General features: G+C 39.7%; 48 protein-coding genes (1 of these 48 running past the window's edge). 43 read left to right on the forward strand and 5 right to left on the reverse strand.

The window, feature by feature from the left end; translation table 11 throughout:
• Positions 1-490 precede the first annotated feature (490 nt).
• The 16 genes from PHO71_RS09115 to PHO71_RS09190 all read left to right on the forward strand — a co-directional run bounded on the left by PHO71_RS09115 (position 491) and on the right by PHO71_RS09190 (position 21,211).
• Positions 491-1,138, forward strand: a complete 648-nt coding sequence (locus PHO71_RS09115) for a response regulator transcription factor (protein ID WP_300202037.1) — start codon at positions 491-493, stop codon at positions 1,136-1,138.
• A gap of 3 nt (positions 1,139-1,141) precedes the next feature.
• The gene (locus PHO71_RS09120) at positions 1,142-2,545 is read left to right on the forward strand and encodes a HAMP domain-containing sensor histidine kinase (protein WP_300202040.1); all 1,404 of its coding nucleotides are present in this window, start codon (positions 1,142-1,144) and stop codon (positions 2,543-2,545) included.
• Positions 2,546-3,258: 713 nt separating this feature from the next.
• Positions 3,259-3,843, forward strand: coding sequence for a TetR/AcrR family transcriptional regulator (locus tag PHO71_RS09125; RefSeq protein ID WP_300202043.1), 585 nt, complete (start codon positions 3,259-3,261; stop codon positions 3,841-3,843).
• A gap of 93 nt (positions 3,844-3,936) precedes the next feature.
• Positions 3,937-5,304: a beta-ketoacyl-[acyl-carrier-protein] synthase family protein gene (locus tag PHO71_RS09130; protein WP_300202046.1), complete on the forward strand. Its 1,368-nt coding sequence runs from the start codon at positions 3,937-3,939 to the stop codon at positions 5,302-5,304.
• A complete protein-coding gene (locus PHO71_RS09135) occupies positions 5,291-5,707 on the forward strand; it encodes an acyl carrier protein (protein WP_300202049.1) in 417 nt (138 codons plus the stop codon). Before PHO71_RS09130 ends, PHO71_RS09135 begins: the two co-directional genes overlap by 14 nt.
• The gene (locus PHO71_RS09140; RefSeq protein ID WP_300202052.1) at positions 5,704-7,149 is read left to right on the forward strand and encodes a radical SAM protein; all 1,446 of its coding nucleotides are present in this window, start codon (positions 5,704-5,706) and stop codon (positions 7,147-7,149) included. Before PHO71_RS09135 ends, PHO71_RS09140 begins: the two co-directional genes overlap by 4 nt.
• Positions 7,136-8,299 carry a hypothetical protein gene (locus tag PHO71_RS09145; RefSeq protein ID WP_300202055.1) on the forward strand — a complete coding sequence of 388 codons (1,164 nt, stop codon included), beginning with the start codon at positions 7,136-7,138 and terminating at the stop codon, positions 8,297-8,299. Before PHO71_RS09140 ends, PHO71_RS09145 begins: the two co-directional genes overlap by 14 nt.
• The gene (locus tag PHO71_RS09150) at positions 8,296-9,348 is read left to right on the forward strand and encodes a radical SAM protein (protein WP_300202058.1); all 1,053 of its coding nucleotides are present in this window, start codon (positions 8,296-8,298) and stop codon (positions 9,346-9,348) included. Before PHO71_RS09145 ends, PHO71_RS09150 begins: the two co-directional genes overlap by 4 nt.
• Before the next feature lie 2 nt (positions 9,349-9,350).
• Entirely contained in the window at positions 9,351-10,388 is a 1,038-nt protein-coding gene (locus PHO71_RS09155; protein ID WP_300202060.1) for a beta-ketoacyl synthase N-terminal-like domain-containing protein, read from the forward strand.
• A 2-nt stretch (positions 10,389-10,390) separates the two neighbouring features.
• Positions 10,391-12,973, forward strand: coding sequence for an aminotransferase class III-fold pyridoxal phosphate-dependent enzyme (locus tag PHO71_RS09160; RefSeq protein ID WP_300202062.1), 2,583 nt, complete (start codon positions 10,391-10,393; stop codon positions 12,971-12,973).
• 25 nt (positions 12,974-12,998) lie between these two features.
• Positions 12,999-13,529: an adenine phosphoribosyltransferase gene (locus PHO71_RS09165; RefSeq protein ID WP_300202405.1), complete on the forward strand. Its 531-nt coding sequence runs from the start codon at positions 12,999-13,001 to the stop codon at positions 13,527-13,529.
• Between the two features lie 62 nt (positions 13,530-13,591).
• Positions 13,592-14,887, forward strand: a complete 1,296-nt coding sequence (gene metK / locus PHO71_RS09170; protein WP_300202064.1) for a methionine adenosyltransferase — start codon at positions 13,592-13,594, stop codon at positions 14,885-14,887.
• Positions 14,888-14,962: 75 nt separating this feature from the next.
• Entirely contained in the window at positions 14,963-15,556 is a 594-nt protein-coding gene (locus PHO71_RS09175) for a hypothetical protein (protein WP_300202067.1), read from the forward strand.
• 131 nt (positions 15,557-15,687) lie between these two features.
• A complete protein-coding gene (locus PHO71_RS09180) occupies positions 15,688-17,031 on the forward strand; it encodes a TolC family protein (protein ID WP_300202069.1) in 1,344 nt (447 codons plus the stop codon).
• Between the two features lie 4 nt (positions 17,032-17,035).
• The gene (locus PHO71_RS09185) at positions 17,036-18,100 is read left to right on the forward strand and encodes an efflux RND transporter periplasmic adaptor subunit (protein WP_300202072.1); all 1,065 of its coding nucleotides are present in this window, start codon (positions 17,036-17,038) and stop codon (positions 18,098-18,100) included.
• A 9-nt stretch (positions 18,101-18,109) separates the two neighbouring features.
• Positions 18,110-21,211 carry an efflux RND transporter permease subunit gene (locus tag PHO71_RS09190; protein WP_300202075.1) on the forward strand — a complete coding sequence of 1,034 codons (3,102 nt, stop codon included), beginning with the start codon at positions 18,110-18,112 and terminating at the stop codon, positions 21,209-21,211.
• 230 nt (positions 21,212-21,441) lie between these two features.
• On the opposite strand, the gene PHO71_RS09195 is transcribed toward PHO71_RS09190, so the two are convergent.
• On the reverse strand, positions 21,442-22,119 hold the full coding sequence (locus PHO71_RS09195; RefSeq protein ID WP_300202077.1) for a M23 family metallopeptidase: 678 nt from the start codon (positions 22,117-22,119) through the stop codon (positions 21,442-21,444).
• Between the two features lie 75 nt (positions 22,120-22,194).
• On the opposite strand from PHO71_RS09195, the gene PHO71_RS09200 reads away from it, so the two are divergent.
• The 19 genes from PHO71_RS09200 to PHO71_RS09290 all read left to right on the forward strand — a co-directional run bounded on the left by PHO71_RS09200 (position 22,195) and on the right by PHO71_RS09290 (position 42,469).
• The gene (locus PHO71_RS09200; protein ID WP_300202080.1) at positions 22,195-23,022 is read left to right on the forward strand and encodes a DUF4099 domain-containing protein; all 828 of its coding nucleotides are present in this window, start codon (positions 22,195-22,197) and stop codon (positions 23,020-23,022) included.
• Between the two features lie 47 nt (positions 23,023-23,069).
• Positions 23,070-23,291, forward strand: a complete 222-nt coding sequence (locus PHO71_RS09205) for a hypothetical protein (protein ID WP_300202083.1) — start codon at positions 23,070-23,072, stop codon at positions 23,289-23,291.
• 1,002 nt (positions 23,292-24,293) lie between these two features.
• Positions 24,294-25,217, forward strand: a complete 924-nt coding sequence (locus tag PHO71_RS09210) for a hypothetical protein (protein ID WP_300202086.1) — start codon at positions 24,294-24,296, stop codon at positions 25,215-25,217.
• Between the two features lie 5 nt (positions 25,218-25,222).
• Complete coding sequence (locus PHO71_RS09215) at positions 25,223-26,419, forward strand: toprim domain-containing protein (protein ID WP_300202089.1); 1,197 nt, start codon at positions 25,223-25,225, stop codon at positions 26,417-26,419.
• 36 nt (positions 26,420-26,455) lie between these two features.
• On the forward strand, positions 26,456-26,935 hold the full coding sequence (locus PHO71_RS09220; protein ID WP_300202091.1) for a PH domain-containing protein: 480 nt from the start codon (positions 26,456-26,458) through the stop codon (positions 26,933-26,935).
• Complete coding sequence (locus PHO71_RS09225; protein ID WP_300202094.1) at positions 26,916-27,608, forward strand: hypothetical protein; 693 nt, start codon at positions 26,916-26,918, stop codon at positions 27,606-27,608. The genes PHO71_RS09220 and PHO71_RS09225 overlap by 20 nt, the downstream gene beginning before the upstream one ends.
• Positions 27,609-27,641: 33 nt before the next feature.
• Complete coding sequence (locus tag PHO71_RS09230; protein WP_300202097.1) at positions 27,642-28,322, forward strand: hypothetical protein; 681 nt, start codon at positions 27,642-27,644, stop codon at positions 28,320-28,322.
• Between the two features lie 69 nt (positions 28,323-28,391).
• Positions 28,392-29,183 (forward strand): hypothetical protein, encoded by a 792-nt coding sequence (locus PHO71_RS09235; RefSeq protein WP_300202100.1) that lies wholly within the window; start codon positions 28,392-28,394, stop codon positions 29,181-29,183.
• A gap of 12 nt (positions 29,184-29,195) precedes the next feature.
• Entirely contained in the window at positions 29,196-30,011 is an 816-nt protein-coding gene (locus tag PHO71_RS09240; RefSeq protein ID WP_300202103.1) for a M23 family metallopeptidase, read from the forward strand.
• A gap of 38 nt (positions 30,012-30,049) precedes the next feature.
• Entirely contained in the window at positions 30,050-30,367 is a 318-nt protein-coding gene (locus PHO71_RS09245) for a hypothetical protein (protein WP_300202407.1), read from the forward strand.
• 3 nt (positions 30,368-30,370) lie between these two features.
• The gene (locus PHO71_RS09250) at positions 30,371-32,146 is read left to right on the forward strand and encodes a hypothetical protein (protein WP_300202106.1); all 1,776 of its coding nucleotides are present in this window, start codon (positions 30,371-30,373) and stop codon (positions 32,144-32,146) included.
• A gap of 39 nt (positions 32,147-32,185) precedes the next feature.
• Complete coding sequence (locus PHO71_RS09255) at positions 32,186-33,406, forward strand: hypothetical protein (protein WP_300202109.1); 1,221 nt, start codon at positions 32,186-32,188, stop codon at positions 33,404-33,406.
• Between the two features lie 34 nt (positions 33,407-33,440).
• Positions 33,441-34,154, forward strand: coding sequence for a hypothetical protein (locus PHO71_RS09260; RefSeq protein WP_300202111.1), 714 nt, complete (start codon positions 33,441-33,443; stop codon positions 34,152-34,154).
• 10 nt (positions 34,155-34,164) lie between these two features.
• The gene (locus tag PHO71_RS09265; RefSeq protein ID WP_300202114.1) at positions 34,165-36,456 is read left to right on the forward strand and encodes an ArdC family protein; all 2,292 of its coding nucleotides are present in this window, start codon (positions 34,165-34,167) and stop codon (positions 36,454-36,456) included.
• Between the two features lie 22 nt (positions 36,457-36,478).
• Positions 36,479-38,032, forward strand: coding sequence for a glucosaminidase domain-containing protein (locus PHO71_RS09270; protein WP_300202117.1), 1,554 nt, complete (start codon positions 36,479-36,481; stop codon positions 38,030-38,032).
• Positions 38,033-38,422: 390 nt separating this feature from the next.
• Positions 38,423-39,013 (forward strand): TetR/AcrR family transcriptional regulator, encoded by a 591-nt coding sequence (locus tag PHO71_RS09275; protein ID WP_300202120.1) that lies wholly within the window; start codon positions 38,423-38,425, stop codon positions 39,011-39,013.
• Positions 39,014-40,092: 1,079 nt separating this feature from the next.
• The gene (locus tag PHO71_RS09280) at positions 40,093-40,350 is read left to right on the forward strand and encodes a hypothetical protein (RefSeq protein ID WP_300202123.1); all 258 of its coding nucleotides are present in this window, start codon (positions 40,093-40,095) and stop codon (positions 40,348-40,350) included.
• Between the two features lie 306 nt (positions 40,351-40,656).
• Positions 40,657-41,277: a TetR/AcrR family transcriptional regulator gene (locus tag PHO71_RS09285; protein WP_300202127.1), complete on the forward strand. Its 621-nt coding sequence runs from the start codon at positions 40,657-40,659 to the stop codon at positions 41,275-41,277.
• Positions 41,278-41,329: 52 nt separating this feature from the next.
• A complete protein-coding gene (locus PHO71_RS09290) occupies positions 41,330-42,469 on the forward strand; it encodes a StlD/DarB family beta-ketosynthase (RefSeq protein WP_300202130.1) in 1,140 nt (379 codons plus the stop codon).
• A 557-nt stretch (positions 42,470-43,026) separates the two neighbouring features.
• On the opposite strand, the gene PHO71_RS09295 is transcribed toward PHO71_RS09290, so the two are convergent.
• Positions 43,027-44,580, reverse strand: a complete 1,554-nt coding sequence (locus tag PHO71_RS09295; protein ID WP_300202133.1) for an OmpA family protein — start codon at positions 44,578-44,580, stop codon at positions 43,027-43,029.
• A gap of 328 nt (positions 44,581-44,908) precedes the next feature.
• On the opposite strand from PHO71_RS09295, the gene PHO71_RS09300 reads away from it, so the two are divergent.
• The 6 genes from PHO71_RS09300 to PHO71_RS09325 all read left to right on the forward strand — a co-directional run bounded on the left by PHO71_RS09300 (position 44,909) and on the right by PHO71_RS09325 (position 51,100).
• A complete protein-coding gene (locus PHO71_RS09300; protein ID WP_300202136.1) occupies positions 44,909-46,168 on the forward strand; it encodes an ATP/GTP-binding protein in 1,260 nt (419 codons plus the stop codon).
• Positions 46,152-47,252, forward strand: a complete 1,101-nt coding sequence (locus PHO71_RS09305; RefSeq protein ID WP_300202139.1) for an RloB family protein — start codon at positions 46,152-46,154, stop codon at positions 47,250-47,252. The genes PHO71_RS09300 and PHO71_RS09305 overlap by 17 nt, the downstream gene beginning before the upstream one ends.
• 164 nt (positions 47,253-47,416) lie before the next feature.
• Complete coding sequence (locus PHO71_RS09310; RefSeq protein WP_300202142.1) at positions 47,417-47,551, forward strand: hypothetical protein; 135 nt, start codon at positions 47,417-47,419, stop codon at positions 47,549-47,551.
• Positions 47,544-48,152 carry a hypothetical protein gene (locus PHO71_RS09315; RefSeq protein WP_300202145.1) on the forward strand — a complete coding sequence of 203 codons (609 nt, stop codon included), beginning with the start codon at positions 47,544-47,546 and terminating at the stop codon, positions 48,150-48,152. Before PHO71_RS09310 ends, PHO71_RS09315 begins: the two co-directional genes overlap by 8 nt.
• A 10-nt stretch (positions 48,153-48,162) precedes the next feature.
• Positions 48,163-50,283, forward strand: a complete 2,121-nt coding sequence (locus tag PHO71_RS09320; RefSeq protein WP_300202148.1) for a zincin-like metallopeptidase domain-containing protein — start codon at positions 48,163-48,165, stop codon at positions 50,281-50,283.
• 16 nt (positions 50,284-50,299) lie between these two features.
• Positions 50,300-51,100 carry a hypothetical protein gene (locus tag PHO71_RS09325; RefSeq protein ID WP_300202150.1) on the forward strand — a complete coding sequence of 267 codons (801 nt, stop codon included), beginning with the start codon at positions 50,300-50,302 and terminating at the stop codon, positions 51,098-51,100.
• 516 nt (positions 51,101-51,616) lie between these two features.
• Here PHO71_RS09325 and PHO71_RS09330 read toward each other — a convergent pair.
• A complete protein-coding gene (locus tag PHO71_RS09330; RefSeq protein WP_300202153.1) occupies positions 51,617-51,964 on the reverse strand; it encodes a hypothetical protein in 348 nt (115 codons plus the stop codon).
• Positions 51,965-52,320: 356 nt separating this feature from the next.
• Here PHO71_RS09330 and PHO71_RS09335 point away from each other — a divergent pair, with 356 nt between their 5' ends.
• Together PHO71_RS09335 and PHO71_RS09340 are read left to right on the forward strand one after the other, a co-directional pair.
• Positions 52,321-52,743 carry a MarR family transcriptional regulator gene (locus PHO71_RS09335; protein ID WP_300202156.1) on the forward strand — a complete coding sequence of 141 codons (423 nt, stop codon included), beginning with the start codon at positions 52,321-52,323 and terminating at the stop codon, positions 52,741-52,743.
• A gap of 4 nt (positions 52,744-52,747) precedes the next feature.
• The gene (locus PHO71_RS09340; protein WP_300202159.1) at positions 52,748-55,291 is read left to right on the forward strand and encodes a cation-translocating P-type ATPase; all 2,544 of its coding nucleotides are present in this window, start codon (positions 52,748-52,750) and stop codon (positions 55,289-55,291) included.
• A gap of 228 nt (positions 55,292-55,519) precedes the next feature.
• On the opposite strand, the gene mobV is transcribed toward PHO71_RS09340, so the two are convergent.
• Together mobV and PHO71_RS09350 are read right to left on the reverse strand one after the other, a co-directional pair.
• Positions 55,520-56,986, reverse strand: a complete 1,467-nt coding sequence (mobV, locus tag PHO71_RS09345) for a MobV family relaxase (RefSeq protein WP_300202161.1) — start codon at positions 56,984-56,986, stop codon at positions 55,520-55,522.
• A gap of 268 nt (positions 56,987-57,254) precedes the next feature.
• A protein-coding gene (locus tag PHO71_RS09350; protein WP_300202165.1) for a hypothetical protein crosses the window boundary here: on the reverse strand, positions 57,255-57,671 show its 3' portion. 369 nt of this gene lie beyond the right edge of the window; 417 of the gene's 786 nt are visible here — the last part of the coding sequence; the start codon falls outside the window, past its right edge — the gene reads right to left on this strand; its stop codon occupies positions 57,255-57,257.

Below are 57,671 nucleotides of genomic sequence, written 5' to 3' on the forward strand. Positions count from 1 at the left end.
ATGCAATTACACTCAATCGTAGATACGGCAAAGAAAAATCAAATATCAAGATATAAGACTCTACTGGCAATTGCTAAATTGCACGTAGAGGAAAATTCTATACCTAAAAAAGAACCTGAGTAGTTACTGTAAATATGCTATTTGTCAGTTTTTTATCATTTGCATTTTTTAATGTTATGTTTCAGTTGTTGTAACTACTCAGCCAAAAATACTGCTGAATATCAATAGTTTAAGAAGTTTAATCACGTCAAAAACAGAGAAACAAGCATTTTTTCTTACGTTTTGCATGGCATTCATGGAAATTTTATCAAATTTGTTGCTATAATCAACACAAATCGAATAAAATAACACTCTATTTGACTGAATAGTAACTCAGTTGTCTGTATTATTAGATTGCAAGAATTGTAAACGTAGCGAAAGCTATAAAGCTTAACAATATAGTTGTATTAAAAAAGTAACAAAAAAAATAGAAATACAAATGCGTATACTAGTGATTGAAGACGAAATAGGAATTTGTGATTTTCTCGCAAGTGGACTTGAAGAAGAAGGGTTTGAAGTAGTTGTTCAAAACAAAGGGAAAGGGGGCCTTGAATACGCTTTGAATGAAACGATAGATCTATTATTATTAGATTGGTTACTTCCAGAAATAAATGGATTGGATATATGCAAAGTGGTTAGAAAAAGCAAGCCCAACATCCCTATCATTTTCTTGACGTCCAAAGTCACTTATCAAGATACAATAGAAGGATTGAAAGCAGGAGCTATTGATTATGTAAAAAAACCATTTAATTTTGAAGAATTGTTACAGCGAATTAAAAATCATTTGAGTTTAAGAATGAACGAAGTTCAAATATTGGGAAATATAGAATTAAACAACTCTAATCGTGAGGTCTATGTTAATAAAGAGTTTGTTCATCTTACACAAAAAGAATTTGATTTATTGAAATACTTCATAGACAATAAAAACGCTATTTGTACACGCAATAAAATCATAGAGGAAGTCTGGAACATTGGCTTTGATTATGACACAAGTATTATTGACGTTTATATAAATTCATTACGCAAGAAATTGAAGATGAATAAAGACAGTAATTACATCCAAACGATAAGAGGTATTGGGTATATTGCAAAAGATTAGTATATGTTGTATGGTAAGATGAATTTATCATTTAAAAACAAGATAGCTTTTACTTGTGTATTGCTGATGACCTTATTGAATGTATTCCTTTCTCTTATTGTATATGAGTTAGTGAAGATACATTCTTATAATAGTATTGACAAGTTTCTTGAAGGCGAAATTAATCTTGTTACAGATAAATATAAGATTCAGAGTCATATAGTCTTTCCATCTACAATAATAGAATGGCAAGAAAAAGAACACAGGTCTATAGGAAGATATGCTGTTTTTATTCAATTTTTGAATGCCCAAAAGACTGTTATAGATAAATCACCTAATTTGAATGAGGAATGTTTAAATTTAGGAGAATATGAGAGTCATACATATTATAACTCCTATGTACATAACCTTATAATAAGACAAGTACATATTCCAGTTATTACGAATAGAAGTATCTCTGGCTATATAATCATCGCTACTCCTATTGAGGTAACATTGAGGGTATTAACTATATTAAAGTATTCTTTTTTGATAAGCTTTCCTTTTCTTATAATAATTCAGTATTTTATTTCTAGACATGTTGCTGCCAGTAGCATTAATCCGATAAGGAAAATAATTGATATTTCAAATCAAATATCGCATAAAAATATGTCATCAAGAATACCTTTATCAGAAAATAAAGATGAATTATATATTTTATCTTTTACTATAAATAACCTTTTAGATAGGCTGGAAAAAGTGATTGAAAGAGAGAAGTCTTTTATTTCATTTACCTCTCATGAATTTAAAACGCCGTTATCTGTTATCAAAGGTACTCTTCAAGTTTTAATTAGAAAGCCTAGAGAGATTAAGGATTACGAGCAAAAATCATTGTATTGCATTTCGCAAGTAGATAAACTAAATGATTTAATAGAGGGTTTATTATTACTGACTCAATATGAAACAAGTAAAAAATCATCAAATCCAGAGAAAGTAAATATAAATAAAGTTATAACCGATTCGTTGACAGAGTTTGATATGCAGATAAAAGAGAAAAATCTAAAATTAAATATTGAAAAAATTAACGACTATTCTGTTTATACTGATTACTTTATGTTTTTGACCATTATAAATAATTTACTTTCTAATGCTATAAAATATTCATTTAATACAGGAAGTATTGATATATATCAATCAATCGATTGCGAATTCATTTACTGCATGATAAGAAACTTTGGCATATCAATTAATGAACAAGAAGTGAAATCTGTTTTCAATCCGTTTTACAGGTCTAGCGTTAATGTGGATCATGCAATAAGTGGACATGGATTGGGGTTATCTATTGTAAGACAATTTTGTTTATTACTTGATATGGAGATTTCAATAGAAAGTGATGAAAGAAGTGGAACAATTGCTACATTGAAAATTCCACGCAGCCGCTCAATATGAGTGTAAATTTTATCGAATATATATTCTCCACCTGCAAAGGCTCGTTAGTGCAATGCATAAGGTGGTGCCATTAGCGAGCTACTTACAAACCTCTACCGGAACGAAGTGTCCCACTGCTGGAGGGTGCAGGCGGATTTCATCTATGGATGGTTAAAGCGGCGCTTGCAGTAGTATAAGTTGGAGTTGAGCGTAGAAAAGACTCCACAAGTGTATTGCTACCGTACTACTGCCCGCTTTCACGTGGAGAGTACAGACGTCTCGGCATCTTTCGTGTTTTTGAGTTACACTGTGAAACTCAATCAAGATTTCACAACCTGCGTTCACCGTTTGTCTACCGCGGATCAGACTTAAGTTTACCGAAGCAAAATCTTCTGTGGAAGAAAGCTCGCCATTGCTACGGTGGGACCTGGATAATCCGAATTTCTCTTTCATATAACAAAAGTTATTTATTATCAAAACGCTACGCTCTTTATAGGATAGAATTTTCTAAGAATTCATTATCACTCGTTTTATATAAAAAGCTCCATTTTGAAGTATAAATAAATTTAAGGTAATCTTAAGGGTGCTTTTTTTGATATCAGTAGAAAAACCCCTTATTTTGCATTCAGATAAGCAGAGTAAATATCTGTTTTGGTGTTTTCTATGTGTTCTTCTCTTTTTTTTTGTATATTTGTGACCGAAAGAACTAATAGCGTCATATAAATATAGAAAATATGGGAAAAGGATTTACGGAAAGTGAAAAGGTGATTATTAAGGATAAATTAAGAAAAGCTGCTGAAGATGCTCTTGTGAAAACAGGAATTAGAAAGACCTCGGTAGATGAATTGGTTTTAAAAGCAGGTATCTCAAAAGGGGCTTTTTATCTTTTTTATGAGACTAAGGAATTATTGTTCTTTGAAGTAATTGTAACTTTTCATGATAAGCTTCAAGCTGATTTTATGGAAATACTTAGACATTCAAAAGTCTTTGATGTAGATTATTTAACTGACACGATATTTAATTTATTAAAGAGAGACCAAGATTTCTTTGTTTCCATATTATCAAATGGAGAAATAGAATTTCTTCAAAGAAAACTTCCTATTGATATTATGGATAAACATTTCAAAGATGATGAAATCTTTTTTGATGAAATACTTTCAGTGTTATCAATAGATAGGTCTCGTGTTAAAGTATTCGCTAGTAGCATTAGGGCTATATTTATATTAATGTTATCTAAGAAAATGATTGGAGAAGATTATTTTGATGATACAATCAAATATTTACTAAGAGGCATGAATTTACAATTAATTGATTCGTAACAAAATGCAGCTTTGCTGCATTTGTAATATATATTTTTTTTAATCATACATGACTATTAATACCTACATAGTCATATATAAACACTGGTTGATATGGAACTAAAAGAAGAAACAAAAAAATCAAAGAGGGTCGCTATTACAGGTATAGGACTAATTTCATCAATTGGGAAAAATTATTCTGAATTTTCCAGAATTTTATTTTCGGAGGAGAATGGATTTAAAAAGTCTTCTTATCAAGAAAGAAATATAGGTGCGTCAGAATACGTAGGAAATATTGACAGTGAAGTTGTAAAAGAAATATCGAATTATTTAACTATACCATTCGAAAAAGTTATTAATGATTTACATAATCCTTCCTGTTTACCTTCAGATGGATATGTCAAAAGAGCTGAATTATTCTTGCTTTGGTCGTGTTTAACAGCTTTTGAAAATAGCAAGTTAAACACAACACATTTTAATTCATACGATGGCGGTATTTTTTTGGGAATAGATGCACAGAATGATGATTTCTTTCATTATTATAACTATTTCAAAAACACGAATCATATTAATGAAGATATTAATTTTGAAGATTTTTCTTCATTAGTAAAACAAAATATAGAGCAATATTATCCTTATTCTGGGCCATTTCATTTAATAGATAAGCTATTAGACAAGTTACCTTTTACAGGAGATATTGAATTATTAATGAATGGCTGTTCTTCTTCTAATGATTGTATTGGAACGGCTTTTCATAAAATAAGAAGTGGACAGTTGCAATATGCTCTATGTGGTGCTGTAGATATTCCACTTGATCCGCTTTATTATGCAATGTTTAATTCATTAAATATACTGTCAAAGCCATTATCGAAAAATGAGTGCCTAGTACCTTATTCGTCAGATCATTTCGGTTTTACTTTATCAGAAGGAGCAGGGATTGTAATGTTAGAAGATTACGAAAATGCACTTAATAGAGGTGCTTGTATATATGGTGAAGTTATAGGCTATTCTTCAAATATGGCAAATGCACATTTAACGAATTGCGATCCGGAAGGTGAATTGTATAGTGTATGTATTAAAAATGCTCTAATTGATGCAAATATAGAAGCTACAGACATAGATTACATCAATAGTCATGGGATATCAACAATACTTGATGTTTCCGAAACAAAAGCAATTAAGAGAGTTTTCGGGAGTAAGTCATATGACATACCTATATCTTCAACAAAATCTATTATTGGGCATAGCATGGTGGCTTCTGGTGTACTTGAATGCATAGCTATCTTAGCTTGTTTTGAAAATGAAAAAATTCATCCTACATTAGGCTTAAAAGTCGCAAAGAAAGATTGTGACCTTCAATACACACCACAACAAGCTATAAAGAAAACGATTAAAAATGCAATAAGCACCTCATATGCTTTTTTAGGGTACAATTCTTGTCTTGTTTTACAAAATAATAATATAAATAATGGAAAAAAATGATTTTATAAAAAGTAAAGTGAAAACTATCGTAGCTGAAATAGTTGGTATCGAAGAGTATAATGATCTGGATTCTTTAACGGACGATTTAGGTTATGATTCCATTGATTTTATGCAATTAAGGTCAAATTTGTCAAATGAGTTTGATATAGAGATAACCACTCAAGATTGGTTTAATTTCATCAATGAGATTCAATTAGAAGGCGCAGGTGAAATAACTCTTGAAAGAATTAATGAATGGGAGAATAAATTGTCGGAATATCACATCGAGGTTACTTCTGAGTTAATAGAAACCATAAAGCATCTTAGCCTTAAACAAGACTTGGATAGTTTGTCTGCAAGGATTGTTAGTCTTATAAATGTAAACACAATAACAATACTGTTAATTAAATTAATAAACAAATGAACATATTATTAGTAAGAGTACCTTTTCCTAAGATGTGCTTAGGTTTTAAAGGTTTAACGGAACTCGAACCACTTCAACTAGAATATTTAGCTGCTGAGCTAGAGGAATACAACGTTAAAATACTTGACACATGGGTAGATGGAGAAACAAAATTATTGAAAGAAATGTCCTCAAAAAAATGGGATATAATAGGTTTCAATAGTTCTGCTGTGCATATATTGCAAATGCATAAGTATGCGAAATATGCAAAAGCAGCAAATAGCAAAGTGTTAATTTTAGTTGGAGGAGAACAACCTACGATTAGTCCAGGAATGTACAATATTCCAGAAATTGATATTATAATATTTGGTGAAGGAGTTAGCAAGATAGGAAAAATAGTATCGGCATTTAAAAGTGGAAGTGGTTTTGAAAATGTTCCTGGTATTGCATATAGAAAAAATGGGACATTGGTTTTTGCAGAGAAGGATTCTGGATTGTCATGTTTTAACGATTACAAATTTCCGAACAGAGAGTTGTTAAGTAAATATAGAAATAGATATTTTCTTTATGGTGCTCGTTCCATTGCTACCGTAGTCTATTCTCTAGGATGCCCTCACAAGTGTAATTTTTGTTGTGTTTGGAGAAAACAAATTGGTGTACAAACGAGAAATCCGCAACTCATCATTGAGGAATTGAAAACCATTAAAGAAGAATGGGTGTTTTTTTGTGATGACAATTTTTTGGCAAATACTAATATAGAAGAATTTTTGGATTTATTGGAAGAGAATAATATCAGAAAAAGATATATTATTGAATGCAGTGCAGAATTAATAATAACTAAAGAGAAGCTAGTAGAACGATTTAGAAAACTTGGTCTTAGTACGGTTTTAGTTGGGCTTGAATCGTTTTCTGAAAAGGATTTGGAGTATGTCAATAAAGCAGCTTCCGTAGAGCAAAATATTCAATCTCTGTGTATTTTACGCAAATACAATATAGATTGTTTAGCTAGCGTGATTGTATATCCGCAATGGACTAAAAAAGACTTCGACAATTTATGGCAAAATATTAAGAGGGAAAAAATAACCTTCTTACATCTCCAGTGTCTTACTCCATATCCTGGAACAGAATTGTTTGACGAGACATTTGATCAAATAAATTCTTTTAATATGGATATTTATGATATGGAACATATGGTCTTGAATACGAGGATGTCTCTTAAAAGTTTTTATAGAGAAATAGCGAAGATATACATTAAGACATATAATCCAATAAGATTAATTACTCTTAATAGAAATTTGCCCTTTCCACTGAATCCTTTTCACAGAAGTGCTTATACTATGTTCAAGTTTATATACGGTATATTTCAGGCTCACAAACACAGTGAAGTAAAATGTGTTTTCGATAAATTTAAAACAATTGACGAATTTACGTTAAATAAAGACAGGAATCATGAAATCAGATAATATGGTAAATATTGAGCTATACGGAAATTTATCTTTTGAAATTTTTAATTCTATTGATTCGATTGATAAAAACAAATGGGATTCAGGAATAGAAAAAGATGATTTTTATATGAAATATGATTTTCTAAAAATAACAGAGAAAAGCGTATTAAATGTACATTCATATTATTATATAATAATCTTTGATAAAGGTGATAAAGTTGCTAATGTTGTTTTATTTTCAATCAAACTTGACCTTCTAAATTTGGTTAGTAATTCTGCAAAAGGAATAATTTCAAAAATTCGTAAAATTTGGAAGAACTCTTTTTTTATTAATACACTGTTTTGCGGATTGCCTGTTTCTATTGTTGATAATTCGATAAGAATATTCGATAAGAAATGCACGAGAGATATACTGTATTCAATTGATACAATTATTAAAAACATAATTAAAAATAAGAAGATTAAAATAACTTTTCTTAAAGACTTTACTGACGATGAGCTTGAATGGATTAAATGTATAGAAAACAAGTCATATAAACTTATATCAGGACTACCTTCGAATGATTTTACTATAAAATGGAATTCTTTTGATGAATACGTAAGGTCTCTTAGAGGAAAGTACAGAAGTTCGCTTCGGAAGGTTCTAGAAAAAAGGGACAAATTGGAGATAAGTGTTTTAGAAAATAATGATATTGTTTTCGATGATAATTTTTACAATTTATATGAGCAAGTAAATGGATCTTCTGAATTTCAATTGGAAAAACTATCTTCTGACTTTTTCAGAAAAGTTCTAAGTAGTAATAGTTTTTCAGCGAAACTTATAACAATAAAAAGAGAGAATATCTTACTTGGTCACATTAGTATTGTAGAATTACGTGATAAGTTTGTTCCGCTATTTATTGGATATGAAAAAATAGTGAACAATAAATACGATATATATTTTAATCTAGTTTACAAAATATTAGAGGTGGCCATGCATGAAAAAAAGAAAATTGTAAAATGTGGACAAACTGCTGATTTTTTCAAAAGAAAAATAGGATGTACACCTGTGAATGTGTGGTGGTTTATATATGTCACATCTCCGATTATACGTCCTTTTACTCGAAAAATATTCAGCAAGTTATTTCCTCCAATACCTGATTATAAATTTGAAATATTTGAAAAATGATTCAGTTAAAAAGTAGTGTAAAAAAAATGAAAGTTGATTGTAGTATAATCAACTCTATCATTAAAAACCGCCCTGCTATAGCAGCGGTTTTGATGACACATAGATGTAATTTGAAGTGCAAATTTTGTGTATTCTGGAAAAGGCCAGTTGACATAGAAAAGGAGATGAAGTTTGAAGATCACAAGAGATTTTCATCTATATGTAAAAAGTTAGGAGTTAGATCTGTTAATTTGGTTGGAGGAGAACCATTTGTTAGGAAAGACTTGTATGATATTGTGAGAATGTATAGTGAGGATCATATTGTTATTATAAATTCAAATGGAACTTTGATTAATCACGAAAATGCAAAAAGGATATGGGAAGCAGGACTTGATGTTATGAATATATCAATTGATGCTTTTCGTGAAGATATGCATGATGACTTCAGGGGTGTTGGGGTTTATCAAAAGGCTATGAGAAGCATAGAGTATTTAAAAGACACTAGGACAAGAAAAGACCAAAGAATTGCAATACAAGCTATTTATTCTCCACAAGTAGCAGACCAATTTAACGATTTCTTGACTTTTTGTGATAAACAAAATATTGAGTTTGCATGCAACCCCTATCGACCTGATGACAATCATCAAATAAAATTGGACTTCTCATCTGATTATAGTGCAGAATACTTATATGAACTTAAGCGAAAACATCCTTCATTTAAGATATCAGATTATACAATAAAAAAAACTGGAGAATTTATAAAAAATGGAGTAGTTCCAGATTGTAAGGCTGGCAAACAATTTTTTGTAATCGATCCATATGGAAATATTGTTATTTGTGAAAATTATGTAGAAGATAAAGATGTTCTTTTGAATATAAATGATCCCGATTTTACCATTGAAAAAATGAACAACCTTTTAGATTGCGCATATAAAAATAATAAATGCGAAAAATGCTATGCAAGAGAAAGAGGAGATATAGAATATCTGTATGATATGAGGAATTTGGTATGGATAAAGGATCTGTTATCGCAATCAAAATATTTTAAAAAGTTTTTTATTAACAAATAACTATGCTAAGAATACCAATTAAGTCCATAGGGAAAACCTTTTCAATAAAGAAGATTGGAGATGGATTGTGCCATTTTGACTTTAATAAAAGTAATACCATAACATTTGATAACACTGTTGGAAATAAAAAAAAGAAACAGTTTTATAAAAAAACAACTCTTTTATCATTGTATGCTATTAAGGAGGCATTGAAGTCGGCAAACATAGATATAGAGGCTTTTGACGGAAATCGTATTGGGTTATACACATTTGAAAAAGAGTCAAATAATTTTTGTATAGAAGAAACTTATAATAAAATGATAAAACTGTGTTGTTTAAGAAAAGTTTCTGAGAATACATTTAGTGATTCTATTACTCGGTGCTATAGTTTGAGTGATATGTTTAGATTAATGCCTAATTTATCAAATCACTTAATTTCTTCAGAGTTAGGTATTAATGGCTCAAATAAAACATACTTAACAGGAGAAGGAACAGATTTACAATCTATTATTGATGCCAGTAATGATATATATCACAAAAAATATGATATGGTTATTTGTGGATCATCAGCATTAAATTACTCTGTTTTGGAAAAAAAACAAATGTATCAGTATTACAATTATGAAATGCAGAATAAAGAGTTTGCAGACTCGGCGATCTACGCTGTATTAGGCAAAGAAGCTGATTCAGGATCTCTTTTTTTTAGAGGTGGAAGGTCCTTTTACATAAAAAAAGACTTCAGCGATACTCAAAAAAGACATTATTTTCACAGCCTATTTGACAGTTTCTATAAATCTAATCTTCTTAGCAAGGAAAATGTAGATCTAATAATATATGTGGATCAATATATGAATGAATCCACAAAAACAGAAATGGAGATTATGAAAGAAATATTTATTAACGCGAAAGTTGTCCAACCCGAAATAAACGACTATAATAGTATTAATAATGGATTTCTTTATTTGTTGCTTTTGTATAAAAATGTGTATAAATTTAATAATGCATTGCTGTTTCAGAAGAATTATAATGAGATAATAACATTTATAAATATAACAAAATAATCATGAATAAATTTGGATTTATCGCGCACCCAATGAACCGCGAAGAGTATCAATTTCTGAAATTAATGAATCATACTCAAAATTTTATAGACCTAAAAGGGTCGTTTCAATGTCTTAATAAGTTGATGGAAGAAACCGGAAATATTGGCCGGTTTATTGGGAAAAAAAGTAATGGTGTTGTCTTTCTTGAAATAGACTGCATTTCTACTCCGTATGGAAATACAAGCGGTATAATTTGTTGTTTACCAGTAATGCCGAAAGATATTTTAGAGAACCAAGCAAAATCATTTTTGCAAATAAAAGAAATTGCAGAGGATTTAATAAACGAGCATAATGTTGACATAATTGGCTTAGGAGGATTTACTGGTATTATTGGAAACAGAGGGGTGGATTTTAATGAATTGTTTCAAATTCCATTTACGACAGGAAATATATTTACTGCATATAACGGAATAGCAGCACTTAATCACTTAAAAGAATCTTATGATCTTGTTATTGAGAATTGGCCTGTAACAATAATCGGATTCCCGGGTAGTATCGCAACTCTCATAGCCGAAGTGTTATCTAAAAGATCAGGAGGAAAACAGCAATTGACTCTTGTAGGGAGAGGAACTGATAAATATTTGAATAAGATGATTTCAGAATCCAAATATCTTGGAGATAACGTAACTGTTATAAATAATCTCTGTGATGCATTAGACAAAGGGAAGATTATAATTTCAGCTACTTCATCTGGGGATATAATTGACACAAATAATCTAGCAACAGGCTCTATTGTAATAGACATAGCAGCTCCAAGAGATGTAATCAAGCCAATAGAAGGAAGAAAAGATGTTTTAATAGTTGATGGTGGGCGCTGCGGTTTTAATGAATTAGTTCGCTGGGATGATAATATATTTACGCGATTTATTAAAAATAATCTTTATGGTTGTATTTTAGAAACTGTACTATTGTCATTAGATAATAGACTGGAGGCATTTTCTGTTGGAAGAAATCTGAGTATAGATAATGTTGAAGAAATTGACATGATGAGTAAAAAACATGGTTTTATTATCTCTAATTTATATTCATTTAATGAAAAATTAGACAAAACAAGAATAAGATCATTTGTTAAAAAATATTTTTACTCAAATAATACTGAAATATCTCTATCTGATTTTGATATTGCAAAAAAGCAAACTTTGTCTGAAGCTATGGATAAATATAAATCTTATATAAGTCCAACCATTGCAGACTTATGGAATATGGCTGATTTTGCTAGATTATTTATTAGAGGTGAGGGGATAAATTTATGGGACGTTGAAGGTAATATGTATTATGATTTTGTTGCTGGCTATGGTTCTGTAAATTTCGGTCATAATAATCCGGCTATTATATCTGGAATAAAAAAGATGATAGACATGCAGGTTCCAAGTATTGTACAAATATCTCCAACTCTTGTAACTACTGCTTTAGCTGAGAATATAGCTCATCTCTTACCGGGAGATCTCGAAATTAGTTTCTTTTGTAATTCAGGAACGGAAGCTATTGAAGCTGCGATTAAGCTCGTAAAAAAACTTTCTAAAAAAAGATATATAGTATCTGCAACTGGTAGTTTTCATGGTAAATCATTGGGATCTCTGTCAATATCAGGAAAAGAGAAATATAAAAAATACTTCCGGCCATTATTGAAACATACCATAAATGTACCATTTGGAGATTTGGAATCTGTAGAAAATATTTTTATGGATAAAGATGTGGCTGCATTTTTTATTGAACCAATACAAGGGGAAGCAGGAGTAATAATACCGCCTGTTGGTTATTTGAAAAATATACGAAAATTATGTGATAAATATGACGTATTATTAGTTGTTGATGAAATACAAACAGGTTTTGGACGGACAGGTAAGAATTTTGCAATTGAACATGAAAATATTATTCCAGATATCATGACGATTTCAAAATCATTAGGAGGGGGACTGGTTCCCATTGGAGCATGTGTGACTTCTAAATACTTGTTTAAAAAGGCATATGGAAAATCTGAAAATTATGCGCTACACACGTCTACATTCGGTGGAAATAATTTTGCAGCTACAGCTGCGCTACAAGCGACAAAACTACTAATAGATGGGAAGTTTGCCGAAAAAGCGGATAGCAGAGGCAGGTATTTCAAAAGCAAGCTTATGGAACTTCAAGAGAAATATTCCATAATAAAAGAAGTAAGAGCCATCGGTTTAATGATTGGGATTGAATTTGACATGGACTATTGTGGCGGGTTAGATGAGATGAAAAGTCAAATAGAAAGTTATTTAGACGATGAATTTGATGACATGAAAGACTTACTTTCTAATGATCTATATAAAACTATAGACAGGTTTACAAATAGTATAACTGGTGATGTCGAGGTATATATGCAGAAAAATTTTACATTAATGATATCATCTTATTTACTGAAGGAATTTCGTATTTTGACATTTTCAACATTAAACAATCCCAATGTAATAAGAATACAGCCACCATTAGTAATTACTGACAGTGAGATTGATTATTTTATAAATGGACTTGAGTGTGTTATTAAAAAATTTTCTTTCACGAATATTTCTTAATCAACTAGGACAAATGACTTGCGATATAAACGTAGAATTATTAAAAGAAAAGATAAGAAATATACCTAATTTCCCGTATAATGGAATAAATTTTAAGGATATAACACCATTATTAAGTTCGAGAAACTATCTATATATATTAACAGAAATGCTTTTAGAAAAATATAGAAACAAAGGTATAACTAAGGTTATTGGCATCGAATCACGAGGTTTTTTTATGGCTTCAATTTTAGCATATGGATTAAATGCTGGTTTTGTCCCTATTAGAAAATCCGGAAAATTGCCTTTTGAGTGTTTTGAGAGAAAATATAAAAAAGAATATGGAGAGGATGTTATTCAGATACATAGCGATTCTTTAACTGCGGATGATATAGTTCTTATTCATGACGATTTGCTTGCTACAGGAGGGACTATACTTGCTGCATATGAGTTAGTCAAAAGCATGGGAGTAAAGCATATATATGTAAATTTTCTTGTTGAATTAACACATTTAAGTGGAAGATGTAAATTACCTGAAAATTTAGATGTATCCTCAATTTTTAAATTAGATAGTTGAAAACGTGTTTAAGAAACAGACTATTTTATTTATTCTATAAACAAAAAATAAATTAAAAGATTATGAGTTATTTATTCACATCGGAATCAGTATCCGAAGGTCATCCAGATAAAGTTGCTGACCAAATATCTGATGCTTTATTAGACGAATTTCTCGCCTATGATAAAAATTCTAAAGTTGCCTGTGAAACTCTTGTTACAACTGGGCAAGTAATATTGGCAGGTGAAGTGAAATCCAAAGCGTATGTTGATCTTCAAGAAGTAGCAAGAAATGTAATTAAATATATAGGCTATACAAAAGGAGAATATATGTTTGAAGGTAATTCTTGTGGTGTATTATCTGCGATACATGAGCAAAGCCAAGATATAAATAGAGGTATCGAAAAAAAAGATCCAATGGAACAGGGTGCGGGTGACCAAGGAATGATGTTCGGTTATGCAACAAATGAGACAGAAAACTATATGCCATTGTCGTTAGACCTTTCACACCGTATTCTTCAGGCTCTTGCTGATATTCGCCGGGGAGAAAAGGATATGACTTATCTGCGTCCAGATGCAAAAAGCCAGGTAACGATAGAATATGATGATATTGGAAAGCCTATACGTATTGATACAATCGTTATCTCCACTCAACATGATGCATTTATTTCTTCGGTAGATAATACAGAAGAAGCACAAGTAATTGCTGACAATAAAATGCTAGCAAAAATTAAAAAAGATGTTGTTGAGATATTGATGCCTCGAGTTATTTCTGGTATAAAAAATTCAGAAGTATTACAGCTGTTTAACTCAAGTATTATTTACCATGTAAATCCAACCGGTAAGTTTGTTATCGGTGGACCACACGGAGATACGGGATTAACAGGGCGAAAAATTATTGTTGATACATATGGTGGAAAAGGTGCACATGGCGGAGGGGCTTTTTCGGGTAAAGATCCGAGCAAAGTTGATAGAAGTGCAGCTTATGCAACTCGGCATATTGCTAAAAATTTAGTAGCCGCAGGTGTAGCAGACGAAATATTAGTTCAAGTTTCTTACGCAATTGGTGTAGCTGCTCCTGTTAATGTTTATGTCAATACTTACGGAAAATCTAAAGTCAGCTATACTGATGATGAAATTGCAGACAAAGTAAAGCAACTATTTGATCTGCGTCCGAAAGCAATTGAAGATAGATTAAAACTTAGAAATCCAATTTATTTTGAAACAGCTTCGTACGGTCATATGGGTAGACAGCCCAAAACAATAACTAAAACTTTTATGTCACGTTATCTTAGTGAACCTATTCAAATAGAAGTTGAGTTATTTACTTGGGAAAAATTAGATTATATAAATGTAATAAAAAGAGAGTTTAATTTATAAAACTCTTTGTATTTCGTCCCATGATTGGGGCGAAATACAAAGAGTAAATATTTAGCAGAATATAAAAACAGCATAATGAAAAAAAAAATATTATTCTTAGCTGCAATAAAGGAAGAAGTGGACTTGTCTTTCTTGGACAAGTATAAAAATGTATATTACTTATATACTGGTATTGGCAAGGTTAATTCAGCTATCGCATTAATGTACTATTTATCCCAAAGAGATAAGCAAAATTTTCATGTAATCAATATAGGAACATGTGGTTCTTCAATTCACAAAATAGGCGATGTTTTTTCTGTATCCGAATGTTGTGAATATGGTAGTAGCTTTGTTTCTGAAAGAATAAAACTTGTTGATATGTCCTGTAAAGTTCCTTTTTGTATAAAAAAGGAACTTATTTTATCTAGTGATTTCTTTATTTCCTCAAAGTCTATGAATTCTAAAGAGTTTTGTGAATTTAGCGAGACTTACTACAATTTTGATATGGAAGTTGCAGCAGAGGCTAAAGTCTGTGAGTGTTATGATATACCATTTTCTGCTTTTAAAATAGTATCAGATGATTTGACATCAACTATTGCTGATTGGAAAAAAATATTAAAAGAGTTGTCTCCAAAAGTAGAAAATATAGTAAGAACAATACTCGAAAACTATAAACTTACAAAGTTTTGAAAAATTAAAGGAATAAAGTTTTTTATGAATAAAAAGCATTGAATATTTTTGCATATTCAAAATAACAACTATATTTGTGACTCAAAATACTAAAATAGTCATATATAAATTATAAAAATATGATAATCTTAATGAAACAAAAAATTATTGTTTTGTTGTTTGCCGTTTTTCAAAGCATCCAACTCAGTTCCCAAAATCAGAATAATGGGATTAAATTAAATCAATGTTTAAATTTTGCATTGGCAAAAAATTACCAACTAAAACAAGCAAAATATGACAATGCAATTTCCACAGCTAAAACAAATGAAGTGCGTGCTGATATTCTACCACAACTAAATGCTTCGGCAAGGATAACAAATAATATTTCTATTCCAGTGGTTATACTCCCAGGTGAACTGTTAGGAAAGCCAAATACTACCATTCCTGTTGAATTTGGAAGTACTTATGAAGTGGGAGGAATGCTTGAGTTAAGCCAAGTGATATTTAGTCCAACTTTGTTTATGGGGATAAAAATAGCTAAAAGTGCAGAGGAACTTATTGCACTTAAAACTAATTTGACAGAAGAAGAATTGATTTATAATGTCAGTGTAGCTTTTTATGATATCCTTTATAATGAACAGCAATTATTAAGTATTGAATCGAATTTAAACACGCAAGATTCTTTATATAAAAAGACTGCTTATAAAGTAGAGCAAGATTTAACTCGTGAAATCGATTTAAGCAGAATAGGTGTAAATGTTGCTAATCTTGAAGTGCAAAGAAAACAGTTAAAGACTGTAATTGAGCAACAGATAAGATACTTTAATGTTTTATTGGGTATTCCTTGGGATACTCCATTGATATTAAATAATTCTTGCTTATATGATATAAATGTACCCAGTGAACTTTGTAGTGATTCTGATTCTTTATCTCAAAGAACAGAATTAACAATTATTCAAAGAAAACGCGATTTAGGGCATTTGAGTATTAAATCTATTAATAGCCAATATTTGCCTGATATTTCTCTTGTTGCCGCTGCAGGATATCTATTTCAGGATGAAAAATTTAAGCTATCTAACACAAATTCATGGTTCGATCACTCATTCATTGGACTTCGTATCAGTATTCCTGTTTTCGATGGATTACGAAAACAAAAACAAAAACAGCAAGCTAAATTCGAAATTTGCAAAATAGATGAAGAAATACAATTTACAAGACAACTAATAAATACGCAATTAAAAAATGCAAAACAATCAATGTTGGTAAATTATGAATCTATGAAAGTGCAAAAAAGCAATTTGCAATTAGCAGAGAAAATATATAAACAAAGTCGACTGCTGTTTAAAGAAGATTTATATAATGTGACTGATTTACTTTATACGGAAATGATTTTTCATGATGCACAAGTTAGCTACTGGTCAGAAATTATCAAATATAAGAAAGCTGAGTTAGATTTATTAAAAGCAAAAGGATTATTAAATACATTACTTAAATAACGATATGAAAGCATCAAAATTTTATCCGATTATCATAGGATTGGCCTTTATTGGAGTGATTATGGGATTACTATTTAATAACAAAAAGAAGATAGACGAAAAGGCTGAGCGGTCGTTGCAAACTAATGTCGCTATCCCAGTCTATGCATCAACTCCTCAATATATATCTGATACCACAAAAATAGAAGTTACTGGCAGAGTTATTTCCGAGAATGAGGTATTAATTGTATCTAAAACTCAGGGGCTAATATTGGAGAAATATAAAAAGGCAGGGGATGTTGTCAAAAAAGGGGATGTTATTGCGAAAGTTGAAGATAACATCATTTGCGATAATCTTCGTTTTGCTAAACAAAATCTTATAAAAGCAAGAAAGGATTTAGAACGATATCAATCCTTATTTAAGGCGGGTGTCGTTACTAAAACAGAGGTAGAAAGCATTGAAATTTTAATGAGATCAGCAGAAATCGCTGTTATAGAGCTAAAAGAGCAGTTAAAAAACACAATTATTTTTGCCCAAACTAATGGCATTTTAGAGAAAGATTTTTTTGAATTGGGAACCCTTGTTTCGCCTGGAAGCCCAATAGGTGAAATAGTTGATCCTAAAAAATTAAAATTGCACACAACTGTAAGTTCGGGAAATTTTATTCTTTTAAAAAAGAAGACTCCTGTCGTTTTTAAAATAGATGTGTATCCTAATAAGCTATTTAATGGTGAAATTGATTTAATTGGTTCCAAGAGTGATGAATCTATGACCTATGATGTCGGAATTAGTTTTAGCTTTGATTACTCGGATTTACTAAAACCAGGAATGTATGCATTTATAGAAATCAATATACCTAGGCAAGAGAATACTAAAATTTTAAGTATTGAACGCAATTGCATTGTGGGTAGTCTTAAAAATCCAAAGGTATATGTTATTCAAAGCGGGAAAGCCCACCTTACCGAAATTACAACGGGTAAAACAATAGGTGATCGTATAGAAGTGATTAACGGATTGACCTCTGGTGAGAAAGTTGTGAGTAACGGACAAATTAACTTATCTAATGGTATTTCTGTAACCGTATTATAATAAAATATTATGAAAATAGTAAAAATATCAATTACGCGACCTGTTGTCGTTATTGTTGCATCTATATTACTAACATTTTTTGGTCTCTTTTCATATTCAACCTTAAGTCAGGAATTATTTCCTCGAGTCGCAATGCAAACTATAATGATTGGAACACCTTATCCCGGGGCAAGTCCGCAAGAGGTAGAAAACTCTGTCACTAAAAAAATTGAAGATGCGATTTCTTCTTTAGAAGGAATTAAAGATATCAAATCTGTTTCAATGGAGAGCTTTTCTATGTCAATTATAAGGCTAAAATATGGTATTGATACAGATCGTGTGATGCAAGACGCACAACGAAAGATTAATGCAATAAGAGGAGATTTGCCAGGGAATGTAAAAGAGTCATCTATAGATAAATATGATTATGCTGAACTGCCGATCCTAAATGTAAGTGCAGTTGCCGATATACCTGATTTAAAATTTTACGATTTTGTGAAACATACTATTAAGCCTTCTATTGAAAGTGTTACTGGTGTGGCAAAAGTTGAATTGTTTGGTGGAAATGAAAGAGAAATTCAAATTAATTTAAGTGAGGATAAGTTGAGATTATATAGTTTATCTATTTTACAGATAACTCAAACTTTAATTAACTCCAATATAGACTTCCCTACAGGAAAGGTTGAAAATGATGAAAAACAAATATTAGTACGCCTTGAAGGGAAATATCAAAGTGTAAGTGACATAGAAAATGTTGTATTGAAAGTAACAGCAAATGGAGGTGTTGTTAAAATTAGAGATGTAGCGGATGTGTTTGATACACAGAAAAAAACAACAACGATAAACAGAGCCAATGGAATTAATTCCATTGGTATTAGTATTAGACGCCAAACAGATGCCAATGCAGTACTTATATCTAAAGAAGTAGAAAATATACTATCAGCTCTAGAACGGCAATATAGTTTGGAAAATTTAAAATTTCACATTGCTTTGAATGATTCCGAGTTTACTATTGAAGCAGTAAATTCGGTTATATTAGATTTGATAATGGCAGTAATTTTTGTTGCTATTACTATGCTTCTCTTTTTTCATAGTTTTCGTAATTCACTGATCGTTCTTATTTCTATTCCAATATCTCTTGTTTCAACATTTATTGTGATGTATGTTTTCGGTATCACCATAAATCTCGCAACGTTGCTGGCTTTATCTTTAATTATAGGAATTCTTATTGATGATGCAGTTGTAGTTGTAGAAAATGTACACCGCCATTTAGAGATGGGGAAAAACCGTATTCAAGCTACTTATGATGCGATTAAGGAATTGGGACTTACTTTGTTATCAACGACGCTTGTATTAGTTGTCGTTTTTATTCCTATTGCACTGACACAAAGCGCTGTTTCAGACTTGTTCCGTGGATTTTGTTACACTGCAGCAGCGGCGGTTTTATTTAGTACATTAGCATCATTTACTCTTGTTCCTTTTTTATCATCACGAATTGGTAAATTAGAAAAGATAAATAAACAAACATTTATAGGACGATTTATTAACTGGTTTGAGGAAGGTATTCAGAAACTTGCAATTAAAATACGGAAGTTATTGGCGTGGTCGTTTAACCATAAAATTGTAGTTTTTGTTTGTACTTTCTTGTTATTTATTTGCTCACTGATGTTAGTACCATTAGGATTTATTGGTACAGAGTTTGCAAGTATTGGAGATAGAGGCGAATTTTATTTAGACATTGAAATGCCTAAAAATTCGACAATTGAACAAACGAATTTACTAACTCATAAGGCAGAAGCTATAATTGATAAAAATCCGCATGTAACGTCCATCTTCACAACTGTAGGTGCAGAAGAAGATGGGTTAGTTCAACCATATTTGTCCGAAATACTCGTAAAAATATCACCTAATGATAAGAGGAATTTATCAACGGAAGAATGTGCAAGAGAAATAAAGAAAACTCTGCAAGAGCAGCTTGTAGGTGCCAAAATAATGATAGCTCAAAGTGCTATTACCGGAGGTAAGGATGTAGATCCAATTGAAATGTATGTTACAGGAAATAACGTTGATACTATATTAGTTGTTGCTGAAGCTATAAAAAACCGTATATCTCAAATCCCGGGAGTGATTGACGCTAAACTATCATTAGAAGTCGGAACGCCCGAAATCAATATTAAACCCGATAGAGAGAAAATGACGAGATTAGGTATTCCTTTTGAATTATTGGGAGCTTCCTTAAATAATGCTTTCAGTGGTAATCAAGATGCAAAGTTTAGAGACGGTAATAACGAGTATGATATTAATATTCAACTCGATAAATTTGATAGGAAAGATATTCAAGACGTTAAAAATTTCTCTTTAATCAATATGTTTGGTAATACTATTTACCTACACCAATTTGCCGAAATATCAGAGGCTGAAAGCCCCAGCAAAATAGAACGAAGAAATCGAATTCCTTCTGTTCGGGTTATAAGTCAAATTGCCGGAAGATCTGTTGGAGTTATTGGCGAAGATATTATAAAAGAAATAAATACACTTAAAATGCCGTCTTCTGTTTCTGTTGCATACGGTGGAGAAATGGAAATTCAAGATGAAGGTTTTGAAACTATTGGGTGGGCGTTTATTATATCCATTGTTCTCGTATATCTGATTATGGTGTTATTGTACAATGATTATATATATCCATTTGCTGTCTTATTTTCATTGCCTCTAGCTTTAATGGGTGCTTTAACAGCCATAGCATTGGCAATGGAAAATATAAGCATATTTACATTACTGGGAATGATCATGCTGATTGGTTTAGTCGCTAAAAATTCAATATTAGTTGTTGACTTTGCTAATCAGTTACAAAATCAGGGAATGAATGTAAAAGAGGCTCTGTTGGAAGCAACACAAAGAAGATTCCGCCCAATCATCATGACTGTCTTATCCACAATAGTCGGGATGTTGCCAATAGCATTGGCACAGGGGGCGGGTGCTGACTGGAAGAATGGTTTGGCTTGGGTACTTATTGGCGGATTGACCAGTTCGACTTTTCTTTCATTATTGATAGTGCCGCTTGTATACTATCTTTTAAATAGAGTTATGTTTAAATTTGGAATAAAGAGAAAGATTATAGATTTGAAGGACTAATATAGATTTCTCAAACCAAGACAATATTGTTGGTTTCTTATATAATTTATTGCATCGGAAAGAACTTTGATTATTTAATAGAGAAGGAAAACAAATGTCATGATTGATTTATAGGTTTATTTGTAAAATATTAGAATAGAAACAGTTAGTCTGGTAATAGCTAAAGGACATTACCAGACTTTTTCAATATTGAATATATACTTTGAATTTAACTCTTCGTCTACAGCTTTTTACGGATTGTTGCATAACAATTTTAACGCATTTTCTCTAATCTCCTTGATATATTGAATAAGGATGGTCGGATTCATATATTTGTTATCTCTTTTGCAGGCAATATGCAGATGTTTTCCCGTGCTTCGTCCTGTACTCCCAGTAATACCGACTACCTCTCCGGATTTGACCTCCTGCCCTTTCTCTACCCAAATACGGGATAGATGGCAGTAAGTAATCTGGAAGTTGTCGTGTGTGAGCATCACGTATTTTCCTGAACGCCGGTCTTCTCCGGTCTTTTTGACCTTTCCCATCATCATGGCATATACTTCGTCATCGGACGCACGCAGGTCAAGTCCATTGTGTTTTCGGTGCTTGCCCGTAAAAGGGTCTGCTCTCCAACCGAAGGGAGAGGTAACTACTAACTGTTTCATCGGGAATGAAACACTCATATAGTCTTCAATGCACCTTTTTTGCAAGCTGTCTTTTCCAGTGACATCTGGAATCTCTGCATTCGGAATAAGCGTTGGAGAAACAGACTTGTCCTGTATGGCAAGGGGATTGTTTGTGGAGTTGGTTGCGTGTGCCTTTTCTATTTGGTAGAGTGGGCGCTGCTTGCTGACCGTGTTGAATTGTCCTTGTGCGGGAATGGTTGATGCAAGCATTAAAAATACTAAAAACCCAGTAGATTTGTTCATGTAATATTCTTATAGTAAATAATAGCTCTTAAATTTGCGGCAAAGATAAATACGAATATTACAAATATGTAATTTATGAATATAAATAGAGTTAATGAAAAAGAGATTCCCTATCAGTCACTGGAAGAGTTTGGCTTGACCCGTAACATGATTAGCGACTTGCCTATGGATGTGATTTTACAAATCCTTTCCGGGCAACGCTCTCCCGTCCTGCCTATTGAGGTGGTAGGGGCAGATGGGCAAAAGGTACGGTCGAAAGCCAAGTTTTCCCTTGTGCGCTCGGATGCGGGAAAGGTAGATGTGGTTTTCCATCCTGTTTTCAAAACGATGGAAGATAGCCTTTGTGTAGTATCGAAAGATCCGTCTACCGGAAAAGAGAGCTTGGCGGTGGTCGATGCGCGGACACTCTATTCTCTTGATGTATTTAACGGGTTGAAGATGGGTAAGGTAATGATGGATTACAGTACTACCGGAGACGGCCGTCGCATCAAGTCCTTCCTGCAACTTGACCCCGAAACCCGTGAGGTACTCTCCGTACCATCGCAAGTAATCGGGCGGAATATTCAGACACTTGTAGGGGAGTTCAACCTAACAACAGCAGAAACCAATTGCCTGCAAAATGGGGAGGTACTGACGGTTTCGCAGGAAGATGAATTATTATCCATCGGCATTGACCTGAACTATCCGACCGGGCTTCGGTTGGAGAAAGGTGATGAACGACGGTGGAAGGAACGTGCCAGTCGCGAATGGAACTCATACTCTGTGGGTGTATTCGGTTGCTGGAAAATGGAAGACGGTGAACTGTCGTATATCGATGAAGACGATTATACAGAGGAAGTCTGGACGGAAATTGAGCGACAACGAAACTTCCGGAAAATAAACCAAGTTTCATTCAAAATGTAGTAATGACGTATAGTAGTAAAGTAGTAATATAGTAAAAAAGTAATTGTATGAAAAAGCAGTATTATTCAGAAGATGAACTGGTTGAGAAATTTCAAAAGGGTGAAATTGGTTGGTTGGAATATGTGACCCATCATTCCAAAGAGTGGGATGAAGAGTTTGCGGAGTTCGTCAAAGAACGAGGGCTTCCGACCGATAATGATTCCGCATTGAGCTTCCTTGAGTCTAAGGAGGCACAAATGGATTTCGCCCAATCGGAAGGCAACCTCTAATCATTTAAAAAAATAGAGTTTATCTCTATTTTTTTTGCCCTTTTTAGTTCGATTAATATATATGATAATATAATGGCACTTAGAAAGAATACAAATCCCAGTCCGGTGCAGTTGCATCCGGATTTTCTGGAATTGCTTGCTCGAAATGGTATGCGGGCGAATATCGTGGCGGGTGAAGATAACAAACCCCGGTTGATGGTGCAAGGGCACGATTCTCCCGTGCTGACTTATGGGCTGACTTCGGATCAGATCAAGAGGCTGACGGATTGGGGGAGCAATTACGCCAATAAGAGTGCTTACACTACTTTTACTGCTTTAGTTGAGAAAGATTTTAACCTGCCCAAAGACCTTGTACATGCCCGTAACGCAAACGGACGGGTTGCGATGGGGTTGCATGGCTACCGTATCGGAGCTGGTGAGTATGGCCGTCCTGAATATTCCGCACCTCCACGGGGATTCTGGGGAAGGATGACCGGTCTGCTGGGCTGGACACCTCGCAACCAGGAGGGTTTCCACTTGCGACGGATCGGGGGAGAACTGCAAAGGGGGGCTCCTATGGTACCTGACAGGCCCGATGGCCGGATGAAGCCGGGCGAGTTGCAATCGGGCGGTTATGGGTTCTATTATAAAGGGACTCCGACTGAAGAGCACCGTGGGGAAGATGTTGACCCTTTGACTGAACTCAAAGTGGTTTTTGCTCCTGTAAAGACAGTGACTGCTGAACCTGCCAAACCGTATAAGGAACTGGTTACATCACCGGTGTATTTCACCAGTGAGAAGTTTCGGGAATGCCTGGCATCCCACGGGATGGTTATTGACACAGAAAGTCGGACGCTCTCCGTTCAGCCGGAGAAGTCGGAGGTGACTTTGAAATATGATCTGACCGACCAACAACTGGCGACAATCACTTCGAACTCGCTGAAGAAAGTCGGTTTGGAGGAACGGCTGGAGGTGATTAACGGTCTACTGGCGGATGATTACGACGGCAAGGTGACGATGGAGATGCTGAACAGCACACAGCGGGTGAACCTGACATTGAAACCGGAGGTACGGCTACCGGAAGGAATGAACCTTACGGATGACGAAACGCTTCCGGATAAAACACAACTTCTGGATGATAGGCAGAAAGTGACGATTACGGCTGACGGAAAAGTGCTGCCCATCCTCTCGGAGATGGAGGGACGGCATTGGGAACAGGACGTGAAGGGTGGACGGGATGTTGTCCTGACAGGCGTGGTGGCTTATGAAAGCGAAGGGAAACATTACTTGCGAGCGGAGGTGAACGGTGAAACCTACATCCGACCCATTACCGCAGAACAGTTTAAGGAGCTGCATTACCGGACGGACGAAAAAAGGATAGCAATAGTGGATGAGTTGCTCAGCGGTATCTCCCTGAAAAGCGGAGATTACAAGGGAGAGGCGGTGAATGCAAGCAGTACGGATGCCTCCCGGCTGACAGTAATCAAGGATACGAAAGGCTGGTTCCGGGAGGGAAAAGACGGTCGTGAAATCCAGGTGGGACGGATAGGTGTACAGGCTTTGGAGGGTGGAAAGTACACTCTGTCCGGAGAGGTGGACGGCGAGGTGATTGCGCGCGAAATCTCCAAAAAGGAGTATGACAAGTTCCTTGCTATGGACGATTACCACCGGATGCGGCTTTTCTCTAAACTGTTTGAGGAAGTGGATATGAAAGAACGGCTGGGGGTTGGCTCCCGTATCACGGCTGCGCTGGCTGCCGGACTGACGGTGATGGGAGAACTGACCTACGGACAGGAACCTGAGGCGGGTTACCACCGACCCCACGGAATGGGGCAACCCGTGAGAGCCTACTTTAAGCCGGGTGTGGACACTCCTGAAGAGGTAGCCATGCGCAATTACGAGGCAGCGGTCAATACAGAAAATATACATAACGGATTAAGAAAATAAGACTTATGAGCGAACCAACTTACGAAGACTTCAAGAACCGTATCAGCATCAAAACCGTGCTGGAAGATGCGGGATATCACTTCAATCGCAGAGACGGTGTGAGATACCCCTCTTTTGTCCGTCTGGATAACGATGGACGTCGCATTCATGGAGATAAATTCATCGTTACAGGCAACGGTCTCTGTTGCTTCCGTCCGCCTGAACGGCGGAACTATACGGTCATCTCGTTTATACAGGAGCATCCGGAATTGTTTGCGGAGTATACGCCGGGAATGGATAAGAACCGATTGGTGAATCTGGTCTGCAACCGGTTGTTGGGGAGGGTTCCTTCCGGTGTTGACCGTGCCATCAAAGAATCCCGTCCGGCGGCAACGTTCGATTTCTCGAAGTATGAAGTGCAACCTTACGATACAACTGACTGGGCAACCCGGAAACGTTTCTATCCTTTTTTCATTCAACGCGGTTTGGACTTGAATACACAAGCGGCTTTTGCCGATCATTTCTTTATGGCGAGTTATACGGGGCGTGAGGACGGCAAGAAGTTCAGCAACCTGGCATTCCCGTTTCGTGTTCCGGGAGATGAACGTGTGGTGGGATTGGAGGAACGCGGACGACAGCAGACTGACCGCCCGACTTACAAGGGAAAGGCAGAGGGAACGAATTCAGTGGAGGGATTGTGGATGGCGAATATCGGTAAAGTTCCTCTTGACGAAGTTCGACGGGTGTTGTGGTTCGAGGGAGCTTTTGATGCGATGGCGTTCTATCAGATACAAAGGCTTGAAGGGAAAGAGATGAATGGCCTTTATCTTTCGACGGGTGGGAATCCCGGAGAAAAGCAATTTCAGGGCATTATGGATGCCTGCCCGAACGCAGTGCATCACCTTTGCTTTGATCGGGATGCTGCCGGACAGATGTTTGCCTGCAACTTCGCTGCCCAGAAGAGTGGTATGAACTTCAGTTCCTATTCGATGAAAGACGGTACGGTGGTGTTTGTGGATAAGACTACCGGTTATGACCGTCACCAAATGGCTCCGGATACGTTTTCGTATGGGGAATTTTGTAACCGGATGGGGCTTCACGATCCGCAGGTGGTTTACCATCCTGCCGCCAAGGGATACAAGGACTGGAATGACCAGTTATTAGGCAAACGTATAGAAAAGACAGAGGCGGAACCAGAGGTGTCTACTGGTTTTCGCCGTTGACACCGCAGCGCATCCAACTAAGAAGAATAACTGATTATGAAAGATTCAGAAATAAAAACATACCGTCCCGACCTCCGGCAATTCGTTATCAACGAACTGCACCTGCTTCTGTTGCTGGTAGCCGGCATTCTTTGTTGCGGACTGGAGGAATTACCTTTCATCAATTTTCTGAAAGGGCTTTGCCTGCTACTCGGCATTTATCTGGGGTACCAATTCTTGTACCTATTGAGAAACCGCTTCACCCTTACCGGGGAGCAACTAATCTATGAGCGGGGCGTATTCACACGAAAGGTCGATTTCGTCGAGCTATACAGGATTATCGACTTCAAAGAGAATTGCTCTTTCCTGCAACAGCTTGCGGGACTGAAAACGGTGGTGGTCTATTCGGGCGACCGTACCCATCCACAACTGGCGATACCGGGTATTCAGAGCCGTACACCACTGGTGAACCTGATTCGTGAGCGGGTGGAGCTGAACAAACAAAAGAGATATGTCTATGAAATCACCAATCGTTAGGATGATGCTGGTGGCGGGGTTTGTTCTCTGCGTGGGACATCTTCCGGCACAGGTTTACCAGAATCCACTGGAATGGGTAGCTCTTGCCGAAGGGAATGATGCCATCCATGATAAAATATCATCGCAGATAAAGGGGCAGACCGAAACGGCTGTCCTACAGAATACCATTGCCGCCCAGTTCAACAAAGTGCATGAGTGGGAAAAGAAGTATCGGGATTATACGCAGACGGTGAGCGGCTATGCCTCTTCGCTGAAAGCGGCCAGTCACATCGTCGATGATGCTTTGCGCATCTTCATTACGCTGGGAAATCTGAAATCGGCTTGCGAGAATAACCCGCAAGGGATTGTGGCAACAATACCGATGAACACGCTCTACTTGGAAACGGCCATGGAGCTGGTTACGACGTTCACGCTGATAAAGAATGCTGTGGCGCAAGGCGGCCCGGGCAATATGCTTACGGGTGCGGAACGGTCGGAAACGTTGTGGGCAATCAACGATAAGTTGACAGCATTTAACGGAAAGCTACGGCGGCTTTATCTGAGCATCCGTTATTATGACATGATGGATGTGTGGTACAATCTGTCGGCAGGGATGATTGAACGTACTCCGGGGACGCTTGCCAGGCAAGCCCATGAACGGTGGCGGCGGGCGGCACAATCGGTATCTCGTTAGATGAAAGGGAAATAAAAAACAACAGATCGAAAGATGAAAAAGAGGATTTGGCTCGGAAGTTTGCTGATGATGATGGTGGTGTTCCAGTTGCAGGCACAAGTAGATCCGGTGTTGACAGGGATGATACTGACTTATACGGAGAAGGCGGAGAAGCAGTTGAAGAGCCAGAGTGTGGCGATGGGTTTGCAGACCACAGGGCATGTGTGGGTCGCTTCGGAGGTGGAGAAGACAACAGAGGTGCAAAAGGCATACAATGATTACTTGGATTCGTTCCGGGATATTGTCAGTTATGCTGCACAGACCTATGGGTTTTACATGGAGGTGGGCAAACTCGTCGGTGCGATGTCGGAGATGAACCATATTCTGAAACTTCACCCCAGCGGTGCTTTTGCCGTGGCTCTCTCTACCCGAAGGAATGCGATCTACCGAAATCTGATTGTCAACAGTGTGGAAATTGTGAATGACATCCGAAAGGTGTGCTTGAGTGATATCAAGATGACAGAAAAACAGCGCATCGAAATCGTGTTCAACATCCGACCGAAGTTGGCGAATATGAACAACCAGCTTCGTAGGCTTACAAGAGCAGTTAAATATACGACATTCGGGGATATATGGATGGATATTGAGCAGTCTACGCACGAAAAACCGGACAAGGTGGGCATCTGCCGGGATTGCATGGGGCGGTGGAAACGAAAGGCGAAGCTCGGGTTCTGAAGGGAAACGGAAGGGAATAAAAAATGAGTAACTCAATTAAAATAGTTTCAACATAATAAAGAATGCTTTATGGGATTTTGGAGAACTTTAGCAAAGGTGGCGACATACCCTGTCGTCCATCCGCAACGAACCTTGAGAGGTACCCTAACCGCCGCAAAAACTACGGCTTTTGCCCTTCCGGTAGGGTATCTGGGCTGGGAGAAGTTGACCACCGACAAGTCGCTGGCGCGCATCGTCGGCGAGGCGACTGTGGGAAAAGACGCCGTGGACACGGCAAACAACATGGCAGGAGATGTGAAGTCTCTGCGCACAAGTGCGGAAACTGCCATCGACAAGGTAAACACTACTTTGTCCGATGTGGACAGCCAATGGGGCGGTGTTAAGAAGTTTTTTCAAGGACTGTTCGGAGGCCAGGGCGGGAATATGTTCGGGGATTTCTTCTCCAACTTGGGTTCCGGCAAGGTTTCAGGCTTGGGCATTGCCGGACTGATCGGTGCGGCATTGCTGGTTTTCGGACGTTTCGGCTGGTTCGGGAAAATTGCAGGGGCGTTGCTTGGAATGTTTGTCATTGGTAATAATTTTGACTTCAAACGCATTATCGGCGGGCAGAGTACCCCTGCCCAGACGGTAGGAACGGAAACGCCTTATGCCCGTGCATCGGTCTATTCGCCGAAAGATTACCCGCAAAAGGTGTTTGTCAAGGCATGGGGTGCGGAGGGGAAAGATTACCCTGCCATCCCCCTGTCACGCGAACAGTACGATTCGCTGGTTCAGGAGGGATATACACCCGTACAAATTTATCACGGGCTGGTTCAGATGCGGCAAGAAGAGGAGAAGAAAAGTACGGGTTTAACACGATAACAATCAATGAATATGAAATATAACAGTGAAATGAACCTCTGTTCGGAAAGCGGCTATTGCATGCCTTTTGAAGACAGGGATGACAACGTGGAGTTGATTCTGCCTTACGGGGAGCAGATTCATCCTCATACGGGAGAGGCGTTTTTCCATCATGGGGTGGACTTCCGAACCCGGCACTACATCCTCTCCGCACTAGCAGACGGGAAAGTGTCTGGTATCGGTTCCGATGACCGCCACGGCTTGTACGTGAATGTGCAGTACGGGCATTACGTGGTGAAGTACGGACACTTGTCTTCGTGCAGTGCCAGCTTCGGACAATCGGTTACTGCCGGAGCGATGGTCGGCGTGAGCTCCGAGCTGCTGCACATGGAGGTGCATTATGGGGAGGAAGAGATTCACCCGATAGACTTCATCACGATGCTCTACTCGAACATGAAAACCTGCGGCAGGACGGGAGCAACGCCGTTTCCGGCCGAATTGGTCACCCTTGATGCGGAAATCAGTACCGACTACGATGCGTACCGAGAGGAACTGGAACAACTGATGATTCAGTACTATCCGGCTTACATGGAAGAGATACGACGGGGGAGCTACGTGGTGGGGAAGCATACGGAACAGTCGTTGCGGAATATTTTTGCTGTATCGGCTCTGAAGGATTACTTCTTTGAGGTGCTCCCGTCCCTGTCCAACCCGTTGGGGGTGAGCAGTAAGGCGGCACCGGTGGCTGCCAAGGTGCAGAACCTGTTGATGGCAGATTTCCTGAATTATATGGCATTGAAGCATCAGGTGTTCCTGTCCGGGTTGTCAGATGACGAAAAAAAAAAGTAGAACGCCAAGCCATTCTCGCTTGCGGCATCATCGATCCGCTGGCGGAACTGGAGATTGACGTGCAGAGTTTCGACATCCCTCGCCTGGTTACGGTCTATCCCGACCGTTCCGGCGTGCGCTGGTGGGCAAAGGCGTGGTTCAACAACCGTTCCGACGGGGAGGCGGGTGTTGAGATTGCCCGGCAGGTGGCATTCAATTTCCTTGCGGATGAGATAGCAAAGGATTCGATGCTGGAAGAGTATTTTCCCGATCAAATGCGAATTTACCATCAAGCTATTGAGCAGACACGCCAGCAGCTCTCTTCGCAGTTGGGAGAGCAACAGACACGGGCTTCGGAGCAACAATTAAATTTATAAACCATGAAGTTGACAGAACAGATAAAGAGATTTGCCGAATTGGAGTGCTGCTACAGCCAATACTTCAATGCTTCGCTGGCTCCGGTGATGGATCAGGTGCGGAAGGAGTTGACGGAAAAGCAGATGGAGGAATTGCAGGAATACTCCAACAGTGTCCCGGGCATCCTGTCGATGGCTGTTACCGGTCCTACGGGAATGCCCGTCGTGTCGCCGTATGAGGTGGTCAGCCGCACCGGGAAATGGAATAGCTTGAAAACAGAGGATTATGTGGCTATGTGCCAGACGCGCATCGGGGAATCCCCGAAAATCACCTCGGACTTGAAGCTGATTGCGGACGGATGGCGTACCGAACTGGTGCAGGCTGTCGGTCGGGAGCGGTACGATGCGATGTCGAAAGAGATGGGCACGGATGTGGCTTATGCCTATACCGGCTACCAGATGGAACGGTTGATGATTGACCGTCTTGTCCGGCAGCAGATGCCGAAGTCCTCGCTGGAATACGTAATGTCTTCGGCGGCGGAGAATAGCTTGCTGGGATTGAGCACTCAATTACAGCGTTCAGCATTGGAACGCCAGATTGCAGAGAAGGGCGAAAAGGCGTACTCCCCTTCGTTGGCGGAAAAGGTGGTCGGTAAGGCAGTCGGTTTCGGAGCCGATACGGTGGTGACCGGCGGATTTTCTTCGTGGGCGAGCGTGGCGCGTCTCGCCTTGTTTGAAACGGCAACGGAAGGAGTGATGGCGGTCGGCTCGGCTTTTCAGAAAGGGAAAGAAGAACCTTCAGTAGAACAACTAATCAGTAAAGGGGTCTTTGGTACGGACGAGAATATACTGGAGACTTTCAGGAAGGAAGCCACGCACATTGTCCCGCACGAAAATTCGTATATACGGAATATGAATGAACAAATGGAGGGGCGGTTGCGGCTACTGTCCGAAGATACTGTGAAACGATTAGAGGGATGGATGCAGTGGAAGCCGGTTTTTCCTTTGGCGATTGAGCCTGCTTCTAAAAAGGAGTATGCGAATGTTCCGTTGGTGGTGTTGCCTGGAAAGGAAGAGGAATATCTTGCCTTTCAAAAGGAAAAGGAGATGCAGGAACGGAACAAACCCAGAGCGGCAGGCAACCAGTCCACTGATGTAGTGGTGATAGATGAACAAAAATCCGTGTCGCAACAAGCTTCGGGAAACTCTGCTCCGGCATCCTCCGGTTGGGGAAACCTGTTGAGCAGTATCGGGCTGTCCGATGTGGGGAGTGTGGGACGTAACATGGGATATGTGATCTCCATGCTGCCCGATATGCTGGTGGGACTGTTTACTGGTAAAACTAAATCGTTGAAACTGAAGGATAACCTGTTCCCGATTGCTTCCATCTTACTGGGACTTTTCTCGAAAAATCCCCTGATTAAAATGCTATTGGTCGGTTTCGGAGGCATGAACCTGCTGAATAAGGCGGGTCATGAAGTTCTTCAGAAAGCTGTCCCGGCGAATACGGAAGCCGTGGAAACAGCGCAACGGGAGTTTAAAGCCTATCCGGATGAATCGTTGAATACACGCATAGACCATCCGGAGGTGAAGGGAGATTATCTGCTTGCGACAGTGGATCGGGTGCCTTGCTCCATTCACTTGCCCGCCACGACTGTGGCAGCTTATCAGGCGGGTAAACTTCCGCTGAATACGCTTGCCAACGCAGTGTTGGCCAAGAGTGATGAGATGCGTGCGGTGGCGCAGGAGAACTATGCTGCCTCCGAGGGAAGGGCGGTGCATTCACGGGGTATCAATTGAAGGAAAATAGAATCAAATGAAGGAGAAAATCATAAGAATATGAATAACAGTCAGAAAATGAATTCAGTGGCTTCGGATAAACAATCTGTTGCAGCTAACGATGTGAAGCACTTGCTTGAGATATTGTTAAATAAGGGACTTTATCCAAGTGCTTTTGGGTCAGAACCGGAAATGGAGCAGTTTTTGAAGAAATATGAGCTTTGGGATGATTACAATAAGGTAGGTCATACAGGAGCCCTTCTCTTGAAAGCCGGGGAGATTCTTGAAAAGGAAAATTTACTCTCGCATGGGGCAACGGAAAAATTATTGAAGGGAGAAGGTTTTGATATTAGTAAAATTCGGGAAGGTATCGCCAAACAAGTGTTTGATGAACCAAAGATAGTTGATGCGGAACTTGACAAAGAAATGGCCAAACGGCTCTCTGTTCCATACGTTGACCGTCTATTGGATATATACAGGCATGGGTTTAGTGAAGCCGACCGGGCGCTTTTCCAAACATCCGACGACCCATTCCTGTACGATACCTATTTGGCAGGAAAAGTAGATAAGTCGGTAGCATACCATAAAGAGGCTGCTTGGGCACAGCTTGTCGATTATATCGGAGATTTGAGACCGGGCATGTTGTCCGATGCTGAGATTGTAAGCCTTACCCAAATACCTCCGCTTTTTGCCAGAGAAGGAAGAGAATTGGAATCTAATCTGATGAATTTGCCCAAAGAGTTTTTCCCTGCCATAGAAAGCTCGAAAGAATTCGATGAAAATATGGTTGATTATGTGAAGGTGATGCGAGGAATCGGCTCCACCACCCCGGAGAAGGCTTTCCATAGCATGGAATACTATCTATCGCACCGTCTGCATACGGAATGGGACCCTACGGGAGCGGATGATGAGTTTGGGAGGGTTGTAGGTTGTTACTATTATCCCAATGCAGACATGAAGAATCCGATTGATAAGATTGCTCCCGGTTTGTTGAGCGAGCAACAGTTGGGAGAATTGAGAGCCAGCCATAGTGATGCCAGCCGTTACTTGCCCGAAGCGTTCGATAAGAACAGAATATCCGATGTACAGATTTATTCGCTCAGAGATGGTGGAATGGCTATTCGGTGTAAAATTGATGATGAACAGCAAGGCAGCAAGGTACTGCTGAATACGGATACGATTCACTTCAATGATTTGACGGACCGGAAAGAATTGGCAAAGAAATATTTTGCCGATTCGTTTCAAGAAGACAGAGAAAGGGAAGTATCGCTCAGGAGATAATGGAGCAAGTGTTCAACCGTAAAGGAATAAGCCTATGACAAGAGAAGGGAAAAAGAGGGATTCCGGTTTCTGGAAAAGGAACTGGCTGATGGTAGGAATGGTGGGCGGGCTGTTTTGGCTGGGCTTCCATTTCTGGCACTTCCTGTGGGGGCTTTCGCCCTACCTGCTGATTGTACATACGTTTTTCCTGTACCTGTTTATCGTGAAGCTGCTTTACGATAACTGTTTGTTGTGGGAAGGGTGGTTTGCCCGTTTACGGGATGCCGGTTGGAGGTGGTTGTGTGTATTGGCTCGTCCTTTGGCAGCCATTTATAGGAAATGCACTGCTGGGCTTGATTTGTTGACCCAGAGAATGGGTGCCGAACAGGAATTGATTATTGCGGAGAAGCGCATGAAGCGGCTGGAGATAGAGCTTTCGCAAAAACAGCTCCATGAGCTGCTGGCAGAACCACTGGCTTTGACTGCAACCGAAAAGTATGCAGACAAAGAGGCAGACCAACCGATTGTAATAGATAAAAAGGTGTTGCAACCGCCTTATTCCAAATATGGAAAAACCTTGCTGGACTACCTGCATCAAGTAGATTGGGATAGGTTCACGGTGTCGCAAGCGCAGCAGGTCTTGCACAAGCGTTTCGGAACGACCAAGCTGGTGCTGGAAGAGCTAGTAAACGAACAAAAACTGGAATACGTCAGGAACGGCAGGCTGCTCGCCTATCGGCTAGTATCGGCCGGAAAGGATGAAAAATAGTAATTAGAATATGAAACCAAAAAGTCAAAATGAAGAAAAAGCGGCGGAGCGGCAGGTGCAATATCTGACCGAAGCTCTGTCTGCGGCAGTAGATAGTTCTGGTTATTGGCTGAATGCAGCCGGACGGTACTATCCCCGTTTCTATTCCAAAGGGCCGGAAGTCAGTCCGTTCAATGCGCTGACACTCGGACTGTTTGCCGACAGGAACGGATATAAGACCTCGTTGTATACCACTTTCCCGGACTCCAAGCAACGTGGCGAAGGAGTCAAGGAGAACGAAAGAGGTGTACCGTTCAATTGGTACAACTGGAACGAGTACGTCAACCGTCACAATCCGGACGAGAAGATCACACGAGAAGAGTTCCTGTTGCTGGATGCGGAAGAGAGAAAGCAATACAAGGGCATCCATAACCGGGAGATACGGGTACTGTTCAATATCGATCAGACTATGACACCCTATGTTGATCCCGAGCAGTACCAAAGAATGATTGACCGTTACGGTACTCTTCAGGAGCGTGGAAACGAGAAAGAGAACGCACGGGAACAGCACATCACGGTGAACAACTTCGTGAAAACTCTCAAGGAGAACCTGGTTCCTGTCCGCAGAGACGGTACGATTGTCGCCCATTATGATGTGGCACGAGATGTGGTTTATGTACCCGACCAAAAGCACTATCCTCAGTATATGGATTTCGTGCAGGATTTGATGCGGGAAATTGTCCGTGCGACGGGACATCAGCAGCGGTGCGCCCGTGAAGGAATGGTGATGAAAGGCGGACAACCTCCATCGGAAGAGGCCGTGAAGCGGGAAGAACTTGTTGTCGAGCTTGCCGCCGGGGTAAAGATGCTGGAACTCGGACTGCCAGCACGCCTGTCACCGCCTGCTCTGAAACTCGTGGAGGGGTGGAACCGTGACCTGCGGGAAGATCCGCAATTCATTGATACCATCGAGGCGGATGTCAACAATGCGCTGGATGTGATTCGCAAGGCGGAGAAGGGCGAAAAAGTGACCTACTTCTCGGAAGTGAACCGCCAGACTACAGAGGAACTGAAAGAGAAAAAGCAGCCGTCCATCTCGTCGGAAGAGAGTGCTATTCTGGCCGACATCATCCGTAATCGAGGGATGCTTATTGCTGACGGCAATTTCAAGATGGAAGAAGAGAAAAAAGCTTTCCTTGAGAAATTTGATTTGACGTATTATGCCGACCAGTTGCAGCAAGCCATGTCCATGACCGGACACGAAGATCCAGAAGTGGTGGAGACGGCTTATACGGAAGCTCTCCACTTCGCTTCTTACATTGACGAAGCGGCTCGCGGATATAAGCCTGCGGAATGGAACAATACGGGGACCTATACGATATACAATGCGCTGAAGGAGATGCCCGACCGGCTATCGCGTGACTTTGTGGTGGTGACTGACCCGGAGAGAAAGATTGCTGACGTACTACTGCCGGAGGGTGCTTTTTCAGGAGGGAAAGTCGTGTTACCTGACGGGAAAACACGAAACTTCTACCTCTCGCCCGACGAAGCAATGTCCGCACAGGAACGGGTATCTGTGGGGGCACGTGTTCAGTACAATGAATTGCCAGGCATGTCCAAACAACGGATTGCACACGCCTTACAAGGGCAAGGGGCTGCATACGTCCGTTTCTTCAATACCGGAGGGGTTGCCAGCTTCTATCCCAACGATGCCTATTTCGACGGGAAAAAGGTGGCAGTGGCCAAGTTGCACCAATGGGAGTTGAACGACGTGCGAGAGCTGAATATCTCGGAAGCGGTGGAGAGAAGCCGTTCCACTACCTTCAACCGGGTACAGATGGTGCGGGATGACGAAAACCGCTGGGTGCTCTATATGGCTCCTACGGGAGAATCGCCGCTATGTATGCACCCTGATAAATCGGATATCAACCAATTCTTCTCCACCTCGAAGCAAGGGAATGCCGTAGATACGGAGCGTATCCGGCACGAGTTGGCACAGAAGTATTATGCTATAGCACAGGTGAACCCGAGCCTGCGTATCAATATTTTTGGCGAGAAAGCACTGGAGGAAGATACTTCCCGCATTACTCGGGTGAACATTTATAAGACAAAGGATGATAAATTCCTCTGTGCTCCGGTATTCAAGGACATGGAGGGAGTGCAACCCCGCCCGATTACCACCGGACAATGGCAACGGCTGTGGCTTTCGGAAGATGCCAATACGTACAAACAGAACCTGGCATCTACTCTTTTTGCCGACATACTTCATCCCGAAAGGGAAAGAGAGCAGGAAGAAGTACCGTCCGCAGGAATGAAACGATAACCATACATTATATATAGTAAGCATGACTAAAAATGAAGAATACGCAGCTACCTATGGCGAGTATGCTATGGAGCAGATGAAACGTTACGGTATTCCGGCTTCTGTCACATTGGCGCAGGGCATTTTGGAGAGTAGCAACGGGCAAAGCGAACTGTCCGAAAAGGGGAACGCTCACTTCGGCATTAAGTGTACGGGGGAATGGCTCAAGAACGGTGGCACCTACCTGACTTATACGGATGATCGGCCCGATGAGAAGTTCTGTACTTATGCTTCGGTGGCGGATTCCTATGAGCACCACTCTTCTTTCTTGAAAGAGAATATCCGGTACAAGGAGTGTTTCGCACTTTCGCCGGATGATTACCGAGGCTGGTGCATGGGGTTGCAGCGTGCCGGATATGCCTCGGGAGGGAATTATGCGGGTACGCTGCAACAGATTATCGAGAAGAACGGGTTGAATAAATACGATCAAATGGTGATGGAGCGGCAGTCGTTACAACAAGTAGCCGCCAACCAGTATGCTTTCCCACTGGAACGTAAGGAATTCATGCTGGTGACTTCGCCTTTCGGTATGCGTACCGATCCGATGGATACTACCCAGAAACAAATGCACAAGGGTGTTGACATCAAGGCATCTCATGAGGCGGTACTGGCTACGGAGACTGGAGGAAAGGTGATTGCCGTCAATGAGAATGCGGGAAAGCCAGGCGGGAAATCGGTCAGTATTGAGTATGGCCGTGAGGACGGGACGCGGTATCAGGTTTCTTATCTGCATCTGGATTCCATACGAGTTAAAACCGGAGAGATGGTGAAGGCGGGGCAACAGGTAGGCGTGGCTGGTAATACTGGTACCCGCACGACGGGCGAACATCTGCATATCGGTGTACAGCAGGTGGCGTTGGATGGAAACATCCGTGACTTAGACCCTGCCGTTTATCTGGCTGACCTTGCAGATAAAGGGAATATCCGGGTGCAGTTGCTTTCCAACGGTGAGAATTTGCTTGCGAAGTATGCTTCTGAAGGGAATAAGCAGGAACTGGCCGCCCAACAGCCGGAAGAGGGAGAAAGTAAACTGTTATCGGTGGAGGAATGGATGAAAAAGATTCTTTCGTCGGAAGATGCCGGCATGGGGATGGGAGGCGATCCGATCATGGAGATGGTGATGACTCTCTATACCGGATTGATGGCATTGGCAACGCAGTTTGACGGGAACGGGAAAAAGGAGGAAAAAACACGAGAGCAACAGATGCAGGCTGCTACGGAAGCCTGTCTTTCACGGAAGATTGACATCAGTTCTTTTGTGCCCTCTGCCAGTGAGTGCCGCGTGTGTCTGTCGGAGAGTGGAAAAGCGACTTTGGAGGCTACGATGGGCGGACAGAAGATTTCGCGTGAGTTGACGACTCAGGAAACGAACTCCCTGACGAAAATACTGAGTGATACGGCATTGCCGGAAGCTGACAAGCAGCAACGCATCGGGTTACTTGTCACTCATATCATTGCCGCTAAACAGGCTTCGGTAAATTATGAACAAGGATTGGGACTGGAACAACAGCGGCAAGAAGGATTACAGCGGAATTGAAATCTATTAATCTGAAAGGTGAAGGTGATAATTTATTTGTTATTTCACACTGATTTGCGAGAAAAAAATAAGTAAATAAAGCTAGTTTCTCATGAAACATGCTTATAAATCGATATTTTTATCTAAATTTGTATAGTCGTTAATCGACTATCTTTTTATATTTGAGAAAAAAAAGCGTTTAGCTGATTTTCAGTGCGGGGAAAAAGTCGAAATTTAATCGTACACGAGAAAGCAGTTCAAACGTCCTTCCGTATAGCGGGAGGGCGTTGTCTGTTTGTGTACGAGGGCTTCGACTCCCTTCCCCGCAGATAGGTTAATGCCCTACCGCTTTTCTTATGTCTGTCTCGAAGTAGGGGTACGAGGTAGTCACTTGTAGGAGGTGTTCAGTTTATGAAAAATAAAGGTGAAAAATCACAGTCTTTAATTTTGTGCAAAGCTTATCAGCTATTATTCATCAATAATTGGGAACAGGTTACTATTGAACAAATGGAAAAGGCAATAGGTAAGACTAGAGGTTCTATTTTTCATTATTACAAAAATAAGCAACAGTTATTTGAAGCTATAATACAGCAATTGGTATTACCTTTTTTTCAACTATCCACGTGTGAAAAACTAACTATTTCATCGTATGATATTCCTAAATTATTTCTGAACTACAAAACGCCATTTGATAGAATCAAAGAGGATATTGAGTCGTGCTATCACGAACCGAAACCTGAGAGTGCTTTATTCAATATTATGTTGCAGGCATCTAAATATTATCCAAATTTCAATGAAATTTTAATTGAATCAATAAATTCGGAAATATTGTTTGTGAAACGGACTGTTTTAGAGTTAGATAATTCTTCAGGAGAAACTATATTTAAATCATTATTTGCACTGCGTATTGGTGTTCTCATGCTTGATGTATATTGTCCGGTTGATGGTGTGTTTGATGATTTTTTTGCCAGGATAGTTCCTTTGATAAAAACTAATAGTTAGTTTAAATATTTTAGTTGAATTATTTTTTGTACTAGAAATATTTGCATGGATTATTTGTAAGCATCCGATAAAGTACAGCCCCCCTAAAAATCAAAAACCTCCAAGAATACTCTAATTGGAGTTTACCTTGGTAGCTTCATTTTTTTTTGCAGTTATATCTTGGCTTTTATTAGATTTCTTTTTTTTCAAACATTTGGAAGTAGTTTCTTCACCTTTTTCCCACAACCTTTTTCCAGATAAACGAGCATCCGTTGTCGTAATGGAAGAAGACCAACAGTTCCATAACCGGCCAGGTCATCCATAGGTATTCAATTATGGGCTTTGTTTTTATTTGATATGGTAAAAAACGAATATTCTGCCCTTTAGAATATATGTTTAATTTGCTAATTCAAGCAACTATCACTCTTTGTGAACCAAAGAAATTGCTTGTCAAATTATTGTTTTAATGAGATAATTTATTTAGCTCTATCCCAGAATGGGGTAAGCTTGCTTAGTGACGGTTTGATATGAGTGAGTAATAATCATCATTAGTCCATTTACACAAAGTTTATATCGCCTTACTAACAAAGAGAATCAAAAACGATAACGAGCTTGTCATTGATCTATTAATCTAAAAATCTTATAACTTATAAAAAAACATCATTCATTTTGAAAAGCAATGAAGTTTTCCAGAATTATCTATAAAGGAGTTATACTGTGTTTTTATTTATTTTCACGTTGAACTTTCTCATGTATAGTATAAACATAGCCATTACTATAATTAGCTATTCAACTGTTTGTCGACTGGCTATCTTGCTTGCTGAATTCTGTACTGACTGTACTGACAAACTATCTTTTCCATAAGATACCATATAGGCAGACAACAGAAAGGCAAATAGAGCTTTTTTAGCATATTTCTTTTCCTTTTTGAGTAAATAAAAAGCAAATCAAAATAAAGGGCTTTGGATAGTCTGACAACGCAGTTTGACGAGGACGGAGAAAAAGAGGAAAAAAACAAGGAGATAACAAATACAGGCTGCTACGGAAGCCTGTATTTCACGGAAGAGTGACATCAGTTCTTTTATGCCCTCTGGCAGCAAGTGCCACATGTATTTCGGGAGAGTGGAAAACCAACCTTGGAGACTACAATGGGTGGACAGAAGATTTTGCGTGAGCTGACGACTCAGGAAACGAACTCCTTGACGAAAATATTGAGTGATATGGTATTGCCGGAAGCTGATAAACAGCAACCTATCGGGTTACTTGTCACTCATATCATTGCTGCTAAACAAGCGTTGGTGAATTATGAGCAGTGGTTGGGGCTGAGACAACAGCGGCGAAAGATTGCGGCAAATTAGAAAACTATCGTTTATTCTTTAATTGATGTTATCACTCTGATAAATAGTTAATTAATAAATTCTTTTGATGTCAACGCCTGTAACTACTCTTTTAATAGCGTCATTGGTACTAAAACGTTTGCCTTGAGATGAACTATTAAATGGACGGAACAAAAGTCGTTTATGTTTGAAGTGATTTTATATCATAAAATACTATTTGATATCATCTGCATACAAACGAAGAGTATTGGTATGTTTGATAAAGTTAGATATTAGCTTGTCAAGGCCAATAAAAAAAACTAATTTTGCTTTTTAATAAAATCGAGTATGAGAAGGAGCCATAAAGAACATTTATATAAAGCTGCTTTTAAGCTATTTTTAACTAAGCAGTTTGAAGGAGTAAGCATCTCTGATATAGAGGAAAAATCGGGCATGACAAGAGGAGCAATATTTTATTATGCTTCTACTAAGAAAGAGTTGTTCAAACAGGTTATTGAATCTTTCATAATTGACAAGCAAAAGATCGAAAATAAAATGAGTGTCAATGGTCACGCTACTTTATTGGATTTTATTGATTCCTATATTATAGGTATTCAAAACACAATGAGGAGTATGCAAGATATTATCGATGAATTGTCCTCCAGTAATGCTAGCAAATTGTATATATCTTTAATCCTTCAAATATCTACCCACTTCCCGGAATTACATGAGAAGTTCTTAATAAATAGAAATAACGAGTTGAGCATCTGGTGTGCCATATTACAAAAAGCGATTGAATCAAAAGAAATTAGGGCTGACTTAGATGTGCTAAACACGGCAAAGCATTTTATATATCTTTTTTACGGGCAATCATTTCTAGATTCTTTATCATTTGGTTTGAATACTTCCCTGCTTAAAGGACAAATGCATGATTTTTATAAACTGCTGAAAAAAGAAGAGCAATCCTAGTGGTCTTATGTATTTTATTTGTATGTTTGTAACATACTAATCGATATGTTATATGGAAATAAAAGATGTATTTATCACAGCGACTTCCTCTTTTTTCCCTAATAGAGCAGTTGGAAATGAGGAAATGGAGAGATATCTCGGTATGATAGGTGAAAAGCCGTCAAGAGTGAAAAATGTTATTTTAAGGCAAAATGGTATAAAAACGCGCTATTATGCTCTTGATGCCAATCAGAATATAACGCATACTAATGCGGAATTGGCAAAACAGTCAATAGTGAGATTATTTAACTCTGAGGAGGAGATGTTGGGAATTGAGGTTCTTACCTGTGGAACTTCAACCCCAGACCAATTATTGCCGTCACATGCTTCGATGGTGCATGGAGAGACTTTTAAACATCCCTTAGAAATATTTTCATTGGCTGGAGTTTGTTTGACGGGTATGGTAGCCTTAAAAACAGCCTATTTGTCCATAATGTCAGGTAATTCGTATAATGCGGTATGCTCAACTTCAGAATTGGTTTCACCTGTATTATTATCCAAATTCTTTAATGAAGAATTGAAGAGCAAGGAACGTATTGAAAATAATCCAGTCATTGCATTTGAGAAAGACTTTCTTCGGTATATGTTATCAGATGGAGCAGCATCCGTTTTATTGCAAAATGAATGTGCTGATGGTGGAGGACTAAAAATAGAATGGATTAATACTATTTCTTATGCTAATTGTAAACCTGCATGTATGTATATGTGGGCAGATGTAAACACTGAAGGGAGACTGGTAAGTTGGAAAGACTTTACAGGAAATGAGATTCAAGAGCAATCCGTTTGGTGTATAAAGCAAAACGTAAAACTACTTAATGAATTTATTGTGCCATATTTTGTTGATGCAATTGAAAAATCCGTTAAGGAGCACAATGTAGATGCAGAAAAAGTTAGATATGTCATACCACATATTTCTTCCATGTATTTTTATAATAAGCTGGCAGAAGAAATAACTAAAAGAGGAATTAATCTTCCAACGGACAAATGGTTTACCAATCTCACCTGGGTTGGGAATGTAGGTTCAGTAGCCATATTTGCCGCATTAAATGAATTACTACGTACAAAACCATTAAATAAAGGAGATCAGATATTGCTTTTAGTTCCAGAGAGTGGTAGATTCTCGTATGGCATAGCTTTATTAACCGCAAATTAGTTGCTTCTCCTCCAAAAAAGTCTCTCTTTTTCGGAAAAGAGAGTCATGCTTGTCTTCTAAGTGAAAAAGTGGCAATTTTCAAAAAAGAAGGATGATAGATTTGAATAGCAGTATATGTAAATATATAGTATAGGAGGTTTTATCTTTCCTTTATCTTTTCCACTATTTTTACTTAATACAAAAAGCTATTCCATGCTTTTATTGAATTATATTGCTGTCTGCTAAAATCCAAGAAAGTATAAAAATACATCTCAACTTTTGATTATTAGCGGTCGAGGTCTTTTCTTTCTATGACTAAGCTCCCTATTTAAAAAGTAATGATTCCGGAGGATATTCCAATACCGTTTCAAGTAGTCTTTTTCATTCTATTTCCGGCTATTCAAAGTGACTGTAAAAGTCAATATGATACATGAGCATAATTCTATCCATTGTTTCGAAATCTGACAAACTCTGGGATTTAGCCAAATTACGCAGCACGAGTGTCAGTAAATGAAAAAGCGGGAAGGTATGTATCTTTCCGCTTTTTGTTTAAACACAGTTTTCATTCTTCTTGTTGATTAAGGCAGATGAATTTCAACTTTCACGCAACGATTAATTTCATTCGGCGAATAAATATCGACTCCTCCTTTCCCTTCCTGAATAATAGCATTGGACACAATGCCTCTTTTTTGTAATTCGGAAGTGACGTATTGAGCACGACTTTGGCTGAGTGCTGTGTTTTCTGCCTCATTACCTGTAGCACTGTCGGCATAGCCTGTTACTCTCAACCTCAAATCGTATTTCTTACAGAGACGAACAATTTCATCCAGATTGGCCAGTTGGGAAGGTTCGGTCAGGGAGGCGGTTCTGATCTTGAAGAAAAAGAGTACTGGGGAGCCTATACACTCCTTTTGCTTTATCATCCTACTGATATACTGCGAGTAGATAGATTGTTTTTTGCTCAACAGAGAATCTCCATTGATTAGAGAGTCTCCGGAGATTGGTAAAAGGTAATCTATTTCTTGCATCGAAAAGTCATCTTCCAAATTGTGGAAATCCCCATTTCTTTTTTTGCTGTATGTGGCCGACAGGCGTTCCCGTAGTGAGTTTAGTCCGCTATAGTCGTTTTTGGGAAAATGGAAATTCGTCTTTTCCGTAGAAATCGAATCTGAAGGCAGTGCGGTGTCTATCTTATTCAGCTCCTCATAATAGCGTTTTAGGAGTCCTTCAATCTCCAAGATGTTCCGCATCTGGTCAATAGCCATACCGTGCTTTGTGTTTTCTTGTCTGAGCCGTCTATTTGTTTCGTATAAGTCCCGGTTTGTTGCCAATAACTGGTTGTTCTGGTTGATGTAGGGCTGAACGTCAACTACCCGTTTCCAGCCTTTTTCTCCCAATGTGATGCTGATACCCGCTGATACATGAAACAAATGGTCTGCGAATTGATTGTTTTTTCCGGCTCCGTCGAAGTCTGACAGAGTGGTGAATCCTCCTAATTCCAGTGATAAAGAGAAGCGGTCATGGACTTTGAAGCTATTAATTAAGCCATAATTGAGCGTGAAAGGATGTTGGTGGGTCTGCTGGTTATGGACTATACCTGTTCCGAGAAAAGGAATGAGATTCCAGCGAGCATCCGGGTTGTAACCCCGGAACTGGTTCGTTGCGTTCCATAAGAAGTCTGCATGGATGTGGCAATACTTCTGCCGCTCTATGAAGTGGTTTTTCAGGTCTAAACCCTGAAAAACCACTCGTCCGCCTACGGTAGAACTGAACCATTTTCCGATGGATGCGTGTAACATGGGGCGAACGCGCCCAAACAGGTCTTCGCACCCTAATGGATTTCCGATAAATGCACTTGCTCCCCCGGAGAGGTTGATGAACCAGTTGGAGTTCCATTTACTTTGCAGGTATTCTCCGTCTATATAAGCCGGTATCAGGAACTCCGGCTGTTCTTCCTGTGGAAGTGATACTGCTTTGTAGTTAACTCTTTTGAAAGTCAAATGCTTGATGTTGTTTTCAGCTGTTTGTGGACTGGCTGTCTTGTTTGTTGAATTTTGTACTGATAAACTATCCTGTGCATAGGATATCGAACAGACAGACAACAGATAGGCGAATAGGGCTTTTTTTAGCATATTTCTTTTCCTTTTTAAGTGAGTAAATAAAAAAACGAAGCAAAATAAAGGTCTTTGGAGAGTCTGGCAAAGTAAAGGAACGGAAGGAGCTGTTGCTTTAGTTTTAATTGGCTATATACTTGGGTAATCGAACTTTATGGGAGGATAATCGAACTATTGGAGGGTGCTATTCTGTTGTTCTTTGAGAGGGTGAAATGAGGTGTTTCTATTCTTGTCTTTGGATAATACAATTCGAGTGGATGTACTTTCATGAATATAGGAAATAATTGCTAAGAAAATTTGTTTTATCCGATTTAATTTGCTTATTTTGCATAAAATACTCGGAAAAATGATTTTAAATCTGAAATTTGGCAATTATCGGTCATTTAAGAATGATTGTACATTTACAACAGAGCCTGCCAAGTCTAAGGCTAAGTTGATGAATATGTGTGAGTGCATAACGCAAGGTGAAGGCATGAAACAAGCCTTGAAGATCTCCGTTATTTTTGGAGCCAATGCTTCAGGCAAAACGAATGTCATCAAATTCTTGTATGGGCTTAAACGATGGGTACAGAATCTGGATAATCGCATGGGAGATAATGTCCCCTTGTATGACCCGTTTAAATTTGATGACGGAACAGCTAATGCCCCTATTCATTTTTTTATTGAATTCATAGCGGACAAAGTACGCTATAATTATCAGTTGGAGTTTAATCGAGAAGAGGTTTTGGTAGAAAGCCTTACTTATTATCCCAAAGGAAAAGTTACAGTCTTATTTGATAGAGTGAAAGGTGATGCTACGGAAGACACATTCACTCATTCGGTCAAGATAGGTTCTTCAATTACCGGGATTAAGTCTTTCACCGTTTTTGCCAATCAACTGATTCTATCCAAATTCATAACGGATACTCCCAGCAAGAATATAACAGTAGCGGCCAAATACCTGTCTGACATAGTTGTATCAAACGGATATCATGAAGATAAAAAGCTGGGTATCTACAATGATATGATGGAGTGGATAACCAAACATCCGCAGGATAAGGAGAAACTGTCCGAACTATTGGCTTTCGCCGATACAGGGGTGAAAGATTTCGATGTAGAAAAACGGCATTCGGAGAAAGCCGATTATGAGGTTAAAAGCTTGCACCGACGTTATAACAATGGTGAATTTGTCGGAAAAACAGATTTACCGTTTACCGAGGAATCCTTTGGAACCCGTGCCCTCTTCCTGTTAGGTTGTTATATTTTACAATCCCTTGAAAGTGGTAGTCCTTTGCTGGTCGATGAAATAGATTCGGGGCTACATACCTATATCACCCAACTGATTGTCAAAATATTCCAGAATCAACGGATTAATAATAAAAATGCCCAGTTGATTTTTACCACCCATGACGTGAATCTTTTGGATCAGGATAGTATCCGTCGGGATCAGGTGTGGTTTGTTGAGAAGGATGAGTTTGGCTCCTCTGAATTATTCTCATTATCTGATTTTGAAGATGTGAGAGAGGACACGCCATTTGGGAAATGGTATATGAATAACAAGTTCGGCGCAGTCCCTACCTTGAAGTCGTTAGAAAAACTATTTGTAGCAAATGGCACGTCTAAATGAAGATACCAAGCATAGTCGGTACGTCATCCGTATCATTTGCGAAGGAGAAAAGACAGAGCCTTTGTTTTTCACATCCTTATGTGATCGGCTCATTGACGGCGTTTATCATATAGGAGACTGTGACATTAAAACAATTCCACAACCTGATGTATCCCAAGAGGAACCGATATCCGCCAACCGTGGTGCTTACAAGTCACAAAAGCGTAAGGTAAAAGGGAAAAAGACAAAGCCGCAGGTTGTTATTGAAGGTGTGCCACCGTTGAAGTGGGTGAAATTCGCCCGTAAGAAATTGTCCGAAGGAGTTGATGAAGCATGGGCCGTTTTTGATAAAGATGAGCATCCTGCCCATAAGGAGGCTTTCGAGGAAGCCGAGAAAATCATTGACGGTAAAAAAGTCTATATTGCTTTCTCTAGTCGCAGTTTCGAGTATTACTTGTTATTGCATTTCGAGTATCTGTATTATAACTTTCAAGCCACTGAATGTGGTGAACGGATAGATGGTAAGAAAGTACCTTGCCGTTGTATGACAGAATATGCTTCAGAGAAGGCTTGTCAAGGTGAGCAATGTATCAATGGTTATGCCCGGATGATGAATTATTGGAAAGAGACAAAAACGTCAGAATCAACATTCCCATTGGTTGAGAACCGACTAAGAGCCGGCATTATCAATGCACATAAATTGAGGATTGATAGTGATGCTTTGGATACTTCTCCCATTTATGAAAGAAACCCATATACGAATGTGGACAGATTGATTTGTCGCTTGATAAATACGAAAGTTCTTAATGCTGGTGCAGAATGTTTGTTTACCGATGCAGGCAACCAATTGTATATAAGAGTGTGCAGGAATGCGATTGTTATCTGTAACAAGTCTGATCGGACAGTGATTCTTCCGGATGGGTTCCTTAAGAAATATGATTGGAAAACGAATGAATTCACGAATTTGAGTGGACGATTACTGTTATATCCGCAGGAAGGCTCATTTTGTATTCTCAATTTTAATGATTCGGAGGTCGCATTTATTGAAAGGACTGCAACACGTCCGGAATATCTGTTTTTACCCGATTACAATGCCTATTATTAAGTTTAATATTAATTTACCGCGTAAAATATACAGGAAACTGGCATTAAATTAAATATTCGCTCTTTTTGTTTTTGAAAGAGTATCTAAGATTCGCTTGCTTTAGAATTTGTTTTTAGTTTTATTAATATCGTAAAGGGTACTGTTTCAGGAAAATAGTACTACTTTTGAAACTGACGTTTACTATCTATAATATCCCCTGTATCTTTTCTTCGTGCAAGATTCAGTTGATTGTTGCTATCTACTACTTTGTGATGGCATCAGATGGCTGTTTCTATAAAAAAATAGAAGAAGATGATTAAAGGAAATGTTGTGCGCGGCAAAATATGTCATGCTGCCACTTTGAAAACGAACAAACAGGGGGAAGTTTTCACTAACCTGTCAGTGAAAGTCTGTTTACCCAACGGGGCGGAAAACTTCAGAGAATGCTTGGTATCTATCCGACAGAGAGGCGGAACGCCTCCGGAACTGGCACAGTATGAAATCGGGATTCCGGTGGAAGTGTCCGGTATATTGACTTTTCGTAAGAACAAAGAGGATTTGTTCCTGAACCTTACGACCGATTGCATTATGCTTTCCGATGAAACGAAACCGGATAGTATCACAGGAGAGATCGAATTCTATGGTACCATCGGAAGTGTACCCGAAATCAAGAATGATAAGAATGGAAATAAATATCTGTACTTCTCCGGCTATAGCAGTGAGCAGTTGGGGGAAGAACGTACGTTCACGTGGGTACGGTTTATCCGTTTTTCCGGAGAACAGGAAGACTTTCTGGTGAAGGGAAGCGGTATTCACCTAACGGGTGCATTGGATATCCTGTTCTATCATGACCGGATGAACCTGGGATGTCGGTTCAAACAGGTAGCTCAATGGGGCAAAAGTAAAGTAGAATCCGAATAATCCACACGTCATGGCTACCAATAAACGGAAAAACTACGCCCCCACGGATGGGCGCAGTGCGGAAGATCGGGCACTTGATCGGTTCGCAGAGATGATGATTGAGAAAATAAAGAGTATTCATGCGGATTGGAAAAAGCCCTGGTTCACGGAAGGTGCTCTTCAATGGCCGAGGAACTTGTCGGGCAGAGAGTACAACGGCATGAATGCGTTGATGTTGATGCTACATTGTGAAAAAGAAGGGTATCAGATACCGGTGTTCATGACTTTTGAACGAGTGACCAGCCTTAATAATGCCAAAGGGAAAGATGGGGTACGTAAACCACTAACCGATAAGGAGGGGAACCTGTTGCCACAAGTTTCAGTATTGAAGGGTGCCAAGAGCTTTCCGGTCTTTCTAACTACATTCACGGTCATACATGAGGAAACGAAGCGGAAAATCAGCTATGATGATTACAAGAAACTCTCTCTGGGGGAGCAACAGGAATATAAGGTCTATCCAAAACTGCAAGTCTATAATGTGTTCAATGCCGACCAGACGAATATGCAGGAGGCACGCCCAGAGCTTTACGAGAAGCTCAAGGCGACCAACGTGGCATTACCACCGGAACTTACGGCTACGGGGTACTGCTTCCCGGCAATGGATGAGCTGATTCGGAACAACGAATGGTTGTGTCCCATCCACCTGAAGCATCAAGATAAGGCCTATTATTCGCTGAAGAGTGATGAGATAGTCCTTCCCGAGAAGGAGCAGTTCTATGAAGGAGAATCGTTCTACGGAACGGCTTTCCATGAAATGATACACTCGACGGGGGCAGAAAGCCGGCTAAAGAGATTCGAGCCAGGCAGCTACTTCGGTTCGCCGGGCTACGCACGTGAAGAATTGGTAGCGGAGCTGGGTAGTGCGTTGGTGATGCAGAAGCACGGACTGACAAAAACGGTGAAGGAGGAAAGTTGCGCTTACTTGAAAAATTGGTTGGCGGCATTGGCCGAATCACCGGAGTTCATCAAGAGCATCCTGACTGACGTGAAGCGTTCGACGGCTATGGTGGGAGAAAAGATTGAAACGATCAATATGCGGTTGAAGACTGCTTCTACTGAGAACCAACAAGTTCATCTTTTGCCAATTACTAGCATCCCTTCTGATGTGACGACAGAAATACATCTGACTGATAAGGAAGCTTGTGATGCTGTCCAGAAGATACTTGTTGACTACATGCGTGGTGAACCGGTTCGTATCGAGGTAAACAAGAATGGTGATCACGTGGTTCGCATAGAGGGAAATTGTATTGACGATGCAATGGAGATGTTGACTGTCGGTCTGGATGCGGAAACCTATGATAAGATAACGAAGGCTTCTTGTTATTTGAAAGGGTATCCAGTTGAAAGATATCGGGACGTTTTTGTCGATAAGTTCACGGATGAGTTTGAAAAGAAGAGGAATGACCCCGCATGGTTGAAAAAGCAGGGATTGGAAGGCAAAGTGAACTGGGAAGTGTGTTTGCCGGGTAGTGATGAGTATTATGTGGTAAAGGCTTTCGCACAAGGAAAGTGTATGGTTGGTGCTTTGGATTATAAGTGTAACACCGTTTTGCCTTTTGTTGAGTTGGCAGATGAAAAGCGTTTGGAGGATACCTTAGGCTATTTTGCGGAAATTCGGAGACGTCTTTTGTCTGTAAATGAAAATGTGGACCCATTTGGACGAATTTCTTTTAATGGTTCGCCTGTTGAAGATCCTATATCGAAATCTGTCAGCCGGGACATTCTTATTGATGGTGAAGCGAGGGCTGTATTTGTCTCGAAGCCGGATGATAAGTATGACTTGAACTTCACTTTGGATTTGGGTAACTCTTCCGTGGCGAAAGGATTGGCTGACTATTCTCTTGGAAGCGTTCAGCGTGATAGGGAAAAAGGAACCTCACGGGTTGCAGTCAATAGTCTGAATGAATTGTACTATTGGAAGGATCAAGCATATGCGCCACGTGTGATTGATGAGCAGACGAATATGAATGTGTATGATTATGTGGGTATGCAGCTTCCCAAACGCTATGAGGCGACTGATGACGAAGTGGTGAATGAGCGGGAAGAGGAAGTGGAACACGAGGAACGGATGCATACCGGGATGCGGAGATAGTCTAATGGGAAGCGATATGATTGATTCGATTCATTCTTCTAATAAGTACTGGGAAAATCTCATCCGAGAGATTGAACCTATGTTGCAATCTGGGGAGGGGCTTGTAAAGAAAGCAATGCCTCTTATCCAGAAATATCATATTGAATTGGAGACGCCAAAGGCTTACGAAGAGATGCCTCCGGCTTTTCAAGAAGAGTTGCAGGCTGCTATACTTTCTATTGCGGATGGTATGCCGGAGGTATCACCTTTGGTTAGCTTGACGGGAGAAACAGGGGTGTTTCAGACTGTGTTTGAGAAACTCGATGATCTTCATCAGGGAATGGAACGGTCAGATATTTCGGGGCGGTCGTTTATTCAGCAATTGATGCAGGAAGTGATGACTACGAGTGTCGTCACAAGTGCGATGGAACTCACCGATTGGAATCAGTTTGTTGAAAGGCGTAAGGAAGCCTGCCGGATAATGGATGCGGCAGAACATATCTATAAGAAAGTTGCTTCAGAGATTGGTTCTCAGGAAAAGCTCTGTGTCTATGAGTTCTTTTATAATAAGCTCTCTCAGGAACAGATAGACCTATTACTTCTTGAGGCAAAAGAAAGTTTGTCGTTGTCTGCGGTTTGTCGTGGGTTGACTAAAAAACGAGGGCAAGGGATGACCCGCTCCATCATTGGATTCATTCAGCGTTGGCAGGATACCGGGGTAATGAAACCTATGAAATCCGTTTATCCTTTCTGTCAATGCCTCCAACAGTCCTGGAACAATGAAATAAACCTCGGTTCCAGACAGGGATTAGAGGCAACCTATAAGCAGAGGATGTGAATGAGAAGGGCATCCAATACAAAAAAAATGGTAGGTCGCCCTGTTGTCTATCTGTAAATAAGTATGAATTATGAAAGTTACATCCACTATTTATTCGGTATTTACATCCTTCTTCCAATCCTTGAGTCCTACAACGGGAGAAGTAAAGGCCGTTTCAAGCGTAGACTTGCGGCGATACACGGGGCTTTGGTATGAAATTTAGAGTTACCCGCAATGGTACGAAAAGAGGCTTACCGCTGTTTCGGCACTTTATAGTCTCAAAGATGATTATATGGAAGTAGTCAATTCAAGGTTTAAAAACGGAATATTGCAAGAGACTCACGGCTGTAGGCATATGATAATTTCAATATGCGTTATGAACTTTCGATTTCTTTCACGAATGATTTAGATGGGGAGGAATAACTCTTAACGACTGGTTATCGGTTAGCTCGCAATATCATAATCCGAGTCGGTCGGCGAAAGTTTGCATGATAAACTAAATTATTATAACCAGCAATATCGAAATTGCAACACCTATCACAGCCATCCAGATCCCTCTTTTAAACAATTTTGTGCCAGATTTAAACATACAGAATGATGATTTGCCAGAACAAGCAGAACCACACCAAAAATGGTTGTAAACCATTGAGAAGGTCCCTTTGAGTTGCCTTTGTGCAGGTCGACTAATTTATTAAATGGGGGTATCACCTCCCAAGAGATATATTGAGCCACTCCGGTAGTTTTGGAGTATGTGCCTTCTACGAAATTTATCATAGTGCTGTCCTCTGTTGTTACTTTTAGGTTCTTTAATTTCAAGGCAGATGCCAAGTCTACTGACGAAAGATTTGCAGGTAGCGTTTTTTCGATTGCAACCTTGTGCTTCATCTAATTTTCACCTCGATGGATAAGAATAATACCGCTTAGGGAGTAGACAACAACCAATCCAATGGTGATGAATCCGAGGTCGCGATGTAACGAACGGACGTAATGTTGAAAACTCTTTTTCATTTTTGCATGTTTTTTATTTTTGACTCTTATTGATTGATTTGGTTTAATTCACATATAAAATTCCATCTAATAGAGGGGGTGTCGTGGATATTGCCAAAACAATTTCCCCACTATATCAGCATTTGTGTATGTGAAGTTACCAACAATATTCTATTTCGCAAAATAGTTAATAATTTATTTGGTTAGTTAGGGCTAACTAACTATATTTGCATAAAATTTGAAGCAGTAAAATAATGAAAAGTAAAATAAAAGAGGATATATCTCTGTTTTCCAGACTTATAACTGAAGCTGAAGAAAAAGCCAAAGAGAATAGTGATGCCAAAGACCTGACATCGACACAGATAAATTATCTGGAAACGATACAGGAGCTTGGTAATCCGAATATAACCGAACTGTCGGCCACATTGGGGCTGAAAAAGCCGTCCGTAACGATTGTTGTCGACCGTTTGATAATGAAAGGGTGCATCTATAAGACACATTCGGACGATGACCGCCGCAGTTCGCACCTGCACCTGACTGAAGTGGGCAAACAGATAAATTTGAGGCACGATTTTGCCCACGAATATTTAGCGGAAATGGTAACGAAAAAACTCGACTCACAAGAGCTTAAAACTTTTTCCGAGCTATTAAATAAAATTATTACCGATAAAAAATAAACGTATGAAAACAACATCATCTGACCCGATACACTCAGGGCTGACCTCTGCAGAGGTAAAACAACGCCTCGAAAGAGACGGATACAATGAATTAGAGGGAAGTAAGTCGCGTAATTTCTTTACCATCATTTGGGGAGTTGTCAAAGAACCTATGTTCCTGCTACTCGTCGCCTGCGGCACGCTCTATATGTTTTTGGGCGATATTCAAGAAGGCTTTATGTTGCTCGGATTTGTGTTTGTTGTGATGGGCATAGAGTTTTATCAGGAACGGAAAAGCGAGAAAGCTCTCGATGCACTCAAAGATCTTGCAAGCCCACGGGCAATCGTAATCAGGGATGGTGTAGAAACCCGTATTGCCGGACGTGAAGTGGTGTGTGACGATATTATCGTGCTTCAGGAGGGAGACAGAATACCTGCCGATGCAACGGTGCTTAAAAGTGTAAACCTGCTTATTGATGAATCATTACTCACTGGCGAGTCCGTCCCAGTGCGTAAACACGACTGGGCAGGCGAGGCTCAGGATATGCAACCAGGCGGAGACGACCTGCCGTTTGTCTATTCCGGCTCTATGGTAGTTCAGGGAAACGGTATTGCCAAAGTTACAGGTACGGGCACTCATACGCAAATTGGTAAAATAGGTAAAGCCATCAGTGAAGTCGAAGAGACCCCAACTAAACTGAAAACAGAAATTGGTGTGCTGGTAAAACGCCTCACCATTACCGGAGCTATTCTCTGTCTGCTGGTTGTTACAATTTACACTCTCACACGCGGAGATTTGCTGCAAGGATTTTTGGCGGGTATCACGCTTGCAATGGCAATGCTACCAGAAGAATTTCCCGTTGTGCTTACTATTTTTATGGCAATCGGGGCATGGCGTATTTCTAAAAAGAATGTGCTGACCAGAAAACCCTCGGCTATTGAGACATTGGGTTCGGCAACCGTTCTGTGTACCGACAAAACAGGTACATTGACAGAAAATAAAATGAAAGTTACCAAAATATATAATAAGGAGGACTTTTGGGTAGCTAAAAAATCGAACGACTTTGCCGAGCAGTATCACGATATAATAGAATACGGAATATTATCCAGTCAGATGAACCCATTCGATCCTATGGAAAAGGCGATATGTAAGATAGGAGAAGCGTATCTTCAGGGGACGGAACATATTCACGGAGATTGGGAAATGGTCAAAGAGTATTCCTTGTCGAAAGAGTTGCTTGCTATGTCGAGAGTTTTCCGCAAAACCTCAACCGGAGAGTTGGTTATCGCAACCAAAGGTGCGCCCGAAGCAATTTTTGACCTTTGCCACCTCTCGTCAGACTTGCAGGAAAAATATGCTACTGCCGTACAATCAATGGCATCGGAAGGACTACGGGTGCTGGGCGTTGCCAAATCAATTATTTCAGAAACCGCATTGCCTGAAATACAACACGATTTTGACTTTGAATTTATCGGACTGATAGGGCTTTCAGACCCGATACGCTCGCAAGTCCCTGCCGCTGTCGCCGAATGCCAGCGGGCGGGCATACGGGTGATTATGATAACGGGAGATTACCCTGTTACGGCTCAGAACATCGCCAGCGAGATAGGTTTACAAAATTATGACCAGTGTATCACCGGCACGCAGCTTGCCGCAATGGATGAGACCGAACTGAGTGAACGGATACGGACGGTCAATGTATTTGCCCGTGTGATTCCCGAACAGAAACTAAAAATCGTAAATGCCCTCAAACGTAACAATGAGGTTGTTGCTATGACGGGAGACGGGGTGAATGATGCTCCTGCGCTCAAAGCGGCTAACATTGGGATTGCGATGGGTGAGAAAGGGACTGACGTAGCCCGTGAAGCATCGGAATTAGTATTGATGGACGATAATTTCGGCTCAATTGTCGGAGCTGTCAAGATGGGACGTCGTATTTTTGATAACTTGCAGAAGGCTCTTGGCTATATCTTTGCCATTCACGTCCCCATAGCCGGACTATCTCTCATTCCTGTGTTTTTTGCCGATTTTCCGCTCATACTATTCCCTATTCACGTTGTCTTTATGGAGTTGATTATAGATCCGGCCTGTTCGGTTATCTTTGAAGCGGAAGGGGCTGAAAAGAGTGTGATGTCAAGACCTCCACGCAAAATGAACGAACCGTTTTTCGGAGCTAATAAAATAGCAATCAGTTGTTTTCAGGGCGTATGGGTGCTTATAGCAACGCTTGCTATCTACTTTATCACTCTTGAACTCGGCTATCAGATAGGAGAAGTTCGGGCAATGACTTTCACCACGCTTATCATCGCCAATATTATGAATATCCTTACAAACCGTTCGTGGAACGAATCCATATTCACTATTCTGCGTACACCGAACCCAACGGTGAAATGGGTTGCGGGTGGGGCTTTGCTTTTTATCGGCTTGGTGCTGACTATCCCGTTCTTGCAACAGTTGTTCCAGTTCTCACCTATCAGTATCTGGGAAGTGATTGTTTCGATTGTTATCGGTATGAGTACCATCCTTTGGTTTGAACTGTATAAACATTTCAGATTACGCAAAATATAAACAGGGCATTAATTATAAAGATATTGGCTCAAACAGGTAGGCAGTAGGCTGATGAAACTCGGTGTGGAAAAAGTGATAGAATATTTCTGGCACATACGATTCCGAAAAGAGTAAATATCGGCTCAATGTACTGCCTAGTGGAAATTGAAGAAGTTCTCTCCATGTATGTGATGAAGAGAACTTCTGTGTTGTAAAGGTATAAAGTCTTTTTGCTTACATTCAACTTGATTATCGTTTACTTTTCTTGCTGCTCTGTGGTGCTTTGTTCATTTTGTGCGCCATCGTCATACAACGACGTGCCCATGCCCAATCGTCCTCGTTCTCGTCTCGTCCCCATTTCATTTGACTGCCTCCTCCACCTCCACCGTGACCTTCGGCGAAAGTGGTTGCTTGGTCCACATACCCGGCAAAAAGCAACAAGGCGCATTGCATGATTTCTTCGCCACGCTCTGTCAAGTCCTTGAGCATCGTGTCTTCAAACAAGTCCATCGACTTGAAATCGAGAAGCTGGAATTTATCCTTGAACTCCTGAAGGATGTTCGGCAGTGTGGCCGTGGAAAGACGGTAATGTATCTGCTGTTGAATGGTATCCACTGCCCGGCTTGTCTCCGCGCGCAACTCACTTTCCTTTCCTTTGAGTTCATCAACCTGCTTCTGGAGTACTTGTAACTCTCCGTCAGCAGTCTGCAACTTATGCTGTTTATCGGCCAACTTCTCGCTGACCTTTGCTATCTCTGCATTGAGCTTTTCCAATTCGGCAGACAACAGCGTTGTATCACCATTTCCTTTTTGAATGATCGTTTCCAATTCAGTTTTTTTGTTGAGCAACTGCTCTTTCTCTTGTTCCAAGTTCCGAATCATGGTGCTTAGACCTTTCTGCTTGATTTTTGCTCGATGGATGTCTTGGTTGATTTCCGAAAGCTGGATGCGAAGTTCAGTGATCTTCTTTTCAAGTGCTGTACAGTCCGAACTCAATTCTCGGCGATACTCTTCGGTGGAACGGTGACGTGCTCCTGTTTCGTAAATGTTGCTACCTCGTTCTAATCCCCATTTTTTGTTGTACACTGCCAGACGGTCATGAAGTGCCAGCATCTTGTCCCGACACTCCCATTTGCTGGCTCCACAGAATACTTGTTTGAAGGATAATTTATTCTGCGAAGTGATGGGCAACATACAACAATGGATGTGCGGATTGGTTTCATCCAGGTGGACGTAGAAGCCGACAATATTGTCCTCACCCCATTCTTTGCAGGCGAAGCTGTAAATGTCTTTAGCCCACTCTTCTACATCCTTGCAACGAATAATGTGCGAATTGTCAGCTCCTTTCTTGAGGTCTACCACCTGATTACCGAAGGCAAGTTCGTGCATCCTCTTGTTACTGCCGCCAAATACGAATTTGGCGCAGATACGTATATTCGGTGTTTTCCGATTGATATTCGGGTCGGTGATTCCACATTGTGTCAACCGGTCGGTTATCTTCTCTCCGACGGTACGGGTTTTGTCAATGGGGCGGACAATCCCGCCTTTGCTCACCTCGAAATTGAGATGATCGCGAGTACGGTCGTAATTGCCTTCTTTACCTGCCCTGTCCCAACGCTGGTCTTTCCAGTTTCTTTGGAACTCATTACTTTCTGCGGTGGTGATGCCTGTCGAAGACTGCATATCGGCCACCTGTTTGTTCACTTTACTACTCATGATTTTTTATATTGATTATACAACAAAAATGATTCAGCTTGCTGCCCCTCTTTGCAGCCCCTGCACACCACTTTTTTCAAAAGGGGGTATTAGGCTTCCCCTTTTTGATAAAGGGTCTGGGCAAGCCCAGCAGCGAACACAGGGAAAAGAAAACGCGAGAATTGGGCTGTACGGCAGAAATGGGGTCGCGTGAGGCTTTCTTTGTTGCGTAGAAGAAAATGCGACTACGGGCAAAAGGAAGCTCTTTGGGGCGTATATAAATGGTGCTCTATTCATCGTGTTCGGTGCTATTCTCGGCATCGCAATCAAATACGAGCTGCCAGTTTGTGGAAAAGAGTTGTTGGAATGAGACTTTGCCAGAAGATATTCCAGTCTGGGCGGCCATCGTGCCGTTTTTGAACGGGTCGGCTTTGATGATGCCGAAATATTTTTCAAGCCGACTGAAATTACCTTTCATGCCTAGGATGAAAACGTAATAGATGTCTTTCTCCAGACAATCGTTATATGATTCCGGCTTATCGAGCAACGGGAATGTCTCGATGAAAAGATCATAGACCTTTTTGCAGGATTGACGTATGTCGTCCGACAACTGCATGGGTGGGTCTTGATGTGCCACGTCGGGTAGTAGCTGAAGAAAATCTGCTGTACACAGCGCAGGAACTTCTTCTGTATAAAAGGGCGTTGG

It is taken from the genome of Bacteroides sp. (assembly GCF_028690125.1).
Classification (GTDB): Bacteria; Bacteroidota; Bacteroidia; order Bacteroidales; family Bacteroidaceae; genus Bacteroides.

Bases quoted from the DNA above. Each gene is read 5' to 3' on its own strand.
- PHO71_RS09120 (WP_300202040.1), top strand. From the start codon at position 1,142: ATGTTGTATGGTAAGATGAATTTATCATTTAAAAACAAGATAGCTTTT.
- PHO71_RS09125 (WP_300202043.1), top strand. From the start codon at position 3,259: ATGGGAAAAGGATTTACGGAAAGTGAAAAGGTGATTATTAAGGATAAA.
- PHO71_RS09130 (WP_300202046.1), top strand. From the start codon at position 3,937: ATGGAACTAAAAGAAGAAACAAAAAAATCAAAGAGGGTCGCTATTACA.
- PHO71_RS09135 (WP_300202049.1), top strand. From the start codon at position 5,291: ATGGAAAAAAATGATTTTATAAAAAGTAAAGTGAAAACTATCGTAGCT.
- PHO71_RS09140 (WP_300202052.1), top strand. From the start codon at position 5,704: ATGAACATATTATTAGTAAGAGTACCTTTTCCTAAGATGTGCTTAGGT.
- PHO71_RS09145 (WP_300202055.1), top strand. From the start codon at position 7,136: ATGAAATCAGATAATATGGTAAATATTGAGCTATACGGAAATTTATCT.
- PHO71_RS09150 (WP_300202058.1), top strand. From the start codon at position 8,296: ATGATTCAGTTAAAAAGTAGTGTAAAAAAAATGAAAGTTGATTGTAGT.
- PHO71_RS09155 (WP_300202060.1), top strand. From the start codon at position 9,351: ATGCTAAGAATACCAATTAAGTCCATAGGGAAAACCTTTTCAATAAAG.
- PHO71_RS09160 (WP_300202062.1), top strand. From the start codon at position 10,391: ATGAATAAATTTGGATTTATCGCGCACCCAATGAACCGCGAAGAGTAT.
- metK (WP_300202064.1), top strand. From the start codon at position 13,592: ATGAGTTATTTATTCACATCGGAATCAGTATCCGAAGGTCATCCAGAT.
- PHO71_RS09175 (WP_300202067.1), top strand. From the start codon at position 14,963: ATGAAAAAAAAAATATTATTCTTAGCTGCAATAAAGGAAGAAGTGGAC.
- PHO71_RS09180 (WP_300202069.1), top strand. From the start codon at position 15,688: ATGAAACAAAAAATTATTGTTTTGTTGTTTGCCGTTTTTCAAAGCATC.
- PHO71_RS09185 (WP_300202072.1), top strand. From the start codon at position 17,036: ATGAAAGCATCAAAATTTTATCCGATTATCATAGGATTGGCCTTTATT.
- PHO71_RS09190 (WP_300202075.1), top strand. From the start codon at position 18,110: ATGAAAATAGTAAAAATATCAATTACGCGACCTGTTGTCGTTATTGTT.
- PHO71_RS09195 (WP_300202077.1), bottom strand. From the start codon at position 22,119: ATGAACAAATCTACTGGGTTTTTAGTATTTTTAATGCTTGCATCAACC.
- PHO71_RS09200 (WP_300202080.1), top strand. From the start codon at position 22,195: ATGAATATAAATAGAGTTAATGAAAAAGAGATTCCCTATCAGTCACTG.
- PHO71_RS09205 (WP_300202083.1), top strand. From the start codon at position 23,070: ATGAAAAAGCAGTATTATTCAGAAGATGAACTGGTTGAGAAATTTCAA.
- PHO71_RS09210 (WP_300202086.1), top strand. From the start codon at position 24,294: ATGCTGAACAGCACACAGCGGGTGAACCTGACATTGAAACCGGAGGTA.
- PHO71_RS09215 (WP_300202089.1), top strand. From the start codon at position 25,223: ATGAGCGAACCAACTTACGAAGACTTCAAGAACCGTATCAGCATCAAA.
- PHO71_RS09220 (WP_300202091.1), top strand. From the start codon at position 26,456: ATGAAAGATTCAGAAATAAAAACATACCGTCCCGACCTCCGGCAATTC.
- PHO71_RS09225 (WP_300202094.1), top strand. From the start codon at position 26,916: ATGAAATCACCAATCGTTAGGATGATGCTGGTGGCGGGGTTTGTTCTC.
- PHO71_RS09230 (WP_300202097.1), top strand. From the start codon at position 27,642: ATGAAAAAGAGGATTTGGCTCGGAAGTTTGCTGATGATGATGGTGGTG.
- PHO71_RS09235 (WP_300202100.1), top strand. From the start codon at position 28,392: ATGGGATTTTGGAGAACTTTAGCAAAGGTGGCGACATACCCTGTCGTC.
- PHO71_RS09240 (WP_300202103.1), top strand. From the start codon at position 29,196: ATGAAATATAACAGTGAAATGAACCTCTGTTCGGAAAGCGGCTATTGC.
- PHO71_RS09250 (WP_300202106.1), top strand. From the start codon at position 30,371: ATGAAGTTGACAGAACAGATAAAGAGATTTGCCGAATTGGAGTGCTGC.
- PHO71_RS09255 (WP_300202109.1), top strand. From the start codon at position 32,186: ATGAATAACAGTCAGAAAATGAATTCAGTGGCTTCGGATAAACAATCT.
- PHO71_RS09260 (WP_300202111.1), top strand. From the start codon at position 33,441: ATGACAAGAGAAGGGAAAAAGAGGGATTCCGGTTTCTGGAAAAGGAAC.
- PHO71_RS09265 (WP_300202114.1), top strand. From the start codon at position 34,165: ATGAAACCAAAAAGTCAAAATGAAGAAAAAGCGGCGGAGCGGCAGGTG.
- PHO71_RS09270 (WP_300202117.1), top strand. From the start codon at position 36,479: ATGACTAAAAATGAAGAATACGCAGCTACCTATGGCGAGTATGCTATG.
- PHO71_RS09275 (WP_300202120.1), top strand. From the start codon at position 38,423: ATGAAAAATAAAGGTGAAAAATCACAGTCTTTAATTTTGTGCAAAGCT.
- PHO71_RS09285 (WP_300202127.1), top strand. From the start codon at position 40,657: ATGAGAAGGAGCCATAAAGAACATTTATATAAAGCTGCTTTTAAGCTA.
- PHO71_RS09290 (WP_300202130.1), top strand. From the start codon at position 41,330: ATGGAAATAAAAGATGTATTTATCACAGCGACTTCCTCTTTTTTCCCT.
- PHO71_RS09295 (WP_300202133.1), bottom strand. From the start codon at position 44,580: ATGCTAAAAAAAGCCCTATTCGCCTATCTGTTGTCTGTCTGTTCGATA.
- PHO71_RS09300 (WP_300202136.1), top strand. From the start codon at position 44,909: ATGATTTTAAATCTGAAATTTGGCAATTATCGGTCATTTAAGAATGAT.
- PHO71_RS09305 (WP_300202139.1), top strand. From the start codon at position 46,152: ATGGCACGTCTAAATGAAGATACCAAGCATAGTCGGTACGTCATCCGT.
- PHO71_RS09315 (WP_300202145.1), top strand. From the start codon at position 47,544: ATGATTAAAGGAAATGTTGTGCGCGGCAAAATATGTCATGCTGCCACT.
- PHO71_RS09320 (WP_300202148.1), top strand. From the start codon at position 48,163: ATGGCTACCAATAAACGGAAAAACTACGCCCCCACGGATGGGCGCAGT.
- PHO71_RS09325 (WP_300202150.1), top strand. From the start codon at position 50,300: ATGATTGATTCGATTCATTCTTCTAATAAGTACTGGGAAAATCTCATC.
- PHO71_RS09330 (WP_300202153.1), bottom strand. From the start codon at position 51,964: ATGAAGCACAAGGTTGCAATCGAAAAAACGCTACCTGCAAATCTTTCG.
- PHO71_RS09335 (WP_300202156.1), top strand. From the start codon at position 52,321: ATGAAAAGTAAAATAAAAGAGGATATATCTCTGTTTTCCAGACTTATA.
- PHO71_RS09340 (WP_300202159.1), top strand. From the start codon at position 52,748: ATGAAAACAACATCATCTGACCCGATACACTCAGGGCTGACCTCTGCA.
- mobV (WP_300202161.1), bottom strand. From the start codon at position 56,986: ATGAGTAGTAAAGTGAACAAACAGGTGGCCGATATGCAGTCTTCGACA.